This is a genomic window from Olleya aquimaris, from assembly GCF_003259525.1.
GTDB lineage: Bacteria > Bacteroidota > Bacteroidia > Flavobacteriales > Flavobacteriaceae > Olleya > Olleya aquimaris.
In genome coordinates this window covers 1-57,671 of sequence record NZ_QLLO01000006.1, presented here as the reverse complement: position 1 = coordinate 57,671, position 57,671 = coordinate 1, and the positions used below count along the sequence as shown (strand labels likewise).

Sequence of the window (57,671 nt, the reverse complement as noted above, 5' to 3'; positions counted from 1 at the left end):
AGAAGTACATGAAAAAGTATTTGACCTAATGTTTGAATTAGGAGCAGAAGAGTGGCAGTTAGACTTCCCAACAGTTTACGGTTCTGCAAAAAATAATTGGATGAGCGACGATTGGCAAAAGCCAACCGAAAATATCGAACCACTATTAGATATGGTTATCGAGCATATTCCTGCACCAAAAATTCCAGAAGGAAACACACAAATGTTAATTACATCTTTAGACTTTTCGTCTTTTACAGGTCGTATTGCAATTGGACGTTTAACTCGTGGCGAATTAAAAGTAGGACAACAAATCTCTTTAGTAAAAAGAGATGGTAAAATTGTTAAAAACAGAATTAAAGAATTACATATTTTTGAAGGTCTTGGTCGTATTAAAGTAGACGAAGTACAGACTGGAGATATTTGTGCTATAGTAGGTCTAGAAGGATTTGATATTGGAGATACTGTTGCCGATTTTGAAAACCCAGAAGGTTTAAAAACTATCGCAATTGACGAGCCAACAATGAGTATGTTATTTACCATTAACGATTCACCGTTTTTTGGTAAAGACGGTAAGTTTGTAACGTCAAGACATATTAAAGAAAGACTGAATAAAGAGCTAGAAAAAAACTTAGCACTTCGTGTTGAAGAAACAGATAGCGCAGATAAATTTATGGTTTTTGGACGTGGTGTATTACACTTATCGGTGTTAATAGAAACTATGCGTCGTGAAGGTTACGAGTTACAAATTGGGCAACCTCAAGTTATCATAAAAGAAATTGATGGTGTTAAATGCGAACCAGTAGAAGAAATGACTATAGATTTACCAGAGCACGTATCAGGTAAAGCTGTAGAAATGGTTACTATGCGTAAAGGAGAAATGTTAAGTATGGAAGCAAAAGGCGAGCGTATGGTATGCGAGTTTTTAATTCCGTCTAGAGGTATAATTGGATTACGTAATCAATTACTAACTGCAACAGCTGGTGAAGCTATTATGGCTCACCGTTTTAAAGAGTATCAACCATTAAAAGGTGGTATTCCAGAACGTCAAAACGGATCGTTAGTGTCTATGGAAAAAGGTCAAGCCATTCCTTATTCTATCGATAAATTACAAGATAGAGGTAAGTTTTTTGTTGATCCAGGAGAAGATATTTACGAAGGTCAAGTGATTGGAGAAAATTCTCGTGGTGACGATATGGTAGTTAACGTAACTAAAACTAAAAAGTTAAGTAACGTACGTAGTAGTGGAGCAGATGATAAAGCTAAAATTGTACCTGCAATTAAGTTTTCGTTAGAAGAGGCTTTAGAATATATTCAAAAAGATGAATATGTAGAGGTAACACCAAACCACTTACGTTTACGTAAAATATACTTAACAGAAGTAGAGCGTAAAAGAAATAAGATTATCTAATAATCTTAAATTACAAATATTATTAAAAAGAGAAATGCCTAACAGTGTTTCTCTTTTTTGTGATATAAAATTAATAATAATTAAAACTTTTACCGCTTTTGCGGAAACTATATGGAGTTATTTGGGATTACACTTACAGAATACATTGGGTATTTAGCATCGTTATTTGTTTTATTATCTTTTACCATGAAAGACATTAAAAAACTTAGAGTGGTCAACATGATAGGTTGCTTGCTGTTTGTAGCTTATGGATTTTTAATGCCAAGTTTAAGAGTTGGATTTCCTATAATTTTAACTAATGTTGCCATTTGTTGTGTTAACTTTTATTACTTGTTTTTAAAGAAAAATTAGTACTTTCAAGGCTTGTAACCAACAATCTCTAATATTTTTTTAATAACAACATATACAGATCAACATAAGTCGCTTTGGAATGACTTTATAGTCAAAGCCAAAAATGCGACTTTTTTGTTTAATCGAGACTTTATGGAATACCATAAAGACCGATTTACAGACCATTCGTTGTTAATTTTTAAAGAAAAAAAACTAGTTGCAGCTCTACCTGCTAATATTACAGATGGTGCTTTACACTCGCATCAAGGATTAACATATGGTGGTTTAGTATTTACTGAAAAACTTAAGTTTAATGCTGTGGTAGAACTGTTTAAAGCAGTTTTAAAACATCTAGACAACGATAAGGTAGCAACACTAAACATTAAGTTATTACCAGCAATTTACAGCAGTATGCCAAATGAAGAATTGGATTATTTAATGTTTTTGGTTGATGCTAAATTAACAAGAAGAGATGCATTGGCAGTTATAGATAATAGTAAGAAAATCAATTTTTCTAAAGATAGAAAAGAAGGCTATAAAAGAGGTGTTAAACATAATTTAATAGTTAAAGAAGAAGATAGTTTTGATGTGTTTTGGAACACTATTTTGGTTCCTAATTTAAAAGCTAAGCACCATGCAAATCCTGTACATAGTTTAGACGAAATAACAGCTTTAAAGCAAAGTTTTCCTAAACACATTAGACAATTTAATGTGTATAAAGATAATGTGGTTGTTGCTGGAACAACAATTTTTGAAACTAAACATGTCGCACATTCCCAATACATATCGGGAAATATTAACAAAAATGAACTTGGAAGTTTAGACTTTTTACATCATTATTTAATAACAAAGGTGTTTAAAGATAAGCGCTATTTTGATTTTGGTATTTCAAACGAAAACAAAGGTAGGCAAGTCAATCAAGGATTACAATACTGGAAAGAAGGTTTTGGAGCCAGAACAATCGTTCAAGATTTTTATTCAGTTGAAACTAAAAATTATGATAAGTTAAATCAGGTTTTTATATGATTAAATTTTTAGACCTTCCACAGATTAATGCTCGTCATGAAGCAGAATTTAAAGCAGCACTTACTTCTTTTTTAAATAAAGGACACTATATCTTAGGTGAAGGTGTAAATACTTTTGAAACTAATTTTGCAGCTTATTGTGGGACTAAATATTGTATTGGAGTAAGCAACGGTTTTGATGCTTTAGTATTAATTTTAAAAGGGTATATAGAACTAGAAAGATTAGCTAAAGGAGATGAGGTTGTTGTGCCTGCAAACACTTATATAGCTACTATTTTAGCAATTATTGAAGCAGGATTAACACCAGTTTTAGTAGAGCCAAATCCTGAAACATTTAATATTGAAGCTTCAGAAATTGAAACTAATATTACTAATAAAACTAAAGCTATTTTAGTGGTGCATTTGTATGGGCAACTAACAATTATGGAACCCATTTTAGCTTTAGCAAAAAAACATAGTTTATTGGTTTTTGAGGATGCAGCTCAAGCACATGGTGCAAAAAATACTAGCACTCAATTAAAAGCAGGAAACTTAAGTGATGCAGCAGGTTTTAGTTTTTATCCAAGTAAAAATTTGGGAGCTTTAGGAGATGCAGGAGCAGTAACTACTAACGATGTGGCATTAGCAAATGTAATTACCAAACTACGTAATTATGGTACATCTAGTAAAAATGTTAACGATTTAGCAGGAGTAAATACTAGGTTAGATGAGTTACAAGCATTGTTTTTAAATATAAAACTAAAGTCTTTAGATCAAGATAATGCAGCTAGACAAACCATTGCAAAACGGTATCTTTCAGAGATAAAAAACCAAAAAATAAAGCTTCCTTATTATGATGGGTCACAAAATCATGTGTTTCATTTATTTATCATTTTGGTTGAGGACAGAAAAGATTTTATTCAATATTTAAAAGAAAATAACATTGAAACTGCCATACATTACCCAACACCACCACATAAACAGCAAGCGCTTCATCGATTTAACCACTTAAAATTTCCAATAACAGAAAAAATTCACGAAACTTGTGTGAGTTTACCAATTAGTCCGATAATGACTAATTTAGAGGTAGATACAGTAATTGAAACACTGAATAATTACTAATTGAAAAGAGTTCTAGATTACATAAACAACAATGTTTTAATTAAGGTTGCGTCACTTAATTCTGTGTCGGTAGTCATTAAGATCATTGCTGGTTTTTTAACTTCAAAATTTATTGCACTTTTTGTTGGGTCAGAGGGAATGGCGCTTGTTGGTAACCTCAGAAATTTTGTTGGGTCAGTACAATCTATTTCAATTCTTGGATTGTATAAAGGTGTTGTTAGATACATCGCACAATTTAAAAATGACACGCTTCAATTAAGTAAAACATTGTCAACAGTATTTTACTTAGGTTTTACTGCTACGATGCTAATGAGTTTTTTAGTATACTTTAATGCAGATTATATCAACGATTTAATTTTTAAAGAATACAATAACTATGCATATGTCATTAAGATTTTTGCTATAGCACTACCGTTTTATGCTTTAAATATGTTTTCATTCTCTATCATGAATGGATTTGCAAAGTATAAATACCTTATTATTTTTAACATATTTGGTCAAATTTTAGGTGCTGTTATTACCATTTTATTAATTTGGTTAGAACAGATAGATGGTGCTTTAATAGCTGTTGTTATTGCAGAGTCTTTAATATTTTTAATCACTTTGGTTGGTATTATAAATCGTAAAAACTTTATTCCTTTAATTAAAGCTAGTAACTTTAGTTTTGGTTTTGTAAAAAAGCTGAGTTCTTATTCTGGGATGGCATTGTTTTCTGCAATTATTTTACCTTTAATTGCCATTTTAATTAGAAGCTATATTATTGATAATGTAGGATTAAAAGAAGCGGGTTTTTGGGAGGCTATGAATAGAGTGTCTAAATACTATTTGCTGTTTGTTAGTACATTATTAACCATGTATATTTTACCTAGATTCTCTGAAATTGATAATATAAAAGAATTTAGAAAAGAAGTTTTTAGCTTCTACAAAACCATTATTCCAATATTTGCTTTAGGCTTAATTGCTATTTATTTTTTAAGACATTTAATTATTCAAATGGTTTTTACAGACGAGTTTAAACCTGTAGAAGAATTATTTATATGGCAATTAATGGGTGATTTTATAAAAGTATTGTCTATTGTTATTGCCTATCAATTTTTAGCAAAACGTATGTTTTGGCATTACATAATTACAGAAGCCTTCTCTGTAGTAACCTTATACTATACTAGTAAATATTTAATTGACGAGTTTGGAGTAGTAGGTGCAAATATGGCACATTTTGTAACTTACATTATGTATTATGCTATTATATTACTTATATTTTATTCGTCATTATTTGGTGTAATACCAGACAAAATTGAAGACCAATAATCACGCTTTATTCCAAGTGTCTACATATTTTTTAGCAATATCTATATAATGATGCTGTGCTTTAATAAATGCAATTGCATTGTTAGAAATAACTTCAATTTGCTTTGGGTTATTAATTAACCATTCTAACTTTTTGACAAGATAATCTACATCTGGAAGTGCATTAATTGCAACGGTATCTTCTTCAAGATTATAATACTCTAACCATTCTTTTTCTGCGCCTGTAAACACAACCTTTCCTTTGCACATCGCCTCTAATGCATTATAACCTTGATCAAAAGCATAAATTTGATCTAATACTATATGTGCGCTGTTATAACTTTTAATGTAGGTGTTGTAAGGTAGGTTTTCGGTAGTTTTTATAATTACTTTATCTCCATATTTGCTGTTTATTATTTCTAAAGCTTTTTCAAAGTAACTATTTCCTTTTTTAATTTTTGATAGTTTGTTTACTCCATGAAAGATGATAATTTTATCATTAAATTTTAATGGAATAGGAGATATACTGTCAATGTTTATAGGATTTGGAATGAGGCCTAAATAACGCGACTCATTTTGCATTGGGATATGATAATCTAAATCTGTAGCAATAACACCTTTGATAGTGCTAAATATGTAGTAGTGTAATGTTTTGTATGGCTTTGTAATGTATTTTAATGAGTAGTTAAATTTGTTTTTAAGTGACTGGTCTTTTAAAAAGGGTGTTAATATAGAATATCTAGGATTTTGTTCTAAAAAATATTTAGTGGTCAAATAGTCATCACCACAACACAATAAAAACAAGCTTTTGTTTTGAGATTTAAGTTGCTTTAAAAGCTTAATTTGATGTTTTGGATAAATGTTTAGGCTGTCTTCGTTTATAAGTTGTACAACATCAAATTGATGTAATTTAGGAAGTACTTTTTTAAACCGATAAGCATTTTCAATTTTTATAAAATCTATATTAAAAACTCTAATAAAAACCTTATTTATAAAATTTAAAAACAAGCTATTTTTTATTATTGAAACTAGTTTGATATCTGCAGAAAAGTTTTTAAAGCCATCTCCAGAAGCCACAAGAGTGACCTGGTGACCCAATGCTTCTAACCCTTCTTTTAACGAATTGTGAAGCCGACTATACTCTCCAACCAGTAATATCTTCATTTATATTTTATACATTTGTTTTCAAATATAATTATTAATGAGGAATGCCAGTAACAATGGTTTAAAATTAGAGATTCTATTGTCTACAATGAATAGAACATCCCTAGATTTTTTAACTCATTTATTCCCTGAACATAATTATTTAGACTTTAATATTTTAATCATCAATCAAACCGAAGAACACAATCTACTACGTTCTAACTATGAAAATATTAGAGTTATCAATGCTTTTGAAAAAGGTTTAGCTAAAAGTAGAAACCTTGCCATAAAAAATGCAACAGGTGATATTTGTTTATTAGCAGATGACGATGTAAAGTATAAAAAACAGTTTTCTGATTGTATCATTAAATCCTTTACTACCTATCCCGAAGCAGATATTATTACCTTTAAAATGCAGGATTTTGATGGTAACGACTTCAAAATATATTCCGATAAAAAACAACATGATTTAGAGACTATAAAAAATGTGAACTCTGTGGTTATTGGGTTTAATAGAAAACAAATTATAAATAGTAATTTGTATTTTGATGAAGCTTTTGGGCTTGGTAGTGATTTTCAAACTGCAGACGAGTATATATTTTTAAGAGAGGCTTTACAGAAAAACCTAACCCTTATATTTGAACCACAACCAATTTTATCGCACCCAAAATTTAGTTCAGGACAAGATAATGGTAATGATAAGCTGATTTTTGCAAGAGCAGCTTTATATTATAAGTATTCTGGTATCTTAGGTTACTTAAAACTTATAAAACACTTATATTTATTAAATAAACAGGGTTATATTAAAAGTAGTCAATTGTTAAGCAAATTTAAAATTGGACTAAAAGGTATTAGCCATTATAAAAGGCTAAATAAACAAAATACACATGACTAAAATTGAAGATGTAAAGCTTATAGAAATCCCGAAAGTAAAAGACAGTAGAGGTAATCTAGCTATTATTGAAAAAGATAGTTTACCTTATCCTATAAAGCGTGTTTATTATTTGTATGATGTGCCTAGTGATGCCTTTAGAGGTGGTCATTCGCATATCGCACAACACGAGTTTTTAATTCCGTTAAGTGGTAGTTTTGATGTTATTATAGATGATGCAACCAATAAAAAAACAGTTACCTTAAATAAACCTGATAAAGGTTTACATATTGTACCAGGAATTTGGAGAGAATTAGAAAATTTTTCTTCAGGATCTGTGTGCTTAGTCTTAGCGTCAGACGTATTTTTAGAAAGCGATTATATAAGAGATTACCAAGATTTTAAATTATCTAAAAGCCGATAAATAGATATTGTTCTTTAATAAGAATTGCTGAAGCTTTTTCATTGTAATAAGAATAAACCTTGGGCATTTTAAAAGTAATCGTTGTTTTTTATTTAAATGATTTGGATTAATGTCTTTTATCAACTCATTAGCTTTGTCTTCTTCATTTAAAAATCTGTATCTTATAGCTAAAGCATAACGTTTAATGTCTAAATAGCGTTTTAAAGAAGGGTGATTTGTTTCTGCTTTTTTAAAGCTAGTTATCAATAATTTTCGATCTGTATTTAAATTGCTATTAGAAAGACTATCTTCATCATAAAAGTTATAAAGCATAGTAATTTTTGGATTAAAAGCAATATTACCATACAGAGCAAATTTTATCCAAAGGTCAATGTCTTGACCAGTCCTATATTTAGGATTATAGCCTCCAATACTTAAAAAATCTTCCTTTTTAAAAGCAACAGAGGAGGAATGAGGAATGTAGTTTATAATATTTGCTTCAAAAAAATCTTCTACCAGTTGACAGGTATTGCCATATTCAAAATTAAATTTGGCATTTGTAATAAAACCATTAGTTCTTTTTATTCTATAATTAGTACAATACAACACTGCGTTGTCAATACTTTCAATACACTCTTTAAGAGCTTGTAAATGGTTGCTTTCCCATAAATCATCAGCATCAAGTGTGGCTATGTATTTACCTTTAGCTGCCATAATTGCATTGTTTCTGGCAACAGAAGCACCTTGGTTTTTTTGCTTAATAAGGGTTATTCTTTGGTCTTCTAAAGACTCAATAATTTTTAAACTGTCATCTGTAGAGCCATCATCAACTAAAATAATTTCAAAATCTTGAAACGACTGATTTAAAACAGAGGTTAAGGTGTTTAAAATATATTTTTCCTTGTTATAAACTGGTATAGCTACAGAGAAGAAACAGCTCATGTTTTTAGATTGATATGACAAAAGTAGCTAATTCTAAACAAATCAAATAAAAACAAAGAAGGACGATTTGAAGTTAAATTTAATTGAATTAATGGACTTAGTATGTAATAGCTGGCTGCTAAAACATAATTAAGTTTCCATTGTTTCAGTTTTGTAAAGTATCCTAAAAAGGGAATAAATTGATAATCAATCAACTTAGATTTATAGATGTAATTTAAATTTTGTAATCCTTTTTTAGTTTTTTTAATAAACACATCGCTATAATCTACATCACCATGTAAAATAGGGTTATCTATATGCAGTACAGAAGCTTTTAATAGACTAGCTTTATAAGCAAATAATGTGTCTTCATGCCCATATTGGGTTAGAGTTTTTTCAAACCCTATGGTGTTAAAAATAGTTTTGGTCATTAACGTATTGTTGCAAAACATACGCTTGTAAGGGTTTTTTTCTCTTTGTTTGGCAGTTAAATCTTCGCGTTGTGTTCCATATTTCCAACGTAATTTTCTTTGCTTTAACACTTCTTTTGGATGTACGCGTCCACCATAAATAATAGCAGTGTCTGTAGTTATTGCTTGCAGGTAATTGCTAATATAAGTTTGATTAATGACTAAGGAGTCACCATCTATAAAAAGTATATATTCGTAAGAGGAGGCTTTAGCTAAAAGATTTCTGTTATTACTTAAGCCAACGTTTTTAGGATTAACCTTATAGGTAACATCATTTAGGGTGTTTAATATTTGGTTCTCTTCAATAATTTTAGATGTAGAACCATCATCAAAAACGATAATTTCAAAAGCAATTTTTGAAGCCATCAATTGCTCATGTAAAGCATATACCAACTTGGTAACATTATAATTATAAGTTGGTATTAAAACAGATAGCATAGTTTAGTTGGCTTTACGTTGTACAACCTCAAAAACCTTATTGTCATCACATTTTAATGTTTTACTTGGGTACTTTAAAAGTAAAGCATAATCGTGTGTAGCCATTAAAATGGTATTGCCATTTTTGTTAATATCTTGTAACACTTCCATAACTTCAATACTAGTTTGAGGATCTAGGTTTCCTGTAGGCTCATCTGCTAATATTAATTCTGGGTCATTTAATAAAGCACGTGCTATGGCAACACGTTGTTGTTCTCCACCAGATAATTCATGCGGAAATTTAAACCCCTTAGTTTCCATATCTACTTTTTTCAATACAGAAGCTACACGGTCTTTCATTTTTGCTTTGTCTTTCCAACCTGTTGCTTTTAAAACAAATAATAAATTGTCATTTATGGTTCTATCGGTAAGTAATTTAAAGTCTTGAAATACAATGCCAAGTTTTCTGCGTAAAAATGGGATATCTTTTTCTTTTAAAGTTGGTAAATCAAAATCTACTATATGCCCTTCGCCCTTTGTAAGCTTTAAATCGCCATAAAGGGTTTTCATAAAACTACTTTTTCCAGAACCTGTTTTACCTATTAAATACACAAAATCACCTTTGTTTACTTCAAGATTAACTTCAGATAACACTAAGCTATTACCTTGAAAAATAGAAGCGTCTTTTAATTTTAAAACAGTTTTAGACATATATGGTTTTTAATTTTTAGATGAAATAACGTGTTTGTATTTAACAATATTATATATGACAAAGTAAACAATTAATGCGAAAAAAGGAAAGCAAAATCTGCTATTTGAACCAAATGCAACCAAAGCTTGTGCTAACGACCCGGAAAGCACAATACAGACTATAAATAAGTTGGTGTCAAAATGTTGTTTTGGCGCTTTAAAAAAACGAAATATCTTAATTGCAGAAAACACTAAAAACAACACATTTATAATAACTAATAAGTATTGCTGAAAGTATAGCCAAAAGCTAGTGGCTAAATATTTAAAATAGTTATTAGAAATTTTATTGTATTCCCATTTTAGGCTGTCTTGGTTGCCCCAAAATAGTAACCAGGAGGTTGCAACTTGTTTTGCATACAAATCAGGATGTGCTTTAAACAAATCTTTAGAAATTTGTCCAAGGGTGTTGGATAGTTCTACTTCATTTAATCCAGTTTTTTCAAGTAATTCTTTATGAGCTAGCCAAACACTCATTGGTAATAACCTTGGGTTTTTTTGTAAAACAGAGTCACGATGTTTAACCACTATATCTCTAATTAGTGCATGGTCATTGGGTGCTTTATCAAAAAACGGAGTTGCGGTTTGTGCTAGATTGATGCCAAAATATTGCGTATTTGTAAAGTGTCCAATGGTAAGCTGGTTGTGAGAATTCCAAATAAAATAACTTAAAAGTGGTATGCATAAAACAATAACACTTCTTCTGAAGGCATCAATAATATTAGTGTTAAACGACTTTATTATATCAAAAACAGCAAAGCCAATAGGAATGTAAATAAATATAGGTCTAGTTAAGTACAACCAAGCTGAAATAACAGAAAGTAAAAAGTAAGGTATTGGATTTTTTTTGACCTCAAATAGCTGGTATTTTGTTATCAACCAGATGCTCAGTAAAAGTAAAAAGTTGGTGAATGCTTCTGTTAAAATCGCAAAATCATAAAACAAAACATGTAAAAATGAAGTGTAAAATATTGCAGTCCAAAAACCAATAATTTTATTATTATTAAGTCGTTTTGAAATATCATAAACTAAAAATGTCGATATAATTCCTAGTATTATTTGAAAAAAAACTAAGGCAACTTTACTGTTTTGTAGTAATGCTAATAGTATTGGATAGCCTGGTGTGCGTTTTCCAGAATAATTAGTTAAATCTAATTCAGATATTTTTTGTGCTAAAAAAATATAGTCTTCAGAATCTGGAAAAATAGTAATTGCATAATACCCAAAAAACACCAAAACTCTTATTATTATAGCATAAGTAATAAGTGCAGAAATAGTGCCTCTGTTTACAATAGTATTTATTTTGTTTAAGACACTCATTTATATTGCCAATAGATTTTAAGTAAATCAAAAGGTGTTTTTAAAAACTCAAAAAAAGTAATTCGGGTGTCACCATCGTCATGCCATTTTTGCAAAGGGATTTCTTTAACTTGTGTTTTACAATACGTTAAACCTTTTTCTTTTTTTAACCTTGCTAGCAACTCGACATCAAATAGCCATTTTGTTTTAAAAGGTTGCTTAAACAATTGTTGAGCTAAATCATTTTTAATGATTTTTGCACCACATTGTGTGTCATAAATGTCAAGTTTTAAGATTCCAGAATCTATAAATGTGGCAACAACACGACCAAAAAAATGACGATAGGCCTTTCGTTGTATAGAACTACCAATAATTTTTATTCTAGAGCCTAAAACAAATTCTATTTGTTCTGTTTTAGCTATGGTTAACAGTCTTGAAATTTCTGCTAATGGTGTCGATAAATCCGCATCTAAATACCCAATGTAATCATATTCAGAAAGCTTTAAAACAGCATGTCTTATAGCTTCGGCTTTACCTTTGTTAAGCTTAAAATTAATAATTTTTATACCAGAATCTAAATTTTTTAATTCATTTAAAATAGACATCGTGTCGTCTGTACTACCATCATTAACAAAACACATATCAAAATTAGAGTTGTTTTTTTGAAAGGCTTTAAAAGCATCAACATTAAGCCTTTTGGCTTCGTTGTAACAAGGGATTATAATACAGCTAGATGGCATTTAAAAAAAAGTAAGAATTTTTGATGTGTTTGTAAATGTATTGTTTAAATAGCAATACTCAAAATGGGTTGCTATTTTTCATTTTTAATAACTCCGTTTATAATTATTAGTTAATTCTAACGTTAGACCTATAGATTAATTTATCTTTGATTTAGAATTAAAAAACAATGTCAATGTTAGTAAAAAAGCAACTTACATTTTTAATATCCTTAGCGTTTTGTTTTCAGATACTTGCACAAGAATCTGCTGTGTACACTAGTAGTTTGGGAGATTATCAAAAAGCATTACAGCTATATAATAGCCAGCAGTATTTAGCCTCTCAAAATTTATTTACTCAGATAAAAAAGGCGTCTAATGACAAAAACATTCAGAGTAATTGTGCCTTTTATATTGCCAATGCAGCTATTAGATTAAATCAGCAAAATGCGGATGTGCTAATGGAGCGTTTTGTAGAAGAGTATCCAACAAGTACCAAACGTAATACGGCTTTTCTAGACGTTGCTGACTACTATTTTACCAATGGTAAATATGCTTACGCTCAAAAATGGTACGCTAAAGTAGAGGACAATGCTTTATCAAAAGCAGATAAAGAATCTTATAATTTTAATTATGGATATGCATCGTTTATTACAAAAAATTATAAAGACGCTAAAAAATATTTAACACGTGTAGAAACCTCTCAAAAATATGGGTCTCAAGCCAAATATTATTTAGGTTTTATGTCTTATGAAGGGGATGATTATGATGGCGCAAATAAGTACTTTGAGCAAGTTAGTAATGAAGAAAAGTATAAAGAAAAACTAAGTTACTATCAAGCCGATTTAAATTTCAAATTAGGGAAATTTGAAAAAGCTATCGAGCTAGCCAAAGAAAAACTGCCTACTAGCGATAGAGACGAAGTGTCTGAATTAAATAAGATTATAGGTGAAAGCTATTTCAACCTAGAACAATATAGCGAAGCTATTCCGTATCTAACAGAATATAAAGGCAGAAAAGGTAAATGGAGCAATACCGATTACTACCAACTTGGATATGCCTATTACAAGCAAAAAGATTATGACAAAGCCATATCAGAGTTTAATAAAATTGTAAGTGCAGATAATAGTGTGGCACAAAATGCGTACTACCATTTAGGAGAAAGCTATGTTAATGTTGGCAAAAAACAAGAAGCTTTAAACGCCTTTAGAAACGCCTCACAGATGGATTACGATTTAAAAATCCAAGAAGATGCGTGGTTAAATTATGCCAAAATTAGTTATGAGATTGGTAATGCTTACCAATCGGTACCACAAGTGTTAACCGGTTATTTAGAGAAGTATCCAAACACACAATACAAAGAAGAGGTAGAAACATTGTTAATAGATTCGTACATCACCTCAAAAAACTATAAAGAAGCTTTAGAGTTATTAAAAAATAAAAACAGTTTTGAAAGCAAAGTCGCTTATCAAAAAGTTGCGTTTTATAGAGGTTTAGAGTTATTTAACGACAGCAAATATCAAGAAGCAGAAAGCCTTTTTGATAAATCTTTAAAAGAGCAACAAGACCAAAAATTTACAGCTAGAGCTACCTTTTGGAAAGCCGAAACCGATTATAATTTAACTAACTATGATGATGCGTTAATAGGCTTTAAGCAGTTTGCACAACAAAGTGTAGCTTCAACTACATCAGAGTTTAAAAATTTAGATTATAATATTGCTTATACCTATTTCAAACAAAAAAATTATGACCAAGCAACAACGTATTTTAATCAGTACATTCAAAAAAATCAATCGGACAAGGTTAGATTAAACGATGCGTATTTACGTCTTGCAGATGGTTATTTTGTGTCTAGTCGTTACAGTGAAGCTATTTCGGCTTACGACAACGCAATGCAAGTAGGAACTATGGAAAACGATTATGCGTTTTTCCAGAAAGCGATGAGTCATGGATTTATTGGAAACGAAAGTAGTAAAACCATTCAGTTAGAACAATTCATATCTAAATATCCAACATCAAAATTACGTGACGATGCGATGTATGCTTTGGGTAATAGTTATGTTAAGGCTGGTCAAGATGCTAAAGCAATTGCTATTTACAACCAACTTAAAAAAGAGTATAGTAACAGTCCATTTGCCAGCAAAGGACAATTACGTCAAGGATTAGTGTATTACAATGCTAGTCAAAACCAACAAGCGCTAAACACGTTTAAATCGGTTGCAAAAGACTATCCAGGAACTCCAGAAGCTAATCAAGCAGTAGCTACAGCAAGATTGATTTATATTGATTTAGGTAAGGTAAACGAGTATGCTGCTTGGGTAAGAACGTTAGATTTTGTAGAGGTTACAGATGCCGATTTAGACAACGCAACCTATGAAGCTGCAGAAAAACAGTATTTAGATGAAAATGTCAATGAAGCCATCAAACAATTTAATGGTTACTTAAACCAGTTTCCAAAAGGCTTACACGCTACACAAGCCCATTTTTATTTAGCGCAACTATACTTTAAAAAAGATTTAAAGTCTAATGCAGAACCACATTATGCTTATGTTGTTAATCAATCACAAAGCGAATTTTCTGAAGAAGCTTTGTTGCGTTTGGCGCAAATTCAATTAGATAAAAAAGATTGGAATGCAGCTATCCCAACCTTACAACGTTTAGAAGCAGAAGCTAACTTTCCACAAAATAGTTTATTTGCTCAGTCTAATTTAATGCAAGCTAATTACCAATTAAACAAGTATAATCAAGCAGTCGCTTACGCGGAAAAAGTGCTGGGTAATGTTAATTTGGACAATAAAATTAGAAGTGATGCCTACGTCATTATTGCACGTTCTGCAATTAAAACTAACAATGAAGCTAAAGCTAGAACAGCTTACGCACAAGTTGAAACCTTTGCAACTGGTGAGACTGCTGCAGAAGCCTTGTACTACAATGCGTACTTTAAAAATAAAGACGGTTTGTATAACGAGTCTAACAAGATCACTCAGCGATTAGCTAAAGATTATTCTGGTTACAAATACTATGGTGCAAAAGGCTTAGTCGTTATGGCTAAGAATTTTTACGCTCTAGGCGATGCGTTTCAAGCTACTTATATCTTAGAAAGTGTTATAAAAAACTTTTCAAATTTTGAGGATGTAAAAGCAGAAGCACAAACCGAATTGAATAAAATTAAAGCTGAAGAAGCTAAAACAAATTCGTCAGTAATCACTGAAGACTAAAATCATCAATCGACAATTGTCATTCATAAATATCAATTATGTTTAATAAAAAAAAGCAAATCATTTTATTAATTGTTTCGTTGTTAATTACTGTCTTAGCATTTGCCCAAGACAGAGAAAACGATACCATACAAACAGGAGTTATAGATGTTGTAAAACCTTATACGCCAACTATATCTGATGCGTTTAAAGTAAAGGAAACCCCAACTTTAGATGATACCGAGACCACTACAAAAAAAGAGGTAAAATATAATATTTTTTCATTTCCAGTAGCATCAACATTTACACCTGCAAAGGGTAAAGCTGCAGTAGTTGATAAAGCAAAAAAAGTAAAACTTTTTGATAACTATGCGACATTAGGTGTAGGAACATATACAACTATTTTGGGTGAGGTGTATTTAAACCATGCAATTGGTAGAGATGAGATTTTTAGTGCTTATGTTGGTCATCATTCCTCACAAGGAGATATAGAAAATGTAATGACAGATAATGGGTTTTCAGACTCAAAACTAAACTTAACCTACAGTAAAAATAATCGTGATTACAGTTGGTCTGTTTTAGGTGGTTTTCAATATCAAACTTATAATTGGTATGGATTACAACAACCTTTATTTAATCAGACAACAGCAGATGGTTTAGATGTAGGTCACAATTTTACCAATGGATATGTTGGAGGTGATATTACTTTTGAAGATGCCATTATAACCTCTGGTAGTGTGTTTTTTAGACGATTTGGAGATAATTATGGTTCTGGAGAAAATAGGTTTAAAGCTAACGGAACAGGAACCATAAATATTCAAGATAACGATGTAGACATTGAAGTATTTACAGATTATTTAAGCGGAAATTTTGATAAAGCTTATGATGCTGACACAGAAATAAACTATGGTAATTTCCAAGTTGGTGTTGCACCAACGTTTCAGTTAAAACAAGACGACCTAACTGTGGATTTAGGGGTGAAGGCAGTTTACTTAAATGATACTGAAGCTAGTAAAAATAAGTTCTTTATTTACCCAAACATTTCTGCAAGTTATAGATTAGTAGATGAGGTATTAATTGCATTTGGAACTATTAAGGGTGGGTTGATCCAAAATTCGTATTACGATTTTGCTCAACAAAACCCGTTTGTGTCACCAAATTTATTTGTGGCTCCAACAGATCAACAATACAATACCTCTATTGGATTAAAAGGGAAGTTGTCTAATACCATGAGTTATTCGGTTAGTGGACATTATATAGCAGAAAAAAACAAGGCTTTATTTGTTAACAATGACGTGACGCAAACCTCAGAGCCTTATACTTACGGAAACTCTTTTGGAGTAACTTATGACGACGTCACAACCTTTAGTATTGCTGGAGAATTAAATGTAGATGTGAACAGAAATTTTACTTTGGGTATTAAAGGAGAATATTTTGCTTACGATGTTAAAAACGAAGAAGAAGCTTGGAATCTTCCAGATATTAAAGCCTCATTATTTTTAGATTACCAAATAACCCAACATTGGTTTGCAGGAGCAAATCTATACTACATAGGAGAACGTAAAGATCAGTTTAACGTACCAAGTTTAATCACTCCAACTTTTGGAGAGGTTACTTTAGATAGTTATTTTGATGCTAATGCACACGTTGGTTACAATATTAACGACCGTTTTTCGGTATTTGCAAAAGCTAATAATATTGTAGGCGAAGAATATACTAAATGGCAAAACACACCAGTACAAGGCATTCAGTTTTTAGCAGGTGCAACTTATAAGTTTGATTTTTAAAATATTCTCGATCATATTAAAAAAGTGAAGACTATTACAATTTAAAAAAGCCTCAATTTGAGGCTTTTTTTATTCTTATATTTACGCAAAATTTTAATTTTATGAAAATCAACCAATTCCTCATTTTATTTTTAATTCTTAGCGCTTGTACTTCTAATAAAACAGAAGTCGATACCATTGTAACTAATGCAACGATTTATACTGTAAATTCTCAGTTTGAAACAGTTGAAGCTTTCGCAATAAAAGACGGAAAGTTTGTTGAGGTTGGTACAACTTCTTATATTCAAAAAAAATATCAAGCAGCCAATACTATAGATGCTAAAGGACAGACTATTTTACCTGGTTTTATAGATGCGCATTGTCATTTTTATGGCTTAGGATTAAACCAATTGCGTGTTAATTTAGTTGGAACCACTAGTTTTGATGAGGTTATGAAATCTGTAATCGATTTTCAAAATGAAAAGCCCACAAATTTTATAATTGGTAGAGGGTGGGATCAAAACGATTGGGAAGACAAAACCTATCCCAATAAAGCATTGTTAGATAAGTTGTATCCAGATACACCTGTAGCATTAACCAGAATAGATGGTCACGCTATGTTATGCAACCAAGCAGCTTTAGATCTAGCTAAGATTGATAAAAACACAGTTGTAGAAGGTGGCGAAATCCTTAAAGAAAATGGTGAGCTTACAGGAATATTAATTGATAATCCTATGGAGTTGGTCGAAGCTGTTTTTCCAGAGCCAACCAAACAACAACAGATTGATGCCTTGTTAGAAGCACATACTATTTGTACAGATTTAGGCTTGACAACGGTGTCTGATGCTGGATTGGACAGACAAGTGATTCAGTTAATTGACAGCTTGCAACAAGCTGGTAAATTAGATATGCGTGTGTATGCTATGATTAGCAATAGAACAGAAAACCTAGACTACTATTTATCAAAAGGAAAAATAAAAACAGACAGACTAAATGTGCAATCTGTAAAAGTATATGCAGATGGAGCTTTAGGCTCAAGAGGTGCAGCCTTAAAACAAGAGTATTCAGACCAGCATAATCATTTTGGTGCATTGGTAATTGGTACTAAAGAATATATAGATTTAGCAGAACGAATATCACAAGCAGGTTACCAAATGAATACGCATGCAATTGGTGATTCTGCAAACAGATTTGTGCTTCAAACGTACGAGAAAACCTTAAAAGGTAAATCTAACAGCAGATGGAGAGTAGAACACGCACAAGTTATTACAGATAATGATTTCGATTATTTTAAAAATGAAAACATTATCCCTTCCATCCAACCTACACACGCAACTAGCGACATGTATTGGGCAGAAGACCGTTTAGGAAAAGACAGAATAAAAGGGGCTTATGCCTATAAAACTTTATTAGAAAAAAGCGGAAAAGTAGCGTTAGGGACAGATTTTCCGGTAGAGCATGTTAGTCCGTTTTTAACCTTTTACGCAGCAGTGTCTAGACAAGATACCAAGCAATATCCAGAGGGTGGATTTAATAAAGAAGAAGGGTTAACAAGAGAAGAAACCCTTAAAGGAATGACCATTTGGGCTGCTTATGCTAATTTTGAAGAACAAGAAAAAGGAAGTATTGAAGTGGGTAAGTTTGCCGATTTTATTATCTTAGATAAAGATATTATGACGGTTGACCTTAAAGAGATTCCAAATATAAAAGTAAACCAAACGTTTATTAATGGTGTGGCACAATAGTTGTACTTTTTTAAACGAATTAAACTGACTAAAATGAAAAAAATATTCACATTAATATGCTTTTTAGCAATCGGAACATTAAGCTTTGCACAAGTCGATGCGTATAGCGAAGATGTAAAAAAGTGTATTAAAAGTAACGGGACATTAGCCTATTACGAAGATGTAATTGACCAAATGTTTAGCATGTTAGAACAGCAATTTGCTTCTCAAGAAGTTCCTGCAGACGTCTGGACAGAACTTAAAAAAGTTAAACCAGAATCTATGGATGAGCTAGCACAAATGATAGTAAGTGCTTACAGAGCGCATTTTACCCATCAAGATGTAAAAAATATGAACGCCTTATATGCTACTAAAGCAGGTCAAAATATGTTTAAACCCGAAGCTTTATCTGAAGGTGATAAGATTATTTTAAAAGAATTTTACCAAAGCGAAACAGGACAAAAAATTGTTAGCTCACAAGATTCTATGAATGCTTCAATGAGTGATATTTCTATCATGTGGAGTGGCGATTTATATAAAAGTATGATAGCTAAATTATCAGAAAAAGGATATACTATCTAAACATAAAGTTTAGCTAAATAGTCATAATGCTCGCCTTCCGCGAGCATTTCGCATTTTAACCCAACAGCAGAACAAGCAGTTAGTAAGGTGTTAAAATCAAGATAAAGCCATGTGATAGGTTCTTCCTCTTCACCTTTATAGCTTAAAAAGTAATCTAATTCGCCATAATAATTAGCATTCATGTCTTGCCAAAATCCACCATCTTCATCAACATACATATATTGTATGTCACTAGAATCTATAAGGATTTGCCCACCTTCATTTAGTAAAGATTTTAAATGCTTTAAATAGGTAGTTACACGATGTAGTTTCTGAAAAATTCCAGTACCATTCATCAACAGTAAAATGGTATCAAAAGTTTCGGATTCATTTAGTACATCTTTTTTTTCAGCATGTTTTACACCTCTTAATTGGCACACTTCAATTGCACCTTTAGAGATGTCAATAGCTTTAACTGTTAATCCTTTGTCTTGTAAATACAAGCTATGGTTGCCTGCTCCACAACCAACATCTAATACCTTTCCTTTGGATAATTGCAGTGCTTTTTGCTCTAATTTAGGCATGTTTTTAAAACTTCTAAATAGATAGGGAAGTGGTAAAACATCATCTTCAGAAATATTGGTTGAGGTTGTTAAATCTTCTGTATAATTACCGTTTTGATAATCTAATAAAGCGGTTCCAAAAAGGTCTTTCATATTAATATAATTGTCAATCTAAGCGGAGTCAAAGTGTCTTAAAAATAGTACTTTTGCTCTATGGAAGCATTTTTAAATAATCTCCCAAAGCTTGCCAAAGATAAGCATAAGGACAATAAAACCTTTTTTACTAAGCTAAAAAAGAAGCCACCAAAACAATTGGATTATATCATGCAAGAATTGCATGAAGAGGAGTTTAAAAAAACCGACTGTTTAACCTGTGCTAATTGTTGTAAAACTACTGGTCCTTTGTTTACAGATAAAGATATACAACGCATTGCAAAACATTTTAAACAAAAGCCACAGCAATTTATTGACAGTTACTTGCGTTTGGACGAAGACAATGATTACGTCTTACAATCTGTACCATGTACCTTTTTAGGTGCGGATAATTACTGTTCTATATATGATGTGCGTCCAAAAGCGTGTGCCGAATTCCCGCATACTAACAGAAAAAAGTTTCAGCAAATTTCTAATCTAACGTTAAAAAATGTAGCCATATGTCCTGCAGCTTTTAATATTGTGGAGAAGATGAAAGCGTTAATAAAATAAAATGTATTTGAATTAAAAATTTATCTTTTTATCTTAACCGTATGAAAAAAATAGTGCTAGTATTTCTCTTAATTGTTGTCACAATTAATGCCTCAATTTCTCAAGAATGGTTAACCTCTTTTGAATTGGCTAAACGATTAGCTTTATCTAAAAATAAAATGATTTTAGCGGTTTGGGAAGATGCTGCATACTATTCTTATCCTGTGGCTATAAAAGATAGTAATGGAAAGTTTAAGGTAGTAGAACTATTTACAAATGATAGTATTAAAGAATTAGTTTGGGATTATTTTGTGCCAGTTATTATCCCAGAGTCTAGTTATGATAAACTGGCTAAAGAGGTTGTTGGAAAGCGAAGTTTAAATTATGAAGAACGATTTAATGACGATAACCTAAAAGTTATGGATCCTAATGGCTTTATTTTAAATGCCTCACCTCAGGATTATTTTATGGATCAAAATTTATCCTTTATCATTAAAAACTATGCGTTAAATACCTCTACTTTAAATCCAGAGTTGGGTATATATTTTGAAGATAAAAATTTCTCTACTGCATTTAGATTAGGTGTTAAATATCAAGAAGCAGCTATATATGCCAAACAAAATATTAAAAAAGATATTATTAATTTGTCAGACATATATTTAGAGGAAGCTAGAGTATTTCTAGCCAATACAGACTTAGATAATAAAAACGCTTTAGTGCAAAAATTGGATTTGTTAGTTATCAAAAAAGAGCTGCTACTAGGAAAACCTAAAAAAGCTAGAAGACTTCTTAAAAAATACAAAGACCAAAAAATACATGATATAAACGCTTCTCTATTTGCTTTCTTAAACTATACAACATTTACGTATTTAAAAAAGATTGATGAAGCTTTATTATGGAGAGATCAAGTACAGCAAATAGACCTTAAAAAAGTAAAGTTTATTGTCAATTAACTTATAAAAATTATAAATGGAAACCCTAATAAATTATTTTGAAACCATTCCATCACCACACAGAGCAATCATACTTATAGGTGGTATTACCTTATTCTGGTTGCTAGAAGGTATTTTGCCTCTAGTAAATTTTAAATACAAAAAATGGACCCATGCTTGGCCTAACTTGTTTTTTACAGCAACAACAGTTATAATAAATTTTGCTTTAGCAGGTTTGTTATTATTTACTTCAGATTGGGTTGAAGCTAATAATTTTGGAATTATCAACTGGCTTCCAGACATGTCCTTATGGCTTAAAGTAATTTTAGGCGTGTTATTGTTAGACTTTTTTGGAGCCTATTTAGCACATTATGTAGAGCATAAAGTAAAACCGCTTTGGATGATACATTTAGTGCATCACAGTGATCATAAAGTAGATACAACCACTGCAAATAGACATCATCCTTTAGAGAGTATGATTCGGTTTGCGTTTACGTTATTAGGAGTATTTATAGTCGGGACTCCAATTGCAATCGTATTTTTATACCAATCGTTATCCTTAGTAGCTACACAGTTTTCTCATGCTAATATCAGGTTGCCTAAAGCGATAGATAAAGCATTAAGTTATGTTATTGTATCGCCAGATATGCACAAAGTTCACCACCATTACCAACTCCCTTTTACAGATAGTAATTACGGAAATATTTTCTCTATTTGGGACCGACTATTTGGAACGTTTATGACCTTAGACCGAGAAAAAATTATTTACGGTGTAGATACCTTTCCTAATGAAACCGAAAACAGTAGCCTAGAGCACCTCTTAAAGCAACCGTTTCATAAATACCGAAAACCTACAACTGAGTAGTAATTGCTAAGTTTTCAATATTTTTTGAAAAAAAACAAGAATATAATATAGCATTGGTATGTTTTTTGAATATCTATTACATGAATCAAAGATTATGCTTTAATTCATTGATAATCAGATAAATTAACTATTCGTCGACTTTTTTGTGTCGTTTGACTAATATTAGTTATTTTAAGTAATGATTAATATGGAATCTCACCATTTCATTTTAATTTTGGTTTCCCCTTGAACTGATTTTTAGCGTAATGATATAATTTATAATTATGACTAGGCAAAAAATAACATACCTACTTTTCTTAACGCTCTTGTTAAGTACACTTTCTTTTTCTCAAAACAGAAGCAGAACGACTATAGTAGAAAATGTTAATGCTACTAAAGCTGGTCTTGTTCATGTGTTAAATAGAACAGGAGATACCATAATCCTAAAAAGTAGTAAAGAAATTTTTAGATTTAGTTTTTTATACCACACTCAAAAAGAGTCGGTTTTAATGGATTTAGGTAGTAAAGAGGCTAAAATACCATTACACCACTTTGAGGTTGGTCGTTATACCGTTGTGGCTTACAGAGAAGATGCTGTATATCCAATTTCTATGGACAGAATAGAAGTTATTTCTAAACCACAAAACGCCATTGTAGATCTAGAGGAAGATATTTTAAGATCTAGTCTACCTGAAGAAGAGCAACGTAAAAGAAATATCAAACCTAGAGAAAAAAATCAAAGAGATACACGTTTAGCTAACGTTAATTCTAGACCTGATCGTTCTAAAATTGAAGCAGAAGAACGCGAAAAAAGAGAACGAATTAGAAGACAAGCTGAAGAAACAGCCAAAAAAGAACAAGCCTTAGCGGAAGCAAATAGAGAAAAACTAGAGCAAGAAAAAGCAGAAAGAGAGCGTGCACAAATTGAAGCTAATAGAAAAGCAATTAAAGAACGTGCATTAGCAGAAGCTAAACAAAAAGAAGAAAAAGCAAGAGCACTTGCAGAAGCCGAACGTAAAAGAGCAAAAGCAGAGGCGATTGCAGAAAATCAAAGAAAAAAAGAACAAGTAGAGCTTGATAAAAAAGTAGTAAAATATAATATTACAGATGTAGACAATGGAGCTCTAGAAAAGCAATCCAGAGAAGAATACAGAAAAGAAAACTTAAGACCTAACGGTAAAAAGTACGACGAAGCTCTTGAAGAAGAGAGAAAAAATAGACAATAATTTAATACAATAAATACGGTTGTCTTTTAACCATAAAATTAGTTAAGCCACTTGTCCAAGTGGCTTTTATTTTGTCTGCACTCCAACCTGCTTCAATCTGTTCTTGTAGTTTTTTTGTTCCTGCTAATTTTGTAAAAAAGCCATTATTTAAGAAAAAATCTGCCTTATTTTCAGTCGTGTTATAAGCATTCAATAGGTAACTTAAATCCAGGGTTTTTAAAGGCGAAACGTCGCTTAAATTATACCCATTGCAAATTTTATTTTCATGCTTAGGAAATTTGGCACCTTCATTAGGTTGTGGTGTAAATGCAAAATCGGTTTTTGGTAAATAAGGCGATCCATATACCTGAAATTGCAAGTCTGTACCACGTCCAACACTAATAGTTGTTCCTTCAAAAAAACATAAACTTGGGTACAGATTTATGGATTGTGCATTGGGTAAGTTTGGAGACGGTTTAATGGGTAAATCATACCTCATATTACGGTTGTAGTTTTTAATTGTAATAACCGTTAAGTTACATTGCACCTTATTTTTTAACCAATTCTCGCCATTTATCATTTGTGCGTATTCACCAATAGTTAGTCCGTGTACTACAGGTATTGGATGCATCCCAACAAAACTAGAATGTTCTGGTTCTAGTATTGGACCATCCACATAATGTCCATTAGGGTTTGGTCTATCCAGTACAATTAGCGTTTTATTTTGTTCAGCACAAGCTTCCATAACATAGTGTAAAGAAGAGATATACGTATAAAAACGTGCGCCAACATCTTGGATGTCAAAAATTACAACATCAACATCTTTAAGCTGATCTGCAGTAGGCTTTTTATTGTTTCCGTATAAAGAAATAATGGGTATTCCTGTTTTAACATCAAGACCATCTTTAACTATTTCGCCTGCATCTGCAGTCCCTCTAAACCCATGCTCTGGAGCAAAAACGGTTTTAACATCAACTTCTAAAGACACTAACGAATCTACTATGTGAGTAAAACTTTTGCCTTTTGCCTCTTTACTTTTTTCTAAGAAGATAACACTCGTTTGGTTAGCCACAATCCCAACACGTTTCCCTTTCAATAAAGGTAAATAGGCTTCCGTTTGGTTAGCACCAACAACAATAGGGTCAAGCTTATTATTAATACTGTCTTGCTTAGTTTGTATCAGTAACTCGCTTGAATCACTGATATTATTTTTCGTTTTAGAAGCACAAGAAATTAATACCAAAACAAATAATAAAACTGTATTTTTGAAAACATTAAATCTCATAGTCTAAATTGAATTTCGAGTTTTTTATAGCTAAACGCATAATTGACAGTAAAGCGTATAAAAGTAGCATATCGGCACCAATAATAAAAATTGGTATCGTAGCAATTGCATTAGGTATAATTGTAATGATGATTGCTATTGCAACCGGAATTGGCTTGCAGCAAAAAATTAGAGAAAAAGTAATTGCATTTAATGGTCACACCATTATCCAAAATTACGACAATAACAACTCGCAAGAAAGTGTTAGACCTATATCTACAGATCAAAGTTTTTACCCAGAGTTTACAAGCGTTCCAGAAGTCACACACATACAAGGGACTGCAACTAAATCCGGAATTATAAGACTTGAAAACGACTTTGAATACGTGGTGGTAAAAGGTGTTGGAGCAGACTACGACTGGCAATATTTTAATAATTTTCTAGTCGAAGGACGATTGCCAGACTACACACAAAAACTAAATCAAGACGTTTTACTCTCACAATATTTAGCCAACAGATTACAGCTTAAGCTTAACGATAGAATCAATACCTATTTTTTAAGAGAAGACACCACTAAGCCACCAAGAGTTGTTACATTTAATATCGTTGGTATTTACGACTCAGGTTTGCAGGAGTTTGACCAACTATACGTTATTGGAGATATAAAACACATCAAACGTTTAAATAATTGGGAGGATAATCAAGTAGGACGATTCGAGGTGTTTATAGACAATTATAACAATCTAGAAACCATAGGAAAAGCCATATATCAAGAAGTACCCTCTAACCTAAATGCCAAAACAGTAGATAAAGAATACCCATTTATTTTCGAGTGGATTAAAATATTTGATAATAACATTTACGCCATTATTGGGATTATGATTCTGGTAGCAGGCATTAATATGATTACCGCATTATTGGTACTCATTTTAGAGCGTACCCAAATGATAGGTATTTTAAAAGCATTAGGAAGCGCCAATTTAAGTATCCGAAAAATATTTTTGTACAACGCAGCCTATTTAATTTTAAAAGGACTATTCTGGGGAAACCTCATAGGTATCAGTATCCTATTACTCCAAAAATACTTCGGATTAATCCCATTAGATCCAAAAACGTATCACGTGTCTGCAGTACCAGTGTATATTAATATAGGGTACATTATCGCACTTAATATTGGCACATTTATTTTATGCCTACTCATGCTATTAGTACCATCGTACATCATTTCAAAAATATCACCAATCAAAGCTATAAGATTTGATTAATTTTTTTTGGGCGTTACCCATAAAGGGTCAGGCTTTCAAGGCTCGCTCTCTGCGAGGAGCTCAAACAAACCTTTCAATCCTTAACGCAGCCTCATCAAACCATTAAAAAGTAAAACAAACCTCAAAATTTTCTTCCCACTTGAAATTCCGACATAGTTGGAAAACGTCAAAAATCAGAAATAATGAAAGAAGCAAAGAAACTGCAAATCGCAGCTTTAGACATGTAATCCCGAAAGCGAATGCTACTTTCAACAAAATAAAACAACTTTTAATTTTCAACCTTTAACTTTTAACTTATTTTTGCAAAAGCAAAAATTATTATGAAATACGCAAACAACATATTAGAAACTATCGGTAACACACCCTTAGTAAAACTAAACAAATTAACCGTAGAATTACCCTGTCTAGTTCTTTCAAAATACGAAACCTTTAACCCAGGAAACTCGGTAAAAGACCGTATGGCTTTACAAATGATAGAAGATGCAGAAGCAGATGGACGTTTAAAGCCAGGAGGAACCATTATAGAAGGGACGTCGGGTAACACCGGAATGGGATTAGCATTAGCAGCCATAATAAAAGGCTACAAATGTATTTTTGTAATGGCAGACAAACAGAGTAAAGAAAAAGTCGATATCCTTAAAGCAGTAGGAGCAGAAGTAGTGGTTTGCCCAACAGCTGTAGAACCTGACGATCCAAGATCGTACTACTCGGTGTCTAAACGTTTAAGTACAGAAATCCCAAACAGTTGGTACGTAAACCAATATGACAACCCAAGTAATACCAAAGCACATTACCAAAGTACAGGACCAGAAATCTGGGAACAAACAGAGGGTAAAGTTACTCACTTTGTAGTAGGTGTAGGTACAGGAGGAACCATTTCTGGAGTAGGGAAATATTTAAAAGAGCAAAACCCTAACATTAAAGTTTGGGGAGTAGATACTTACGGAAGTGTCTTTAAAAAATACCACGAAACAGGCATTTTTGACGAAAACGAAATCTACCCTTACGTTACCGAAGGGATTGGCGAAGACATCCTACCAAAAAACGTAGATTTTAGTATAATAGATGGTTTTACTAAAGTAACCGATAAAGACGCTTGTGTGTACACACAACGGTTGTCTAAAGAAGAAGGTATGTTTTTAGGTAATAGTGCAGGAGCAGCCATAAAAGGTGTGTTACAACTTAAAGAACACTTTACAAAAGACGATGTAGTTGTAGTATTATTCCATGACCATGGAAGCAGATACGTTGGTAAAATGTTTAATGACGACTGGATGCGCGAAAAAGGATACATTGATTAATTCCTGCGTAGCCAGGAATCTCTAAATTGCAAAAAACTAAAGTAGTCTTTTAGAATAAACATATCTAAAAAGTCACCAACCAGTCATTGCGAGGCACGAAGCAATCTCTTTAAGCTTTATTAAAATTTAAGTAACATAAAACTAAAAACTCACCATGGAAATGGTGAGTTTTTTTGTGGGTATTGTCTTCTGGGTAATGTGAACTCATAAATTTTCAAATTTATAAGAGTAAATATTAAGTAAAATAAGTTTTTAATACTTTAAAGTATGGTGTGTACTTGTTGAATATATATTACATTCTGTTATTCATTATTGTGTAAAATTATTTAATTTTTTTATCAACTACAATCAACATTAGACCTTCCAATGTGTAACGTCTATAAAATTTCATATAAGCCATAAATGATATAAATGACATCAACATAATTAGTATATTCCAAACAATCATTTTCCAATTGATACTCATATTAAAATCAATAGTTTTAAGGCTTAGTATAAAGTAAAACCAAAACGCAAAAATAAATGTAAGTACTAGGTTTCTTAAAAAGCCATATAGTGCAACATAATTTACCATTCGGAATTGGTGTTCTTTACTGTTTTCAAAAGCATAGTGATGAACAATTCTATTAAAATCAATAGTTTTCAATTTTGACTCTGATATAGAGATATTTGGATCGTTTTTAATCGTTTTAAGTAGAAAGATTGTTTTTTCCTTAATACTTTCCATTAGGTAAGGGTCAAGTCCCTTAGAATAGAAATTTTTAAAATTTAGCTTTATACCAACAAAATATTCCATAATAAAAAGAGGTAAAATAAATAAAGTTAAAATGAATCTTCCAAAATTTTTATTTTGCCTAGTATTTTTATTTGAGTCAATCTCATAAAGATAGTTGTCAGTTTCACTAGTAGATGGTTCTTCTTTCATAACCCAATAGGATTTTTTCACATAACCTATTACTGTTTTGGAGGGATAGCCATATCTCCAATTTCCATATTTTTCTATTGTAATTGATGAAACAAAACTGATTAGATGACCTAAAGAATAAGCTGCAATTATAAAAACAAAGATATCTTGAAAGTCGGATTGTGAGAGTGAATTTAATACTTTTTCTGAGTTAAAATCACTTTTATTATTACTCCATATTTCTATAATTAAATATGCATATATGAAAGTAGAACCAGGAATTAAATATCCCAAAAAGTCATAAAGAGAAAATGGATTTTGTTTCATACTATGAATTTTACTTAATTAAATCTAAGATATAGAACCTAAAAATGTGTAGTTACATCACATACAAATGTTCAACAAATCTAAGCCTAATCTGTCAGAAAATCAATACGTAGAACTACGTATATTTATACAACAAAAAACTCACCAATGTGGTGAGTTCTTTTAATTTAAAAAACGCTATTAATCAACTATTCTGCAGCTTCATCTTCTGTAGAAGTATCCAATTCTAAAGCTTTTGCTTTTTTAGCTTTATTTTGGCAACGGTCGCAAATGTCTGTAATGTTTTTTAGCTCTCTGGCGTTGGCTACGGTTCCTTCAAAAATCTCGTTGGTACGTTTAGAGTTAATATAACCACAGTCGCTATACAAATGGTAGCTTTTACCAGACTTAGTCCAATACACATTGTTTCCGCCTGTTAAATCTTGCACTTGTTGGGTTTGCTCTGCATATTGCTCTTGCGAGACTGGATTAAATTCGGTACCAGTAAATCCAGCAATTAACAAGGCAGCTCCTGCAATAGCACCAAGGATTCCTTTTTGTTTTTTGTCTAAATCTTTATTGGTTAAAATTAAGACCACTAACGGTAAAAACGCAATAACACTAATAATTAGTCCTAATTGATTTTGTATAAAAAATTTGGTTTTGTTTTTCTCGGACGCTGGATCTAGTCTATTGGCTTTTTTCCATAGGATGTTAGCAACTACCACCAGAATTAACATAGCCACTATAAACACAATCATCCATGTCATGTTAATAGGTGGTTTGCGTAATAATAGTATTGCGTAAATTTCAATACCAATTGCAATTGCCCACAATATAATGGATATTACACGAAACATTTTTGCTTTAGAAGCACTCTCTGGATTTGGTGTAAAAGTCGGCTGGTCGTTAGAAGGTGTTGTGGTACCATCATCGTTTATTTTTGTAATTTTTGCCATTTGTTTTGATAATTAGTTAGTTATAGTGGCTAAATGTAGTAATTAGCACAATTAGTCAGGAATGGCTTACAAATAGTTGTTAACGTTTTTTTTAACATTTCATGTGTTTAATAGACTATAGTTTGTGTTCAATTTAAATCAAAAGTGTATTTTTAATGCATGCAAGAAGATTTTCTACACTACCTCTGGAAACTTAAAAAATTGGACAGCACTAACCTCCAAACCACAACAGGAGAGTTAGTCACTATTAACCACGTTGGGACACACAACCAACATGCTGGTCCAGATTTTTTTAATGCACAACTTACTATTGACAATCAATTATGGGCAGGAAATGTAGAAATCCACATTAAATCCAGCGACTGGTTTGTGCATAATCATGAGGTAGATGCTAATTATGATAATGTAATTTTGCATGTGGTTTGGGAACACGATACCAATATCTTTAGAAAAGACAATACCCAAATCCCAACTTTAGAGCTTAAACCGTATGTGTCTGCTACAGCTTTAAATAACTACCACAAACTATTTAATAACAAACAATCGTGGATAAATTGCGAAAACACGATTGCAGAGGTTAGTCCATTCGTCATAAATAACTGGTTAGAACGTCTCTATTTTGAGCGACTAGAGCGTAAAGCAAAAGATATTGAAGCTATTTTACAACAGTCCAATAACAATTGGGAAGCAGTATTATTTAAGCTACTTGCTAAAAACTTTGGTTTAAAAGTCAATAGTGAGGCATTTTTAAGTTTAGCCAATAGTTTCGATTTTTCTATTGTTAGAAAGCAACAATCCAACTTGCAGAGTTTAGAAGCTCTATTTTTTGGTCAAGCCAATTTGTTAGTAGCAGAGGTGCAAGACGCTTACTACATAGCGCTACAAAAAGAGTATTTGTTTTTAAAGCAGAAGTTTGGATTAGAGGATACTGGTGTGCTTCCGTTTCAGTTTTTTAGATTACGTCCACCTAATTTCCCGACCATTAGACTATCGCAATTAGCTAATTTGTATCATGTGTATCACAACTTGTTTTCAAAAGTGATAGCGCTAGAACATATAGAGGATCTGTACAAGTTGTTTTCTATTTCTACGTCTTCCTTCTGGGATTCGCATTACACCTTTGATAAAGCATCAAAAACCAGTAAAAAGACCATAACTAAAGCCTTTATAGATTTGTTGTTAATTAATACTATTATTCCGCTAAAATTCTGTTATGCAAAGAAACAAGGAAAATCTATAGACGAAGAAATTATTGGTCTAATGGAGCAATTAAAACCTGAAAAAAACAGCATAGTTGATAAGTTTAAAACCTTAAAAGTGGATGCAAAGTCAGCATTACAAAGTCAGGCAATTATTCAGCTTAAAAACAACTATTGTGATAACAATCAGTGTTTAAAGTGTGCAGTAGGTAACACCATATTAACTACCAATTAAAAAATGTCAATGCATTATCCAGAATTTAATGTTATGGCTAACGTCAGTTCGATTGATTTTTAGGGACTAAAAATTGTATCGAGAACATTATAAAGTTAAACCTTAATTATCTAATTAAAATCTAAGCTTCTTTCTTTTTAAACAAAAGAGTTATATTTAAAAGTAAATAGAATATTAGTTTTAAGTGTTTTAAAGTCAAAATCCTTTTATTACCTTGCAGTATGCAATTTTTATACAAACCATTACACTATTTTCAAAAACGAGGCTACCACGTGTGTCAGCGTATTGCAGATCGTATGGGTATTAGGGCTAAAGTGGTACGTACCAGTTTTATGTACCTAACTTTTGCAACCCTTGGATTTGGATTTGCACTCTATTTATTTTTAGCATTTTGGATAAGAATTAAAGATATAGTATACACTAAACGATCGTCTGTATTTGACTTGTAAATTTATGACCAACCCTTTAATAACCGTTTACAGATCTAAAATTTATACCGCAATAACACTGCTAGTAGTTGTTTTAATTATTGGTGTGTTAGGCTTTAGATTTATGTCTAATTATACGTGGGTGGATGCGTTTTATATGACAGTAATAACCATTACTACGGTTGGTTTTGGAGAAGTACAACCTTTAGATGATGCGTCTAAAATCTTCACCATATTTTTAATTTTAACTAGTGTTATTATTGTAGGTTATGCGTTAGCGATTATAACCGAATTTATTTTGAGTAAAAGTAATTTTGAAGATTTAAAACAAAAGAAAATGCAGAAAAAAATTGATGGAATGACTAATCATATTATTATTTGTGGTTACGGTCGAAACGGAAAACAAGCTGCTACTAAGCTGTCAGCTCACAAACAACCTTTTGTTATTATAGAAAAAAATAAGGCTATTATCGAAAAGTTTCAAGATGAAGACACGCCTTTTGTACATGGTAATGCTAATGAAGATGACACCTTATTACAAGCTGGAATAGATCGTGCTAGTACCTTAATATCTGCATTACCTAATGATGCCGATAATTTATTTGTGGTCTTGTCTGCAAGACAAATGAAAAGCGATTTAAGAATTATAAGTCGTGCCTCTCAAGAAACATCTTATGAAAAATTAAAACTGGCAGGAGCAAACAATGTCATATTGCCAGACCGTATTGGAGGAGACCATATGGCCTCTTTAGTGGTTGTTCCAGATTTAATCGAGTTTATAGATAATTTAGCTATAGTTGGTGTTAATAATATTAATATTGAAGAAGTCCAAGTAGAAAAATTATACGACCCAAGTACCTCTGTAAAAACCATAAGAGACTTAGATTTACGTAACAAAACAGGTTGTAACGTTATTGGTTTTAAAACCAGAGATGGCGAGTATGTGGTTAATCCAGAAGCCGAACTAAAATTAGTACCAAACTCTAAAGTTATAGTCCTTGGTAGACCAGAACAAATTAAAAAATTAAACACAGTGTTTAGTATCGACTAACACAAAGGTGTAATTAGCATTTAACAGCTTTTCTTTTAAAAATTCAGCATTTTTTTGCATCTTGCTATCCTAACTAAATATTTAACTAACAAATAACTTAATTATGAAGAAATATCTTCTTTCAATTTTAACATTAATATTACCATTATTGACTTTTGCACAAGATAGTACTGCAGATAGTATTGACGCTGTATTTAAAAAGTATACAGGCTGGTTTGTCGAGGGTATATTTTCTGAAATACCATTTACTGATACTATAAAAATTCCTTGGGTATTATTAGTTTTAATTGGAGGTGCTTTATTTTTTACAATCTATTTTAAGTTTATCAATTTTACTGGATTTAGAACTGCAATTAAAGTTGTTCAAGGTAAATATGAAGATATCGAAAAGCATGGCGTTGATACTTTGTATGGAGATCAAACACCAGGTGGAAATATTTTTGAAACTATTAAAGATGAAGGTGCAGATGGAGAAGTATCACACTTTCAAGCCTTAACAGCTGCACTATCTGCAACGGTTGGATTAGGAAACATTGCAGGAGTTGCTGTAGCACTTTCAATAGGTGGTCCAGGAGCAACGTTTTGGATGATTATTGCAGGTCTTTTAGGGATGGCATCTAAATTTGCAGAATGTACCTTGGGTGTAAAATACAGAGATGTAGGAGAAGATGGAACCGTTTATGGTGGTCCAATGTATTACTTAACTAAAGGACTAAAAGAAAAAGGAGTAGGTGGTATTGGAAAAATCTTAGCAGTTCTTTTTGCAATATTTGTAGTTGGAGGATCTTTTGGTGGAGGAAACATGTTTCAGGCTAACCAAGCTGCAGCTCAATTCACAAAATTATTTGATTTAACAGGAGATAATGCAGGAATGTATTTTGGTATTGTTATGGCAGTTTTAGTAGCTGTAGTAATTATTGGTGGTATAAAACGTATTGCTTCTGTAACAGAAAAAGTAGTGCCATTTATGGCAGGAATTTATGTACTTGCAGCATTAATAATATTATTCGCAAACTTTACTTTAATAGACGATGCTTTTGCTGCTATTTTTAATGGTGCATTTACACCTTTAGCAGGTTTAGGAGGAGTTATTGGAGTTATGATCCAAGGGGTGCGTCGTGGTGCTTTTTCTAACGAAGCAGGTGTAGGATCTGCTGCTATTGCACACTCTGCAGTACGTACTAAATATCCAGCAAGTGAAGGTATTGTTGCTTTATTAGAACCATTTGTAGATACTGTAGTTATTTGTACTATGACCGCTTTAGTTATAGTTATTACTAATTTTGATGGTGGTTTTATGGAGTACGGAGTAGAAATTAAAGAAGGTGTAGAAATTACTGCAACAGCATTTGATACGGTAATCCCTCACTTTTCTATTGTACTAACTATTGCTGTAATTTTATTTGCATTTAGTACTATGATTTCTTGGTCGTATTATGGGATGCAAGGATGGGTGTTTTTATTCGGTAAGGGTAAAGTCACAGATTTAGTATATAAAGTATTGTTTTTATTTTTTGTAGTCGTTGGAGCATCTATTAGTTTAGGAGCTGTAATAGACTTCTCTGATGCTATGATTTTTGCAATGGTTGTACCAAACATTATTGGTGTAGTTATGCTATCTCCAGTGATTAAAAAAGAACTAATTAAATACATGAATGCGATTAATAAAAAAGAAGACGCTATAGAAGATGGCGCTACAGATTTAGTAGACAAAATGTAACAGAATCTTTTTTATTAAAATGAAAAATTTCAAATCCCACTTCACGTTTTCTAAACAACAACGAAGTGGGATTTTTTTATTACTATTAATCATACTTTTAGCGCAAGGTTTTTATCATTTGGTATTACCAAAATTGATGCAAACCAATCAAAATTTTTCTTCAAATAGTCATGAGGTTTCAGCGTTTATCAATCAAATAGATTCGCTTAAAGCAATAGAGATTGAAAACCGAAAACCAAAAATTTATCCTTTTAACCCAAACTTTATCACAGACTATAAAGGCTACACCTTGGGCATGTCAAATGAAGAAATTGACAGATTATTAAACTTCAGAAAACAAGATCAATGGATTAACTCGGTTAATCAGTTTCAGCAAGTCACTAAAGTTTCAGATTCGCTTTTAGCAAAACTGTCGCCTTATTTTAAGTTTCCAGATTGGGTAACTAACCCAAAACCCAAACAACAAATTTTTAATAAGTCCTTTTCAAATACACCAAAAACCGAAGCGCAAAAACTGGATTTAAATTCAGCTACAGCTACACAACTGCAAAAAGTATATGGTATAGGACCAACATATGCAGAACGTATTGTTAAATACAGACATAAAATTAATGGCTTTCATAGTTTTATAGAATTGCAAGAAGTGTATGGTTTAACTCCAGAAGTTATTCAAAATATAAAAGATAATTTTAGTATTAAAACGCCGAGAAGTATTACTAAAATTCCACTAAATTCTGCTACAAAAGAGCAATTGGTAACCGTCAAATTTATAGACTACGAGGTGGCTCATAATATTATTGAAGCTAGAACACTTCGCGATGGGTTTAAATCTTTAGACGAATTAACAAAAGTTAAAGATTTTCCTGTAAAAAAATTAGAGATAATTAAGTTATCTTTACAACTCGATTAAAATCATCAAAAAACATAGTTATGGAAAGTATGTACTTCAAAGAAGAGCATCAATTATTTAGAGAAAGTTTACGCGATTTTTTACAAAAAGAAGTTGTTCCTCACATTGAAAAATGGGAAAAAACAGGGACTATAGAGCGTTTTATTTGGAAGAAGTTTGGAGATATGGGCTTTTTTGGAATCAACTATCCAGAACAATATGGCGGATTAAACCTTGACCTATTCTACATGGTCATTTTATTAGAAGAATTACAGCGTATCAATTCAGGTGGTTTTGCAGCAGCTATGTGGGCTCATGCTTATTTAGCTATGACACATTTAAACGCTGAAGGTAGTGAGGCTATAAAAGAAAAATATCTTACAGCTAGTATAGCTGGAGATATGATAGGCTGCTTGTGTATTACAGAACCATTTGGTGGTAGTGATGTAGCAGGTATGCGTACCACTGCAGTTAAAAAAGGAGATAATTATGTAATAAATGGATCTAAAACATTTATTACAAATGGCGTGTATAGTGACTACTTAGTGGTAGCAGCAAAGACAAAACCAGAACTTGGAAATAAAGGAATAAGTATCTTTTTAATAGATAGAGATACTCCAGGAGTTTCTGCAACTAAATTAGATAAATTAGGTTGGAGAGCATCAGATACTGGTGAGATTGCTTTTGATAATGTAACCATTCCAGCTTCCAATTTAATGGGAGAAGAAAATAAAGGGTTTGGCTACATCATGCAACACTTTGCATCAGAACGATTAATTATGGGTGTCAATGCTCATGCTAGAGCACAATTTGCTTTAGAATATACACTAGACTATATGTCGCAGCGTACAGCATTTGGAAAAACCATAGACCGTTTTCAAGCGTTAAGACATAAAATAGCAGACCATTATGCAGATATGGAAATTTGTAAATCCTTTAATTATGCAATTACTTACAGATTAGATAAAGGAGAGTATGTAGTAAAAGAAGCAACCATGTCTAAATTAAAATCTACAAAAATGGCAGATGAGGTAATTTACGATTGCCTACAGTTTTTAGGAGGTTATGGTTACATGGAAGAATATCCATTGGCACGACTATTGCGAGATAGTAGACTAGGACCAATAGGTGGTGGTACCTCTGAAATACTCAGAGAAATAATAGCTAAAATGGTTATTGATGGTAAAGATTACAAACCAGCTACCAAGTAAAATTTTAATTAAATGAAATTCACCCAAATCAAACAATTTGCAATAGCCTTTTTTTTGCTAATTGCAACATCTACACTTGCGCAAACCGAACTTAAAAATAAGGTAGCCGATTTTATGACAATGCTACCTATTGAAAATGCTAGTGTATATATTCAAAATACAACCATAGGTACCATAACAAATGCTGATGGTAAGTTCGTGTTGTTAGTGCCACAAGAATATGTTAAGGATACCATTGTCATTTCTTCTATAGGTTATAAAAGTTATAAAACTACTATCGATCAATTTGATAATCAGTTTGATATTCTTTTAGAAGAAGATGTAGCAGCTTTAGATGAAGTTTTAATTGTTGCAGAAAACAGGCCAACAACAGGTAATGATATTGTGTTACGTGCATTAGAAAAACTACAAAATAATCTTCCAGAACAACCTTACCTGCAAAAAGGATTTTTAAGACATAAAGAGCGTAACAAAAAACAATTTAAATGGTTAATAGAAAGTGCTATTACCTTGTATGACGATTCAAGCTATGTAACTGGCGGAAAGGATAATATGAGAATTAACGTCGATCAGGTTAGAAAAAGTTACGACTTACGTGATGTGGATAGCCTATTTTCATATTCTACTTACTTAAAATATAATGCTAACGTAGACCTAAAACCTAAAAACTTAAAAAGAGATACTATTAAAAAGTCCTCTTTGGTTAAAGCTATAAAGTGGAATGACACTCGTGTTAATGGATTAGAAAACTTATTTAAAGGAAAGCTTAATTTAGTAAGAAACTCAAAAAGTCCAAAAGCATTATTTGGTGACAATGTGTTAAAAACACATCAATTTAAATTAGACACTATTCTAGTTGATAACGAAAGAAAAATCTACAAAATAAAAATCAATAAAAGCGAAGATTTTGTGGGTCTAAATACAGAAGGCATATATAATGAAGGATATATTGCAGATGGATGGATCTATATCTATTGGGACAATTTTGCAATTAAAAAGATAGAATACCAACTAAAAGCAGGATCTAATGCTCAAAAAAGCAGAAGTAAAACATTGTTTGATACGCAAATAAACCACAAGCTAGTTATCTCTTACATGGAGTATCAAGACAAGATGTATCCAAATTATATTTACTACGAAACTCCCAAATTAGTAAACGTAGGATACAAACCTAAAGGAAAAATAGATAAAGAAGAAGAAGCGCTTTTTAATAAAGAAGAACGCTACTATTACACAGTTCAAGAAATATTATTTACAGAAATCATTCAGGATGAAGAAATTGTTGCTCAATCCTTAGAACAAGATTGGGATGCAGATATTTTTTCAAAAAAACCTTATGATAAAGAGTTTTGGGAAAACTACAACACACTTTTAGAAAGTGAAGAAGACGAAAAACTAATTAAAGACTTAACTAAGCGTTCGACTCTATTCAAACAATAAAAATTTATTTTTTTTAATTGTTCAATTTAAATTACTTTTTATATTTGCACCTCAAAATTTTAAAAGAGAGGAGGTTAAGACACTATGTTAATAATTCCATTAAAGGACGGAGAAAATATAGAAAGAGCGTTAAAACGTTACAAACGCAAGTTTGATAAAACTGGAACACGTAAAGCATTACATGGTCGTAAACAATTTACAAAACCCTCTGTAGAGAAAAGAGCTAAGATTCAAAAAGCTCAGTATGTGCAACACTTAAAAGATCAAGAAGCAATCTAATTGTAGATTCTATACATTTAAAATCCCACTAGTTTTAGTGGGATTTTTGTTTTACTACTAATCCATTTCAAAATAGTATATTTATACATAACTTATTAGAAACAAAAATTCATGCTGCTTAAAGCTTTTTTAGATTATTTGCTACTCGAAAAAAAATATTCAGAGCTAACAGTAAACGCCTATAAAAAAGATATTCAATCGTTTCTAGATTTTCTAAATGAAGAAAACCAACATAATACTATAAATGAAGTCAACTATCCGCAAATTAGAACTTGGATAGTCAGTTTGGTAGAAAAAAAAATAACAAATAGAAGTATAAACAGAAAGATATCTGCTTTAAATAGTTTTTTCAAATTTTTATTGAAAATTGAAGAAATAAAAACCAATCCTCTTGTCAAACACAAAGCGCTTAAAACAAGTAAAAAAGTACAAATTCCATTTTCAGAACAAGAAGTTGCTAACGTACTAGATCAAATAAATCATAATCAATCTTTTGAAGGCTTAAGAAATAAACTAATCATAGAGCTATTTTATTCTACAGGAATAAGACGTATAGAACTTATAAACATCAAATTAAAAGATGTCGATTTAGAAAATAAAACAATTAAAATCTTAGGTAAAAGAAATAAAGAACGTGTCATTCCTTTGTTAAAATTAGTGACAGAAAGTATTACTAGTTATTTAATTCAAAGAAATCAATTAGAAAACATTTCAGATAAAGAGTATTTGTTTCTAACCAAAAAAGGCGTTAAAATTTATGAAACTCTTGTGTACAGAATAATAAATGATTATTTTAGTATAGCTTCCAGTAAGGTAAAAAAAAGCCCACATATACTAAGGCATTCTTTTGCAACACACCTCTTAAATCAAGGTGCCGAGCTAAATGCTGTTAAAGAATTATTAGGGCATTCAAGTTTAGCAGCTACTCAAGTTTATACACATAATAGTATAGCAGAGTTAAAAAAAGTATATGCTAAAGCACATCCAAGGAACAAAAAATAAATGTTTAACCACAAAAATCTAAAGTATGAAGGTAAACACCCAAGCAGTTAATTTTAACGCAGATCCAAAACTATTAGACTTCATTCAAAAAAGAATGAATAAATTAGAATTGTTTTATGATAAAGTAATACAATCTGAAGTCTATTTAAAAGTTGAAAAAAGAAGTGATAAACTAAATAAAATATTTGAAGCCAAGCTAAATGTTCCAGGTGATAGTTTAATTGTAAAAAAACATTGTAAGTCTTTTGAAGAGGGAGTTGATGTAGCTGTAGCGTCTCTAGAAAGGCAATTAAAAAAGCGAAAACAAAAATTAAGAGAAAAATTTTAAAATATTTTGAAAAAATGTTTTGAATAAATAAATAAATATTTACATTTGCAGTCCGTTAGAAATAGCGGGCTTTTTTTATAACTAAAAATTGCAGTAAAAAGCCGATGTAGCTCAGCTGGCTAGAGCAGCTGATTTGTAATCAGCAGGTCGTGGGTTCGAGTCCCTCCATCGGCTCTTAAATAAGGAAAAATTGATTTATTTTAATTTGACTTTATAAGTTCTTTATTAGAGTGAAAAGTTTAAAATTGGGGAGATACTCAAGCGGCCAACGAGGGCAGACTGTAAATCTGCTGACTACGTCTTCGCAGGTTCGAATCCTGCTCTCCCCACTTTTTTTTAAAAGATATTTTAAACATTAAAGGATTTTAAATAATTGCGAGAGTAGCTCAGTTGGTAGAGCGTCAGCCTTCCAAGCTGAATGTCGCCGGTTCGAACCCGGTCTCTCGCTCTAATTATTTAAGCCGGTGTAGCTCAGGGGTAGAGCGTTTCCTTGGTAAGGAAGAGGTCACGGGTTCAAATCCCGTCATTGGCTCTTTTTAAAGATAAATTTTGAATACACTAATATTATTATATAACTAAGATTAAATTATTAAAACATGGCAAAGGCAACTTTCGATCGTTCAAAACCACACTTAAATATAGGTACAATTGGACACGTAGATCACGGTAAAACAACTTTAACTGCTGCTATTACTAAAGTATTAGCTGATGCAGGTTTATCAGAAGCAAGAGATTTCGATACTATCGATAACGCTCCTGAAGAAAAAGAAAGAGGTATTACTATTAATACTTCACACGTAGAATATCAAACAGCTAACCGTCACTATGCACACGTAGATTGTCCAGGTCACGCCGATTACGTAAAAAACATGGTAACTGGTGCTGCTCAAATGGATGGTGCTATTTTAGTGGTAGCTGCAACAGATGGTCCAATGCCACAAACTCGTGAGCATATCTTATTAGGGCGTCAGGTTGGTATCCCAAGAATAGTAGTATTCTTAAATAAAGTGGATATGGTTGATGATGAAGAGTTATTAGAGTTAGTAGATATGGAGGTTAGAGAATTATTATCGTTCTATGAGTACGATGGTGATAACGGACCTGTTGTTTCTGGATCTGCTTTAGGTGCCTTAAATGGTGAGCAAAAGTGGGTTGATACTGTAATGGAATTAATGGAAGCAGTTGATAACTGGATTGAAGAGCCTGTTCGTGATATGGATAAGCCTTTCTTAATGCCAATTGAAGATGTATTCTCAATTACAGGTCGTGGAACTGTTGCAACTGGTCGTATTGAAACTGGTGTAGCTAACACAGGAGACCCTGTTGAAATTATCGGTATGGGTGCTGAGAAATTAACTTCTACTATTACAGGAATTGAAATGTTCCGTCAAATATTAGATAGAGGTGAAGCTGGTGATAACGCTGGTATCTTATTAAGAGGTATTGAGAAATCTCAAATCTCTAGAGGTATGGTAATTACTAAGCCAGGATCTGTAACACCACACGCTAAATTTAAAGCTGAGGTTTATATTCTTAAAAAAGAAGAAGGTGGACGTCACACTCCATTCCATAATAACTACCGTCCACAGTTCTACGTACGTACAACTGACGTAACAGGAAACATTGCGCTTCCTTCTGGAGTAGAGATGGTAATGCCTGGTGATAACTTAACTATTACTGTTGAGTTAATCCAACCAATTGCAATGAATGTTGGACTACGTTTCGCGATTCGTGAAGGTGGTAGAACAGTTGGGGCTGGTCAGGTAACTGAGATTTTAGACTAAATTATAGTTTAATAAATATAGAATTAAGGTGCTTCGTTTTTCGAAGCGCCTTGATTTATATTTACGGGTTTAGCTCAGTTGGTAGAGCACTGGTCTCCAAAACCAGGTGTCGGGAGTTCGAGTCTCTCAACCCGTGCAATGTTTAACAAGTGTTTATCTCTTGTTAGTAAATAATAAGTTGTCCGCTCATTGTGAAGACATTAAATAAAATAATATGGCTGGAATAGTAAACTATATAAAAGAATCATTTGGTGAGTTAAAAAATAATGTAACTTGGACTCCTTGGTCTGAAGCGCAAAGTTTAACTATCCTTGTGGCTGTTTTTTCAATTATTTTTTCTTTAGCTATTTGGGGAATTGATACCGTTTTTAGTAAGGTAATTAGTTTATACTTTAATCTTATAGGATAAAACATTATGGCTGAAGTAGGAGAAAAAAAATGGTATGTAGTTAGAGCGGTAAGTGGTCAAGAAAATAAAATTAAGACCTATATCGAAAATGAAATAGCTAGACTGGGTCTACAAGATTATGTAGAGCAAGTTTTAGTGCCTACAGAAAAAGTAGTTCAGATAAGAAACGGTAAAAAAGTAAACAAAGAAAAAGTTTACTTCAGCGGTTATATTATGATAAAGGCAAATTTAACCGGAGAAATCCCTCATATTATCAAATCAATTACTAATGTAATCGGTTTTTTAGGAGCAACAAAAGGAGGAGATCCTTTACCATTAAGACAATCTGAAGTTAATAGAATGCTTGGTAAAGTAGATGAGTTATCAGTAGATGCAGATGTTAATGTTGCAATTCCGTTTACAAAGGGAGAAACTGTTAAAGTGATTGATGGTCCGTTTAATGGATTTGATGGTACTATTGAAAATATCAATGAAGAAAAACGTAAGCTTGAAGTAATGGTTAAAATTTTTGGAAGAAAAACACCATTAGAATTAAGTTATATGCAAGTAGAAAAAATTTAATAATTGTTACACTAGAGATAAGTGTTCCTTTAGGCTTCCACTTAATAAGAACACAAAACTAAATTATTCAAAATGGCAAAAGAATTAGGAAAAGTAGTTAAACTACAAGTAAGGGGAGGTGCAGCGAATCCGTCGCCACCGGTTGGACCCGCTTTAGGTGCTGCTGGAGTAAACATCATGGAGTTCTGTAAGCAATTTAATGCTAGAACCCAAGATAAAGCTGGTAAAGTATTACCAGTTGTGATATCTGTTTACAAAGACAAATCATTTGACTTTGTAATTAAGACACCACCTGCAGCGGTTCAATTATTAGAAGCGGCCAAAGTAAAAAAGGGTTCAGGTGAACCACACGTGAAAAAAGTAGCAAAAGTTTCTTGGGATCAAATCAAAACTATTGCAGAAGATAAAATGGTAGATTTAAATGCATTTACATTAGACTCTGCAATGAAAATGATTGCTGGTACTGCAAGATCTATGGGTATAACTGTTAAAGGTGGAGACGCACCAAATTAACCTAAAAAGATTTTAAAATGGCAAGATTAACAAGAAAACAAAAAGAAGCTGTAGCTAAAATAGAAAAGGATAAAGTATATTCTTTAAAAGAAGCTTCAGAATTAGTAAAAGAAATTACTAATACCAAATTTGACGCATCTGTGGATTTAGCAATTCGTTTAGGGGTTGACCCAAGAAAAGCTAATCAAATGGTAAGAGGTGTAGTATCTCTTCCTCACGGAACTGGTAAAGACACTAAAGTTTTAGCTTTAGTAACTCCAGATAAAGAAGCAGAAGCTAAAGAAGCTGGTGCAGATTACGTTGGATTAGACGAATACCTTGATAAAATCAAGAGTGGTTGGACTGATGTAGATGTAATTATCACTATGCCTAGTGTTATGGGTAAATTAGGTCCTTTAGGACGTGTATTAGGTCCTCGTGGTTTAATGCCTAACCCTAAAACAGGAACGGTAACTATGGATGTAGCAAAAGCTGTAACAGAAGTAAAAGCTGGTAAAATCGACTTTAAAGTTGATAAAACAGGTATAGTACATGCATCTATAGGTAAAGCATCTTTCAGTGCTGATAAAATTGAAGGTAATGCAAACGAATTATTAACAACTATAATGAAACTTAAACCAACTGCATCAAAAGGAGTTTATGTAAAGAGCATTTATATGTCAAGTACAATGAGTCCTAGTATTGCTGTAGATACTAAAATAGGTTAAGTAGTTAAACACTTTATATTATTATGACAAGAGAAGAAAAATCACAAGTAATTAAAGACTTAACTGCACAATTAGCTGATAATTCAAATATCTACATCGCAGATATTTCTGGTTTAAATGCAGGTGCTACTTCAGATTTACGTCGTGCTTGTTTTAAAGCTGATGTGAAATTAGCAGTAGTTAAAAATACATTACTTGAAAAAGCAATGGAAGCTTCAGAAAGAGACTTTGGAGCATTACCATCAACACTTAAAGGAAATACATCTGTGATGTATTCTGAAACTGGAAACGCTCCAGCTAAAGTAATTAAAGCTTTTAGAAAAAAATCAGAAAAGCCTCTTTTAAAAGGTGCTTTTATTGAAGAAGCTATTTACTTAGGAGACGATCAGTTAGATATGTTAGTAGACATCAAGTCTAGAGAAGAGTTAATTGGAGAAATCGTTGGATTATTACAATCTCCAGCTAAAAACGTTGTTTCAGCTCTTAAATCTAGTGGTGGAAAACTTTCAGGTATCTTAAAAACATTATCTCAAAAAGAGGGATAATTTAAAAAGTACGCACTTTTACAATTATATATTAAATTAAAAAATTATTAAAACGATAGAAAAATGGCAGATTTAAAAGATTTCGCAGAACAATTAGTTAACCTTACGGTAAAAGAAGTAAACGAGTTAGCTACTATTTTAAAAGATGAGTATGGTATCGAGCCTGCTGCTGCTGCTGTAGCAGTTGCTGCTGGAGGTGCTGCTGCTGGTGGTGACGCTGCAGAAGCTCAAACTGAATTTGATGTAATTTTAAAATCAGCAGGTAGCGCTAAGTTAGCTGTTGTAAAATTAGTTAAAGAATTAACTGGTTTAGGATTAAAAGAAGCTAAAGGTTTAGTTGATGATGCACCAAGTGCAATCAAAGAAGGAGTTTCTAAAGACGAAGCTGAAGGCTTAAAAACTTCATTAGAAGAAGCTGGAGCAGAGGTTGAGCTTAAGTAAGCTTACTCAATAATTTTTACAAAGGTTTAGGTCTGAAGCAAGCGCTTTTCGACCTAAACCATTTGTCGTATATAGTCATTAGCTATATACAATCACATTTTTTTTAATCAAAATTTCGTCCATTGATGTTAGTAACACAAGCTGAAAGATTAAATTTCTCGTCTATTATTAATAGAACAGAATACCCAGATTTCATGGATATTCAGATTAAATCCTTCCAGGATTTTTTCCAGTTAGAAACAAAATCTGAAGAAAGAGGTGATGAAGGTTTATACAATACCTTCATGGAAAACTTTCCAATTACAGACACACGTAATCAATTCGTATTAGAATTTTTAGATTACTTTATTGATCCACCAAGATATACCATAGAAGAGTGTATTGAAAGAGGACTAACCTATAGCGTTCCGCTAAAAGCAAGGTTAAAGTTATATTGTACAGACCCTGAACATGAGGATTTCGAGACCATTGTCCAAGATGTGTACTTAGGAACTATACCTTACATGACACCTTCTGGTACGTTTTGTATCAATGGTGCAGAACGTGTAGTAGTCTCTCAATTACATAGATCTCCAGGTGTATTTTTTGGTCAATCATTCCATGCAAATGGAACCAAATTATATTCAGCTAGAGTTATTCCTTTTAAAGGATCATGGATAGAATTCGCTACAGATATTAACCAAGTGATGTATGCATACATCGATAGAAAGAAAAAGTTACCTGTAACTACTCTTTTTAGAGCTATTGGATTTGAGCGAGATAAAGATATTTTAGAGATTTTTGACTTAGCTGAAGAAGTTAAAGTGTCAAAATCTGGACTTAAAAAAGTAATCGGTCGTAAACTTGCTGCTCGTGTATTAAATACTTGGCATGAAGATTTCGTAGATGAGGATACTGGAGAAGTAGTATCTATAGAGCGTAACGAAATTGTATTAGACCGTGATACAGAATTAGATAAAGATAATATAGAAGAAATCCTTGAAATTGACGTGAAGACTATTCTTTTACACAAAGAAAGTGCACAACAAGGAGATTATGCTATTATACATAATACGCTTCAAAAAGATCCTACAAACTCAGAAAAAGAAGCAGTAGAACATATTTACCGTCAATTACGTAATGCTGAACCGCCAGATGAGGAAACAGCACGTGGTATAATTGACAAATTATTCTTTAGTGACCAACGTTACTCTCTTGGTGAAGTAGGTCGTTACAGAATGAATAAAAAATTAGGATTAGATATTGGTATGGATAAGCAAGTGCTTACCAAAGAAGATATCATTACCATAATTAAATATTTAATTGAGTTAATTAACTCTAAAGCAGAGATTGATGATATTGACCACTTATCTAACCGTCGTGTTCGTACAGTAGGTGAGCAGTTATCTTCTCAATTTGGTGTTGGTTTAGCCCGTATGGCTCGTACTATTCGTGAGCGTATGAACGTTCGTGATAACGAAGTGTTTACACCAATTGATTTAATTAATGCGAAGACCTTATCGTCTGTTATTAATTCGTTTTTTGGTACAAACCAGTTATCTCAATTTATGGATCAAACCAATCCATTAGCAGAGATTACTCACAAACGTCGTTTATCTGCATTAGGACCTGGAGGTTTATCTAGAGAAAGAGCAGGTTTCGAGGTTCGTGATGTTCACTATACACACTACGGAAGACTGTGTCCAATTGAAACACCTGAAGGACCAAACATTGGATTAATTTCTTCATTATCAGTTTACGCTAAGGTAAATTCAATGGGATTCATTGAAACGCCTTATAGAAAAGTAGAAAAAGGTGTTGTAGATATTAAAGGAGAGCCAATTTATTTAAGTGCTGAAGAAGAAGAAGATAAATTAATTGCGCAAGCAACTGTAGAAGTTGATGATAAAGGAAAAATTTTACACGACAAGGTAATTGCTCGTATGGAAGGTGATTTCCCTGTAATGGACCCTAAAGAGATTCATTATACAGATGTAGCACCAAACCAAATTTCATCGATTTCAGCATCTTTAATTCCATTCTTAGAGCATGATGATGCCAACCGTGCATTGATGGGATCAAACATGATGCGTCAAGCGGTACCATTATTACGTCCTCAAGCTCCTATTGTTGGAACTGGATTAGAGCGTCAAGTAGCTTCAGATTCTCGTGTATTAATTAATGCAGAAGGAGATGGAGTAGTACAATATGTTGATGCAAATGAGATTGTAATTAAATACGAACGTACAGAAGATGAAGCTAAAGTTAGTTTTGATAGTGATGTTAAGACCTATCCTTTAGTGAAGTTTAGAAAAACAAACCAAGGAACTTCTATCAACTTAAAACCTATTGTTAAAAAAGGAGATAAAGTAGTTAAAGGTCAAGTTTTATCAGAAGGTTATGCAACCCAAAAAGGAGAGCTAGCTTTAGGTAGAAACATGAAAGTTGCCTTTATGCCTTGGAAGGGTTATAACTTTGAGGATGCAATTGTGATTTCTGAAAAAGTTGTACGTGAAGACATATTTACTTCTATTCATATAGATGAGTACTCTTTAGATGTAAGAGATACTAAATTAGGAAACGAAGAATTGACTAACGATATTCCAAATGTTTCTGAAGAGGCAACAAAAGACCTTGATGAAAATGGAATGATTCGAATTGGTGCAGAAGTTAAACCTGGTGATATATTAATTGGTAAGATTACACCTAAAGGAGAATCTGATCCAACACCAGAAGAAAAACTTTTACGTGCTATCTTCGGAGATAAAGCTGGTGATGTTAAAGATGCATCATTAAAAGCGTCTCCTTCTTTACATGGAGTTGTAATTAACAAAAAATTATTCTCTAGAGCTGTAAAAGATAAACGTAAAAGAGCACAAGATAAAGAGGATATAGCTAAATTAGAAAATCTATATTACACTAAGTTTGACGAATTACAAGCTGTATTAGTTGAAAAGCTTTTTGCTATAGTTAACGGAAAAACATCACAAGGTATTTATAATGATTTAGGTGAAGAAGTATTACCAAAAGGTAAAAAATTCACTTTAAAAATGTTAAATGCAGTTGATGATTATACGCACTTAACAGGAGGTACTTGGACTACGGATGAGCATACTAATAAATTAGTTGCAGATTTAATTCATAATTATAAGATTAAGGAAAACGACTTACAAGGATCTTTAAGACGTGAGAAGTTTACAATATCTGTAGGAGATGAATTACCTGCAGGAATCATCAAATTAGCTAAAGTATACATTGCTAAAAAACGTAAGTTAAAAGTAGGTGATAAGATGGCAGGACGACATGGTAACAAAGGTATTGTTGCACGTATTGTTCGTCAAGAAGATATGCCTTTCTTAGAAGATGGAACTCCGGTTGATATTGTATTAAACCCATTAGGTGTACCATCTCGTATGAACATTGGACAGATTTACGAAACTGTTTTAGGATGGGCTGGACAAGATTTAGGTCGCACATTTGCTACTCCAATCTTTGATGGTGCTACCATAGATCAGATTAATGAATTAACTGATGAAGCTGGAATACCAAGATATGGTCATACGTATCTATATGATGGTGGAACTGGAGATAGATTTGATCAACCTGCAACCGTTGGAGTTATCTACATGCTTAAATTAGGGCATATGGTAGATGATAAGATGCACGCACGTTCTATTGGACCATACTCATTAATTACACAACAACCTTTAGGTGGTAAAGCACAATTTGGAGGTCAGCGTTTTGGTGAGATGGAAGTTTGGGCACTTGAGGCTTATGGAGCGTCAAGTACTTTAAGAGAAATCTTAACTGTAAAATCTGATGACGTAGTAGGTAGAGCTAAAACTTACGAAGCAATCGTTAAGGGAGAGCCAATGCCAGAACCAGGATTACCAGAATCGTTCAACGTACTTATGCACGAATTGAAAGGATTAGGATTAGACATTAGATTAGAAGAATAATTTTAAGTGAGTCAAGCAGTTTTAAATTATATTAAAACTGCTTTACAAACTGAACACTATAAGAATTATGGCAAAAAAACAAGATAAGAATACAGTACAGAGATTTAATAAAATCTCTATTGGGTTAGCATCACCAGAGTCTATTTTAGCAGAGTCTAGAGGTGAAGTGTTAAAGCCAGAAACTATCAATTATCGTACACATAAACCAGAACGTGATGGTTTATTCTGTGAGCGTATTTTTGGTCCTGTAAAGGACTATGAGTGTGCTTGTGGTAAATATAAGCGTATTCGATACAAAGGTATCGTTTGTGACCGTTGTGGAGTAGAAGTAACAGAAAAGAAAGTACGTCGTGACAGAGTTGGACACATTAATTTAGTTGTACCTGTAGCACATATTTGGTACTTCCGTTCGTTACCAAACAAAATAGGATATTTATTAGGATTACCATCTAAAAAATTAGATATGATTATTTACTACGAACGTTACGTAGTAATTCAACCAGGTAATGCTAAAAATGAAGAAGGAGAACCATTACAAAAAATGGACTTTTTAACTGAGGAAGAGTATTTAAATATATTAGAAACACTTCCACAGGATAATCAATATTTAGAAGATTCTGATCCAAATAAGTTTATCGCTAAAATGGGAGCAGAATGTCTTATAGATCTATTGTCAAGAATAGACTTAGATGCTTTATCATACGAATTACGTCATAAAGCTAATACTGAAACGTCTAAACAACGTAAAACAGAAGCTTTAAAACGTCTACAAGTTGTTGAAGCATTACGTGAGTCTAATCAAAATAGAGAAAATCGTCCAGAATGGATGATTATGAAGGTAGTGCCAATTATTCCACCAGAATTAAGACCATTAGTGCCTTTAGATGGTGGACGTTTTGCAACTTCAGATTTAAATGATTTATACCGTCGTGTAATTATCCGTAACAACCGTTTAAAGCGATTAGTGGAGATAAAAGCACCAGAGGTTATTTTACGTAATGAAAAACGTATGTTACAAGAATCTGTGGATTCATTATTTGATAATACACGTAAATCATCTGCTGTAAAAACAGACTCTAACAGACCATTAAAATCATTATCAGACTCATTAAAAGGTAAGCAAGGACGTTTCCGTCAAAACTTACTTGGTAAGCGTGTTGACTATTCTGCACGTTCTGTAATTGTTGTAGGACCAGAATTGAAGTTGTTTGAGTGTGGTTTACCAAAAAATATGGCTGCAGAACTTTATAAGCCTTTTGTAATTAGAAAATTAATTGAAAGAGGTATTGTAAAAACAGTTAAGTCTGCTAAGAAAATTATAGATAAAAGAGAACCAGTAGTTTGGGATATTTTAGAAAATGTTTTAAAAGGACATCCAGTACTTTTAAATCGTGCTCCTACATTACACAGACTTGGTATACAAGCCTTCCAACCTAAATTAATTGAAGGTAAAGCAATCCAGTTACACCCATTAGTGTGTACTGCATTTAATGCCGATTTTGATGGTGACCAGATGGCGGTTCACTTACCTTTAGGACCAGAAGCAATATTAGAAGCTCAGCTTTTAATGTTAGCCTCTCATAATATATTAAATCCAGCAAACGGATCTCCAGTAACAGTACCTTCTCAGGATATGGTACTTGGTCTATATTATATGACTAAGCACAGATTATCTACAAATGAGGTGCCTGTAAAAGGTGAAGGTTTAACTTTCTATTCTGCAGAAGAAGTAACTATTGCTTACAACGAAAAGAAAGTAGAATTAAACGCAGGAATTAAAGTTAGAACAATGGACTTTAATGAGGCTGGAGAATTAGTACCACAGATTATTGAAACAACAGTAGGACGTGTACTATTTAACGAAAAAGTTCCGGCTGCAGCAGGTTATATCAACCAAGTATTAACTAAAAAATCTTTAAGAGATATTATTGGTAATATTCTTAAAGTAACTAGTGTACCAGAAACTGCTGCTTTCTTAGATGAAATAAAAACTTTAGGATATAATTTCGCATTTAGAGGAGGGTTATCATTTAGTTTAGGAGATATTATTATTCCACCAGAAAAGCAATCCATGATTGATGCAGCAAATGCTAAGGTTGATGGTATTACTGGTAACTATAACATGGGACTTATTACTAATAACGAACGTTATAACCAAGTTATTGATATTTGGACATCTACCAATGCAGAATTGACAGAATTGTCAATGAAGCGTATTAGAGAAGACCAACAAGGATTCAACTCGGTATATATGATGCTTGATTCTGGAGCTCGTGGATCTAAAGAACAGATTCGTCAGTTAACAGGTATGCGTGGATTAATGGCAAAGCCTAAAAAATCTAATGCAGGTGGTGGAGAGATTATTGAAAACCCAATTCTTTCTAACTTTAAAGAAGGACTTTCAATTTTAGAATACTTTATCTCTACTCACGGTGCACGTAAAGGACTTGCCGATACAGCACTTAAAACTGCAGATGCTGGATACTTAACACGTCGTTTAGTAGATGTGTCTCAAGATGTTATTGTAAACAGTGAAGATTGTGGTACTTTAAGAGGTGTAGAAGTTACAGCACTTAAAAAGAATGATGAAGTTGTTGAAGATTTAGCAGAAAGAATTGTTGGTAGAGTTTCATTAAATGATGTCTACAATCCATTAACAGAAGAAGTTTTAGTAGAAGCTGGGCAATTAATTAATGAAGAAGTTGCTGCAAGAATTCAAAATTCACCAGTAGAAGCTGTAGAAGTACGTTCGCCATTATCATGTGAAGCTAAAAAAGGTATTTGTGCACAATGTTACGGACGTAACTTAGCCACTAATAAAATGGTACAACGTGGTGAAGCAGTTGGTGTAGTAGCAGCGCAATCTATTGGAGAGCCTGGTACACAGTTAACACTTCGTACATTCCACGTAGGAGGTATTGCAGGTAACATTTCTGAAGAAAATAAATTAGCTGTTAAATTTGATGGGATTGCCGAAATTGAAGACTTAAAAACTGTAAAAGGTACTGATAACGATGGTAAAACAGTAGATGTTGTGATTTCTCGTACATCAGAACTTAAATTAGTAGATAAGAAAACAGGCATCACTTTAAGTACAAATAACATTCCTTATGGTTCTCATATTTTTGTTAAAAATGGAGACGAATTAAAAGCAGGAGATGTAGTTTGTTCTTGGGATCCATATAACGGTGTAATTATTTCAGAATTTGCTGGAAAAGTAAGATATGAAAATATTGAACAAGGTGTTACTTATCAAGTAGAGATTGATGAGCAAACAGGTTTCCAAGAAAAAGTAATTTCTGAATCAAGAAACAAAAAATTAATACCAACACTTATTGTTGAAGATGCTAAAGGAGAAGCAATTCGTTCTTACAACTTACCAGTAGGTGCACACATCATGATTGACGACGGAGAGAAAATTAAGGTTGGAAAAATCTTAGTTAAGATTCCTCGTAAATCTGCAAAAGCAGGTGATATTACAGGAGGTTTACCACGTGTAACAGAGCTTTTTGAAGCGCGTAACCCTTCTAACCCAGCAGTTGTTAGTGCAATTGATGGTGTGGTGTCATTTGGTAAAATTAAAAGAGGTAATCGTGAGATTATTGTAGAATCTAAATTAGGTGAAGTTAAAAAGTATTTAGTAAAGTTATCTAACCAGATTTTGGTACAAGAAAATGACTTTATTAAAGCTGGTATGCCTTTATCTGATGGATCAGTAACTCCAAACGATATCTTAAATATTAAAGGACCATCTGCAGTACAGCAATATTTAGTAAACGAAGTACAAGAAGTATATCGTTTACAGGGTGTGAAAATTAATGATAAGCACTTTGAGGTTGTTGTAAGACAAATGATGCGTAAGGTAAGAATTATTGATTCTGGAGATACAATCTTCTTAGAAGATCAATTGGTTCATAAATCTGATTTTATTGAAGAAAATGATGAAATTTTCGGAATGAAAGTAGTTGAAGATGCTGGAGATTCTACTAACTTAAAAGAGGGACAGATTATTTCTGCTTTCCAATTAAGAGATGAAAATTCAATCTTACGTCGTGAAGATAAAAAACTTGTAGTAGCAAGAGACGCGCAGCCAGCAACAGCAACGCCAATCTTACAAGGTATTACAAGAGCTTCTTTACAAACTAAATCGTTTATATCTGCAGCGTCTTTCCAAGAAACTACAAAGGTATTAAACGAAGCAGCAGTAGCTGGTAAAGTAGATACATTAGAAGGTCTTAAAGAAAATGTTATAGTAGGACACCGTATTCCAGCAGGAACAGGAATGCGTGCTTACGAAAGCATCATAGTAGGATCTAAAGAAGAGTTTGATCAAATGATGAAAGCTAAACAAGAAGTAAATTATAACTAATTGTATAGTCAATATCATACATTAAATTCTTATTAAATAATTTAAAGAATCCTGCGTTTATGCAGGATTCTTTGTTTAAAACAAATTAAACATGGCAGATAATAAAGATAATAAACCAAAACAAGGACAAATAAATATTGAATTAGACGAAAAAGTTGCTGAAGGAACCTATTCTAATTTAGCAATAATCAATCATTCTGTTTCAGAGTTTGTAGTAGATTTTGTTAGTATAATGCCTGGTACACCAAAAAGTAAAGTTAAGTCTAGAATTATTTTGACGCCTCAACATGCAAAACGATTGTTAAAAGCTTTAGGCGAAAATGTAAAACGATTTGAAAAAGCCCATGGTGAAATCAAAGATTATGAGCAACCTCCAATTCCTTTGAATTTTGGACCTACAGGTCAAGCCTAATTATTTAAAAACAATATAAAATTTATTATTTAGTAGGTGCTCAAAATATTTTTTTTGAACAGCCTCCAATTCCTTTGAATTTTGGACCAACAGGTCAAGCCAAATTACTTAAAAACAATATAAAATTTATTATTTAGTAGGTGCTCAAAATATTTTTTGAGCAAGATCCTATTTTCTTAAATTTTAGTCCAAAGTTTAGAGTTAAAAAAATGCCTTTTTACAAATTTGTAAAAAGGCATTTTTTGTAAACAGATAAGTTATAATCAAAAGTTATAACACATTTATATGTTTATAATTAAAATTTATGTAATAGTAAATTTCAACTTTGTTTAATGGTTAAAAAACGAATTATAATTTATAAGCAATATGTTTCTTCGTGTTAAAACATAAAACACTCTTAAATCGCTTTAAAATAAGTTTTGGTTTAATCAAACTCAGAAACGTAGTGAAATTTAATACTTGGGTATTTTTGTTCTGTCATTTGTAAAGAAAAAGCAGAATCGGCTAAAAATACTAATTGCCCTCTTTTGTCTTTTGCTAAAAAGCGTTGTTTTACTCTTAAAAATTCTTTGAACTCCTCATTTTTTTTATCTTCAGGATCAACCCAACATGCTTTGTATACATTTAAATTTTCATAAGTACATTTTGCACCATATTCATGCTCTAATCTATACTGTATAACTTCATATTGTAGTGCACCAACTGTACCAATAACCTTTCTTCCATTTAATTCTAAAGTAAATAATTGGGCTACTCCCTCATCCATTAGTTGATCAATACCTTTAAATAATTGTTTAGATTTTAATGGATCTGCATTATTAATATATCTAAAATGCTCAGGAGAAAAACTTGGGATACCTTTATAGTTAAGTACTTCTCCCTCTGTTAGTGTATCACCAATTTTAAAAGTTCCAGTATCTTGTAAACCAACAATATCACCAGGATAAGAAACATCTACAATTTCTTTTTTTTCAGCAAAAAAAGCATTTGGACTTGAAAATTTCACTTTTTTATTATGTCTAACATGTAAATAGGGTGTGTTACGTTTAAACTGACCAGAAACAATTTTAACAAAAGCTAATCTGTTTCTATGGTTAGGATCCATATTTGCATGAATTTTAAATACAAAACCAGAAAAGTTATCTTCATCTGGTTTTACCAAACGTTCTTCACTTTGTTTAGCTCTGGGTTTAGGAGCTATTTCTACAAAACAATCTAATAATTCTCTAACACCAAAACTATTTAAAGCAGAACCAAAAAATACAGGTTGTAATTCACCTTTCAAATAATCTTCATGATTAAAACTTGGATAAATACCATCAACTAATTCTAACTCTTCACGAAGAGTTTCTGCAGCATTATCACCAACTAACTTATTTAATTCATCCGAATTTAAATCGTTAATTTCAATAGTTTCCTCAATGTTTTTTCTGCTATCACCACTAAATAAATTAATGTTTTTCTCCCAAATATTATATATTCCTTTAAAATCATAACCCATACCAATTGGGAAACTTAAAGGGGTAACTGTTAATTTAAGTTTCTGTTCTATTTCATCTAATAATTCAAATGCATCTTTACCTTCTCTGTCCATTTTATTTATAAACACAATCATAGGTATATTACGCATACGACAGACTTCTACTAATTTTTCTGTTTGTTCCTCTACACCTTTTGCAACATCTATTACAACAATAACACTATCTACAGCAGTTAAAGTTCTAAAAGTGTCTTCTGCAAAATCCTTGTGTCCTGGTGTGTCTAAAATATTTATTTTAATACCATTATACTCAAAAGCTAATACAGAGGTAGCAACAGAAATACCACGTTGACGCTCAATCTCCATAAAGTCACTTGTAGCCCCTTTTTTTATTTTATTACTTTTTACAGCACCTGCTTCAGTAATGGCACCACCAAATAATAATAATTTTTCTGTTAGTGTCGTTTTACCAGCATCTGGGTGTGAAATAATCCCAAACGTTCTTCTTCTTTTTATTTCTTCTAAAAAATTCATTTTAACAATTTGTGCAAATATAAACTTATGGGTACTAATCTTTAAATAAAACCAACTGTAATTTAAAATCGTAAGTAATTCTAATTCAAAGTATTTAATTTTTTTTAACGAATTTTCTTTCAAATAGTTGGTTAATTGCAGATAATCGAATATATTCGTATTTAAACTAATTTATATATTAAGATTTGAATGATTTAATATTAAATTATGTTAATTAAAGAAATTAATATTCAACGTTTAAATTGGTATTTCAACGAAAAATTTATCATTTTAATGTTGAGCTTTATCAAACATCAAAAGTATATTTAAATTCGTGTTGTGGTTTAAACCACAAGAAACTATTATATTTACTAAAAAAATTGATTATAAAATAATTTTACCTATAAATAATATGAAAATCTCTACTCGATTCTCGAATTCATTAAATTTTTTATTTAAAGTATTTTTCCTTTTATTTTTAACAACTTTTGTTTCTAATTCAGCTACAGCTCAAGAAACTCTAGATTTTAGAAATCCTACAATTGTAAATGGAGGAACTAATTTAGCGGTTGGAACTCAATATAGATTCCAAAATGTAACTACTACAGGAGGAGGTATTAATGTAGATGCACTAGTAACTATTACTGCTTCCCAAGCAGCATCTTTAACTCAATTTGATGATTTAGCCGATCATTTAGGTAATGGTCTGTCAAGTTTTGATCCTATAGTTCAAATTGATGGGGCAACTATAGTAAATGGGTCCTCAGATGGTGGATATGTAGAGTTTTTATTTGAATTTGTTCTAAATTCTGACAACACTCAACCAATCATTATAGAATTGGACGCATATTCAATGGATGTTGATGGTAACAATGGAGATATGAGAGAGTATGTTATCATAAGTGACTTTGGTGGATATACAATTAACAATCCATCTCAATTAAATTACATACCATCTGGTAGATTTGAATCTTCAACAGACTTAGTGAATCCGGGTATCAATGCAAATTCTGAATTTCTCGCTAAAACTGAATATTCTGCTGTATCTACATTTAGATACAGAGCGGGTGTTCTAAGAGATTTAGGAATAGCAACAACGCCAAGACAATTTGCACTTGCGTTTGAACCTATTTCATTTACAAACCCAAATTCAGTATTAATAATTGAAGCTAGTAATGATTCAGGTTCAGTTGTAGAAGGGGTTGGAGGTGTTGCTATTTCAAATGTATTATCAAATGATAGCTTAGGAGGAAACACGCCAACTACCACTGATGTAACTATTTCTCAAATTAGTACTAATAATGCAGGTGTTACTCTAAATACTTCAACCGGTGAAGTAAATGTTACTCCAGGAACACCCTCGGGTTCATATGTTATTGAATATCAAATATGTGAAACAGCTAGTCCTAGTAATTGTTCTACCGCATTTGCAAATGTAACTGTATTACCTGACAATGATGGTGATGGAATTGATGATGATACAGATTTAGATGATGATAATGACGGTATTTTAGATACAAATGAAGGATTATGTACTCCTGCTCAATCAGGAGTTTGGTCTATTTCAGGGACTACAGCTTCTTATGATTTTGGTAATGGTGTAATTGCCCAGGTTTCAACAACTAATGCTGCTGGTTTTACTTCAGGTAATTTTAACAATCAAAGCTTTTGGTCGGAAAATTTAGCTAATGATTCTTCGTTACAAAACTCATATACTTGGGGAAGTACACTAACAGTTAATTTTGAAGATTCCTTAGGTAATCCTGTTGCTGTTACAAACCCAATAGTTCATTTAGATAGATTAGGTGGTACTGACGGTGCCACAACTCAAAATGGAGCAATTGTAACTTTACAAGGAGGATTAACATGGACAGAAGTGTCAACAACTAGCACTGATGATTTTTATGTTACAGGAAATACAGCTTCAGATAGTGGTATTAATACTTCAGCAAATCCAGGTCATACTTCAGAAAGTACCCAGCAAGATGCAGATGGTACAGCTGCAGGTTCTCTTCAAATTAATGGAGAAATTTCCACTTTTACAGTCGAATTTGTTCAAGGAGGTTTATTTGGTACAGGTGGAGACGGTATTGAATTAATTTTGTCTTCATGTGAAAGTTTAGATTCAGATAATGATAATATTCCTGATTATTTAGATACAGATTCAGATAATGATGGCTGTTTTGATGCTCTAGAGGGTGATGCTGGAATTACAATATCACAAGTTGATGGATCTACTGGCCAGATAACCGGTGGAGTAGATGCTAATGGTGTACCTAATTTGGTTAGTGGTGGACAAGCTGATGTTAGCTCAACTGATAATACTACAATTGGTTCAGAATGTCAAATCGATGCAGTGGATGATGATTTTAGTTCAAGTCCAATCAATGGATTTGCTGGAGGCTCAACCGCAACCGTATTAGGTAATGATACTTTAAACGGAGTAGCAGTTGTACCAGCAGATATTACTTTAACACCAGGAACAGCGCCAAGTCCTGCATCCGGAAGCATTACGATGAATGCAGATGGAACGATCACGGTAGCAGCAGGAACCACAGCAGGAACATACACTTATGATTATACTATTTGTGAGAATTTAAATCCAACCAATTGTGATACCGC

General features: G+C 32.2%; 49 protein-coding genes and 5 tRNA genes (1 of these 54 running past the window's edge). 43 read left to right on the top strand and 11 right to left on the bottom strand.

The genetic code is table 11. The features are described from left to right. The 5 genes from typA to LY08_RS09525 all read left to right on the top strand — a co-directional run. A protein-coding gene (gene typA, locus LY08_RS09545) for a translational GTPase TypA (protein WP_111660224.1) crosses the window boundary here: on the top strand, nucleotides 1-1,390 show its 3' portion. The gene continues 410 nt to the left of window position 1, outside the view; 1,390 of the gene's 1,800 nt are visible here — the last part of the coding sequence; the start codon falls outside the window, past its left edge; it ends in the stop codon at nucleotides 1,388-1,390. A gap of 111 nt (nucleotides 1,391-1,501) precedes the next feature. Continuing rightward, the gene (locus tag LY08_RS09540) at nucleotides 1,502-1,741 is read left to right on the top strand and encodes a uroporphyrinogen decarboxylase (protein WP_111660223.1); all 240 of its coding nucleotides are present in this window, start codon (nucleotides 1,502-1,504) and stop codon (nucleotides 1,739-1,741) included. A gap of 132 nt (nucleotides 1,742-1,873) precedes the next feature. Continuing rightward, nucleotides 1,874-2,746 (top strand): GNAT family N-acetyltransferase, encoded by an 873-nt coding sequence (locus LY08_RS09535; protein WP_245907576.1) that lies wholly within the window; start codon nucleotides 1,874-1,876, stop codon nucleotides 2,744-2,746. Next, a complete protein-coding gene (locus tag LY08_RS09530) occupies nucleotides 2,743-3,846 on the top strand; it encodes a DegT/DnrJ/EryC1/StrS family aminotransferase (RefSeq protein ID WP_111660221.1) in 1,104 nt (367 codons plus the stop codon). The genes LY08_RS09535 and LY08_RS09530 overlap by 4 nt, the downstream gene beginning before the upstream one ends. Then, nucleotides 3,847-5,154 (top strand): O-antigen translocase, encoded by a 1,308-nt coding sequence (locus LY08_RS09525; RefSeq protein WP_111660220.1) that lies wholly within the window; start codon nucleotides 3,847-3,849, stop codon nucleotides 5,152-5,154. On the opposite strand, the gene LY08_RS09520 is transcribed toward LY08_RS09525, so the two are convergent. After that, entirely contained in the window at nucleotides 5,155-6,297 is a 1,143-nt protein-coding gene (locus LY08_RS09520; RefSeq protein ID WP_111660219.1) for a glycosyltransferase family protein, read from the bottom strand. 88 nt (nucleotides 6,298-6,385) lie between these two features. Here LY08_RS09520 and LY08_RS09515 point away from each other — a divergent pair, with 88 nt between their 5' ends. Further along, complete coding sequence (locus LY08_RS09515; protein WP_158526732.1) at nucleotides 6,386-7,171, top strand: glycosyltransferase family A protein; 786 nt, start codon at nucleotides 6,386-6,388, stop codon at nucleotides 7,169-7,171. Next, nucleotides 7,164-7,571 carry a sugar 3,4-ketoisomerase gene (locus tag LY08_RS09510; protein WP_111660217.1) on the top strand — a complete coding sequence of 136 codons (408 nt, stop codon included), beginning with the start codon at nucleotides 7,164-7,166 and terminating at the stop codon, nucleotides 7,569-7,571. The genes LY08_RS09515 and LY08_RS09510 overlap by 8 nt, the downstream gene beginning before the upstream one ends. Here LY08_RS09510 and LY08_RS09505 read toward each other — a convergent pair. The 5 genes from LY08_RS09505 to LY08_RS09485 are packed head-to-tail and all read right to left on the bottom strand — an operon-like array spanning nucleotide 7,554 to nucleotide 12,144. After that, nucleotides 7,554-8,492 carry a glycosyltransferase family 2 protein gene (locus tag LY08_RS09505; RefSeq protein WP_111660216.1) on the bottom strand — a complete coding sequence of 313 codons (939 nt, stop codon included), beginning with the start codon at nucleotides 8,490-8,492 and terminating at the stop codon, nucleotides 7,554-7,556. The two genes, LY08_RS09510 and LY08_RS09505, sit on opposite strands and share 18 nt — an antisense overlap. Next, nucleotides 8,489-9,379 carry a glycosyltransferase family 2 protein gene (locus LY08_RS09500; RefSeq protein WP_111660215.1) on the bottom strand — a complete coding sequence of 297 codons (891 nt, stop codon included), beginning with the start codon at nucleotides 9,377-9,379 and terminating at the stop codon, nucleotides 8,489-8,491. The genes LY08_RS09505 and LY08_RS09500 overlap by 4 nt, the downstream gene beginning before the upstream one ends. A gap of 3 nt (nucleotides 9,380-9,382) precedes the next feature. Then, entirely contained in the window at nucleotides 9,383-10,069 is a 687-nt protein-coding gene (locus LY08_RS09495) for a cell division ATP-binding protein FtsE (RefSeq protein WP_111660214.1), read from the bottom strand. Between the two features lie 9 nt (nucleotides 10,070-10,078). After that, nucleotides 10,079-11,425 carry a glycosyltransferase family protein gene (locus LY08_RS09490; protein WP_111660213.1) on the bottom strand — a complete coding sequence of 449 codons (1,347 nt, stop codon included), beginning with the start codon at nucleotides 11,423-11,425 and terminating at the stop codon, nucleotides 10,079-10,081. After that, entirely contained in the window at nucleotides 11,422-12,144 is a 723-nt protein-coding gene (locus LY08_RS09485) for a glycosyltransferase (protein ID WP_111660212.1), read from the bottom strand. The genes LY08_RS09490 and LY08_RS09485 overlap by 4 nt, the downstream gene beginning before the upstream one ends. 173 nt (nucleotides 12,145-12,317) lie before the next feature. Here LY08_RS09485 and LY08_RS09480 point away from each other — a divergent pair, with 173 nt between their 5' ends. From LY08_RS09480 to LY08_RS09465, 4 genes are all read left to right on the top strand, one after another. Next, nucleotides 12,318-15,338 (top strand): tetratricopeptide repeat protein, encoded by a 3,021-nt coding sequence (locus tag LY08_RS09480; RefSeq protein WP_111660211.1) that lies wholly within the window; start codon nucleotides 12,318-12,320, stop codon nucleotides 15,336-15,338. A 38-nt stretch (nucleotides 15,339-15,376) separates the two neighbouring features. Beyond that, nucleotides 15,377-17,104, top strand: a complete 1,728-nt coding sequence (locus tag LY08_RS09475) for a porin family protein (RefSeq protein ID WP_111660210.1) — start codon at nucleotides 15,377-15,379, stop codon at nucleotides 17,102-17,104. 101 nt (nucleotides 17,105-17,205) lie between these two features. Next, a complete protein-coding gene (locus LY08_RS09470; protein WP_111660209.1) occupies nucleotides 17,206-18,828 on the top strand; it encodes an amidohydrolase in 1,623 nt (540 codons plus the stop codon). Nucleotides 18,829-18,861: 33 nt separating this feature from the next. Then, on the top strand, nucleotides 18,862-19,389 hold the full coding sequence (locus tag LY08_RS09465) for a DUF2059 domain-containing protein (RefSeq protein ID WP_111660208.1): 528 nt from the start codon (nucleotides 18,862-18,864) through the stop codon (nucleotides 19,387-19,389). Here the strand turns inward: LY08_RS09465 and LY08_RS09460 are convergent. Next, complete coding sequence (locus tag LY08_RS09460; RefSeq protein WP_111660207.1) at nucleotides 19,386-20,084, bottom strand: class I SAM-dependent methyltransferase; 699 nt, start codon at nucleotides 20,082-20,084, stop codon at nucleotides 19,386-19,388. The genes LY08_RS09465 and LY08_RS09460 overlap by 4 nt on opposite strands. 60 nt (nucleotides 20,085-20,144) lie before the next feature. On the opposite strand from LY08_RS09460, the gene LY08_RS09455 reads away from it, so the two are divergent. The 4 genes from LY08_RS09455 (at nucleotide 20,145) to LY08_RS09440 (ending at nucleotide 23,617) form a co-directional block, all read left to right on the top strand. Continuing rightward, nucleotides 20,145-20,636 (top strand): YkgJ family cysteine cluster protein, encoded by a 492-nt coding sequence (locus LY08_RS09455; RefSeq protein WP_111660206.1) that lies wholly within the window; start codon nucleotides 20,145-20,147, stop codon nucleotides 20,634-20,636. Between the two features lie 41 nt (nucleotides 20,637-20,677). Further along, nucleotides 20,678-21,568 (top strand): hypothetical protein, encoded by an 891-nt coding sequence (locus LY08_RS09450; RefSeq protein ID WP_111660205.1) that lies wholly within the window; start codon nucleotides 20,678-20,680, stop codon nucleotides 21,566-21,568. A gap of 16 nt (nucleotides 21,569-21,584) precedes the next feature. After that, complete coding sequence (locus LY08_RS09445) at nucleotides 21,585-22,412, top strand: sterol desaturase family protein (protein WP_111660204.1); 828 nt, start codon at nucleotides 21,585-21,587, stop codon at nucleotides 22,410-22,412. A gap of 263 nt (nucleotides 22,413-22,675) precedes the next feature. Further along, nucleotides 22,676-23,617 carry a hypothetical protein gene (locus LY08_RS09440; RefSeq protein WP_146603210.1) on the top strand — a complete coding sequence of 314 codons (942 nt, stop codon included), beginning with the start codon at nucleotides 22,676-22,678 and terminating at the stop codon, nucleotides 23,615-23,617. A 1-nt stretch (nucleotide 23,618) separates the two neighbouring features. On the opposite strand, the gene LY08_RS09435 is transcribed toward LY08_RS09440, so the two are convergent. Then, nucleotides 23,619-24,881, bottom strand: a complete 1,263-nt coding sequence (locus tag LY08_RS09435; protein WP_111660202.1) for an exo-beta-N-acetylmuramidase NamZ family protein — start codon at nucleotides 24,879-24,881, stop codon at nucleotides 23,619-23,621. Nucleotides 24,882-24,889: 8 nt separating this feature from the next. Between LY08_RS09435 and LY08_RS09430 the strand changes: the two genes are divergently transcribed. Continuing rightward, nucleotides 24,890-26,125, top strand: a complete 1,236-nt coding sequence (locus tag LY08_RS09430; RefSeq protein ID WP_111660201.1) for an ABC transporter permease — start codon at nucleotides 24,890-24,892, stop codon at nucleotides 26,123-26,125. A gap of 320 nt (nucleotides 26,126-26,445) precedes the next feature. Beyond that, nucleotides 26,446-27,426 (top strand): PLP-dependent cysteine synthase family protein, encoded by a 981-nt coding sequence (locus LY08_RS09425; RefSeq protein WP_111660200.1) that lies wholly within the window; start codon nucleotides 26,446-26,448, stop codon nucleotides 27,424-27,426. A gap of 322 nt (nucleotides 27,427-27,748) precedes the next feature. Here the strand turns inward: LY08_RS09425 and LY08_RS09420 are convergent, their stop codons facing one another. Both LY08_RS09420 and LY08_RS09415 read right to left on the bottom strand, forming a co-directional pair. Then, complete coding sequence (locus LY08_RS09420) at nucleotides 27,749-28,657, bottom strand: hypothetical protein (RefSeq protein ID WP_111660199.1); 909 nt, start codon at nucleotides 28,655-28,657, stop codon at nucleotides 27,749-27,751. Between the two features lie 188 nt (nucleotides 28,658-28,845). Further along, entirely contained in the window at nucleotides 28,846-29,595 is a 750-nt protein-coding gene (locus tag LY08_RS09415) for a hypothetical protein (protein WP_111660198.1), read from the bottom strand. Between the two features lie 159 nt (nucleotides 29,596-29,754). On the opposite strand from LY08_RS09415, the gene LY08_RS09410 reads away from it, so the two are divergent. From LY08_RS09410 to LY08_RS09290, 25 genes are all read left to right on the top strand, one after another. Further along, entirely contained in the window at nucleotides 29,755-31,029 is a 1,275-nt protein-coding gene (locus LY08_RS09410; protein WP_111660197.1) for a DUF2851 family protein, read from the top strand. 221 nt (nucleotides 31,030-31,250) lie between these two features. Continuing rightward, nucleotides 31,251-31,478 carry a PspC domain-containing protein gene (locus tag LY08_RS09405; RefSeq protein WP_111660196.1) on the top strand — a complete coding sequence of 76 codons (228 nt, stop codon included), beginning with the start codon at nucleotides 31,251-31,253 and terminating at the stop codon, nucleotides 31,476-31,478. A gap of 4 nt (nucleotides 31,479-31,482) precedes the next feature. Continuing rightward, nucleotides 31,483-32,508 (top strand): potassium channel family protein, encoded by a 1,026-nt coding sequence (locus tag LY08_RS09400; RefSeq protein ID WP_111660195.1) that lies wholly within the window; start codon nucleotides 31,483-31,485, stop codon nucleotides 32,506-32,508. Between the two features lie 103 nt (nucleotides 32,509-32,611). Then, nucleotides 32,612-34,228, top strand: a complete 1,617-nt coding sequence (locus LY08_RS09395; protein ID WP_111660194.1) for an alanine/glycine:cation symporter family protein — start codon at nucleotides 32,612-32,614, stop codon at nucleotides 34,226-34,228. A 19-nt stretch (nucleotides 34,229-34,247) separates the two neighbouring features. Further along, nucleotides 34,248-35,138, top strand: a complete 891-nt coding sequence (locus LY08_RS09390; protein ID WP_111660193.1) for a ComEA family DNA-binding protein — start codon at nucleotides 34,248-34,250, stop codon at nucleotides 35,136-35,138. A gap of 20 nt (nucleotides 35,139-35,158) precedes the next feature. Further along, nucleotides 35,159-36,328 (top strand): acyl-CoA dehydrogenase family protein, encoded by a 1,170-nt coding sequence (locus tag LY08_RS09385; RefSeq protein WP_111660192.1) that lies wholly within the window; start codon nucleotides 35,159-35,161, stop codon nucleotides 36,326-36,328. A 12-nt stretch (nucleotides 36,329-36,340) separates the two neighbouring features. Next, nucleotides 36,341-37,768, top strand: a complete 1,428-nt coding sequence (locus tag LY08_RS09380; protein WP_111660191.1) for a carboxypeptidase-like regulatory domain-containing protein — start codon at nucleotides 36,341-36,343, stop codon at nucleotides 37,766-37,768. 84 nt (nucleotides 37,769-37,852) lie between these two features. Beyond that, a complete protein-coding gene (rpsU, locus tag LY08_RS09375) occupies nucleotides 37,853-38,047 on the top strand; it encodes a 30S ribosomal protein S21 (protein ID WP_111660190.1) in 195 nt (64 codons plus the stop codon). A 111-nt stretch (nucleotides 38,048-38,158) separates the two neighbouring features. After that, nucleotides 38,159-39,049: a tyrosine-type recombinase/integrase gene (locus LY08_RS09370; protein ID WP_111660189.1), complete on the top strand. Its 891-nt coding sequence runs from the start codon at nucleotides 38,159-38,161 to the stop codon at nucleotides 39,047-39,049. Between the two features lie 25 nt (nucleotides 39,050-39,074). Continuing rightward, the gene (hpf, locus tag LY08_RS09365) at nucleotides 39,075-39,377 is read left to right on the top strand and encodes a ribosome hibernation-promoting factor, HPF/YfiA family (protein WP_111660188.1); all 303 of its coding nucleotides are present in this window, start codon (nucleotides 39,075-39,077) and stop codon (nucleotides 39,375-39,377) included. A 100-nt stretch (nucleotides 39,378-39,477) separates the two neighbouring features. Then, a tRNA-Thr gene (locus tag LY08_RS09360) sits at nucleotides 39,478-39,551 on the top strand. 73 nt (nucleotides 39,552-39,624) lie between these two features. After that, nucleotides 39,625-39,706: transfer RNA gene (locus LY08_RS09355), tRNA-Tyr, on the top strand. 46 nt (nucleotides 39,707-39,752) lie between these two features. Beyond that, nucleotides 39,753-39,825, top strand: a tRNA-Gly gene (locus LY08_RS09350). Nucleotides 39,826-39,837: 12 nt separating this feature from the next. Then, nucleotides 39,838-39,909, top strand: a tRNA-Thr gene (locus LY08_RS09345). Nucleotides 39,910-39,973: 64 nt separating this feature from the next. Next, nucleotides 39,974-41,161 carry an elongation factor Tu gene (gene tuf / locus LY08_RS09340; RefSeq protein ID WP_111660187.1) on the top strand — a complete coding sequence of 396 codons (1,188 nt, stop codon included), beginning with the start codon at nucleotides 39,974-39,976 and terminating at the stop codon, nucleotides 41,159-41,161. A 63-nt stretch (nucleotides 41,162-41,224) separates the two neighbouring features. Beyond that, nucleotides 41,225-41,297 (top strand) — tRNA-Trp (locus tag LY08_RS09335). Between the two features lie 78 nt (nucleotides 41,298-41,375). Beyond that, nucleotides 41,376-41,570 (top strand): preprotein translocase subunit SecE, encoded by a 195-nt coding sequence (gene secE / locus LY08_RS09330; protein ID WP_028283620.1) that lies wholly within the window; start codon nucleotides 41,376-41,378, stop codon nucleotides 41,568-41,570. 6 nt (nucleotides 41,571-41,576) lie between these two features. Beyond that, nucleotides 41,577-42,131 carry a transcription termination/antitermination protein NusG gene (gene nusG, locus LY08_RS09325; RefSeq protein WP_111660186.1) on the top strand — a complete coding sequence of 185 codons (555 nt, stop codon included), beginning with the start codon at nucleotides 41,577-41,579 and terminating at the stop codon, nucleotides 42,129-42,131. A gap of 72 nt (nucleotides 42,132-42,203) precedes the next feature. Continuing rightward, nucleotides 42,204-42,644, top strand: coding sequence for a 50S ribosomal protein L11 (gene rplK, locus LY08_RS09320; protein ID WP_028283618.1), 441 nt, complete (start codon nucleotides 42,204-42,206; stop codon nucleotides 42,642-42,644). A 17-nt stretch (nucleotides 42,645-42,661) separates the two neighbouring features. Further along, nucleotides 42,662-43,351 (top strand): 50S ribosomal protein L1, encoded by a 690-nt coding sequence (rplA, locus tag LY08_RS09315; RefSeq protein WP_111660185.1) that lies wholly within the window; start codon nucleotides 42,662-42,664, stop codon nucleotides 43,349-43,351. 23 nt (nucleotides 43,352-43,374) lie between these two features. Beyond that, a complete protein-coding gene (gene rplJ, locus LY08_RS09310) occupies nucleotides 43,375-43,896 on the top strand; it encodes a 50S ribosomal protein L10 (protein WP_111660184.1) in 522 nt (173 codons plus the stop codon). 63 nt (nucleotides 43,897-43,959) lie between these two features. Next, complete coding sequence (gene rplL / locus LY08_RS09305; protein WP_111660183.1) at nucleotides 43,960-44,337, top strand: 50S ribosomal protein L7/L12; 378 nt, start codon at nucleotides 43,960-43,962, stop codon at nucleotides 44,335-44,337. 125 nt (nucleotides 44,338-44,462) lie between these two features. Then, entirely contained in the window at nucleotides 44,463-48,275 is a 3,813-nt protein-coding gene (rpoB, locus tag LY08_RS09300) for a DNA-directed RNA polymerase subunit beta (protein WP_111660182.1), read from the top strand. 67 nt (nucleotides 48,276-48,342) lie between these two features. Beyond that, the gene (gene rpoC / locus LY08_RS09295) at nucleotides 48,343-52,644 is read left to right on the top strand and encodes a DNA-directed RNA polymerase subunit beta' (RefSeq protein ID WP_111660181.1); all 4,302 of its coding nucleotides are present in this window, start codon (nucleotides 48,343-48,345) and stop codon (nucleotides 52,642-52,644) included. Between the two features lie 91 nt (nucleotides 52,645-52,735). Further along, the gene (locus LY08_RS09290; protein ID WP_111660180.1) at nucleotides 52,736-53,056 is read left to right on the top strand and encodes a DUF3467 domain-containing protein; all 321 of its coding nucleotides are present in this window, start codon (nucleotides 52,736-52,738) and stop codon (nucleotides 53,054-53,056) included. Nucleotides 53,057-53,480: 424 nt separating this feature from the next. On the opposite strand, the gene LY08_RS09285 is transcribed toward LY08_RS09290, so the two are convergent. Next, nucleotides 53,481-55,070, bottom strand: coding sequence for a peptide chain release factor 3 (locus tag LY08_RS09285; protein WP_111660333.1), 1,590 nt, complete (start codon nucleotides 55,068-55,070; stop codon nucleotides 53,481-53,483). Between the two features lie 391 nt (nucleotides 55,071-55,461). Between LY08_RS09285 and LY08_RS09280 the strand changes: the two genes are divergently transcribed. Next, on the top strand, nucleotides 55,462-57,671 hold a 2,210-nt coding region (locus LY08_RS09280; protein WP_146603209.1), incomplete at its 3' end, for a hypothetical protein.

Bases quoted from the DNA above. Each gene is read 5' to 3' on its own strand.
- LY08_RS09540 (WP_111660223.1), top strand. From the start codon at position 1,502: ATGGAGTTATTTGGGATTACACTTACAGAATACATTGGGTATTTAGCA.
- LY08_RS09535 (WP_245907576.1), top strand. From the start codon at position 1,874: ATGGAATACCATAAAGACCGATTTACAGACCATTCGTTGTTAATTTTT.
- LY08_RS09530 (WP_111660221.1), top strand. From the start codon at position 2,743: ATGATTAAATTTTTAGACCTTCCACAGATTAATGCTCGTCATGAAGCA.
- LY08_RS09520 (WP_111660219.1), bottom strand. From the start codon at position 6,297: ATGAAGATATTACTGGTTGGAGAGTATAGTCGGCTTCACAATTCGTTA.
- LY08_RS09515 (WP_158526732.1), top strand. From the start codon at position 6,386: ATGAATAGAACATCCCTAGATTTTTTAACTCATTTATTCCCTGAACAT.
- LY08_RS09510 (WP_111660217.1), top strand. From the start codon at position 7,164: ATGACTAAAATTGAAGATGTAAAGCTTATAGAAATCCCGAAAGTAAAA.
- LY08_RS09505 (WP_111660216.1), bottom strand. From the start codon at position 8,492: ATGAGCTGTTTCTTCTCTGTAGCTATACCAGTTTATAACAAGGAAAAA.
- LY08_RS09500 (WP_111660215.1), bottom strand. From the start codon at position 9,379: ATGCTATCTGTTTTAATACCAACTTATAATTATAATGTTACCAAGTTG.
- LY08_RS09495 (WP_111660214.1), bottom strand. From the start codon at position 10,069: ATGTCTAAAACTGTTTTAAAATTAAAAGACGCTTCTATTTTTCAAGGT.
- LY08_RS09490 (WP_111660213.1), bottom strand. From the start codon at position 11,425: ATGAGTGTCTTAAACAAAATAAATACTATTGTAAACAGAGGCACTATT.
- LY08_RS09485 (WP_111660212.1), bottom strand. From the start codon at position 12,144: ATGCCATCTAGCTGTATTATAATCCCTTGTTACAACGAAGCCAAAAGG.
- LY08_RS09480 (WP_111660211.1), top strand. From the start codon at position 12,318: ATGTTAGTAAAAAAGCAACTTACATTTTTAATATCCTTAGCGTTTTGT.
- LY08_RS09475 (WP_111660210.1), top strand. From the start codon at position 15,377: ATGTTTAATAAAAAAAAGCAAATCATTTTATTAATTGTTTCGTTGTTA.
- LY08_RS09470 (WP_111660209.1), top strand. From the start codon at position 17,206: ATGAAAATCAACCAATTCCTCATTTTATTTTTAATTCTTAGCGCTTGT.
- LY08_RS09465 (WP_111660208.1), top strand. From the start codon at position 18,862: ATGAAAAAAATATTCACATTAATATGCTTTTTAGCAATCGGAACATTA.
- LY08_RS09460 (WP_111660207.1), bottom strand. From the start codon at position 20,084: ATGAAAGACCTTTTTGGAACCGCTTTATTAGATTATCAAAACGGTAAT.
- LY08_RS09455 (WP_111660206.1), top strand. From the start codon at position 20,145: ATGGAAGCATTTTTAAATAATCTCCCAAAGCTTGCCAAAGATAAGCAT.
- LY08_RS09450 (WP_111660205.1), top strand. From the start codon at position 20,678: ATGAAAAAAATAGTGCTAGTATTTCTCTTAATTGTTGTCACAATTAAT.
- LY08_RS09445 (WP_111660204.1), top strand. From the start codon at position 21,585: ATGGAAACCCTAATAAATTATTTTGAAACCATTCCATCACCACACAGA.
- LY08_RS09440 (WP_146603210.1), top strand. From the start codon at position 22,676: ATGACTAGGCAAAAAATAACATACCTACTTTTCTTAACGCTCTTGTTA.
- LY08_RS09435 (WP_111660202.1), bottom strand. From the start codon at position 24,881: ATGAGATTTAATGTTTTCAAAAATACAGTTTTATTATTTGTTTTGGTA.
- LY08_RS09425 (WP_111660200.1), top strand. From the start codon at position 26,446: ATGAAATACGCAAACAACATATTAGAAACTATCGGTAACACACCCTTA.
- LY08_RS09420 (WP_111660199.1), bottom strand. From the start codon at position 28,657: ATGAAACAAAATCCATTTTCTCTTTATGACTTTTTGGGATATTTAATT.
- LY08_RS09415 (WP_111660198.1), bottom strand. From the start codon at position 29,595: ATGGCAAAAATTACAAAAATAAACGATGATGGTACCACAACACCTTCT.
- LY08_RS09410 (WP_111660197.1), top strand. From the start codon at position 29,755: ATGCAAGAAGATTTTCTACACTACCTCTGGAAACTTAAAAAATTGGAC.
- LY08_RS09405 (WP_111660196.1), top strand. From the start codon at position 31,251: ATGCAATTTTTATACAAACCATTACACTATTTTCAAAAACGAGGCTAC.
- LY08_RS09400 (WP_111660195.1), top strand. From the start codon at position 31,483: ATGACCAACCCTTTAATAACCGTTTACAGATCTAAAATTTATACCGCA.
- LY08_RS09395 (WP_111660194.1), top strand. From the start codon at position 32,612: ATGAAGAAATATCTTCTTTCAATTTTAACATTAATATTACCATTATTG.
- LY08_RS09390 (WP_111660193.1), top strand. From the start codon at position 34,248: ATGAAAAATTTCAAATCCCACTTCACGTTTTCTAAACAACAACGAAGT.
- LY08_RS09385 (WP_111660192.1), top strand. From the start codon at position 35,159: ATGGAAAGTATGTACTTCAAAGAAGAGCATCAATTATTTAGAGAAAGT.
- LY08_RS09380 (WP_111660191.1), top strand. From the start codon at position 36,341: ATGAAATTCACCCAAATCAAACAATTTGCAATAGCCTTTTTTTTGCTA.
- rpsU (WP_111660190.1), top strand. From the start codon at position 37,853: ATGTTAATAATTCCATTAAAGGACGGAGAAAATATAGAAAGAGCGTTA.
- LY08_RS09370 (WP_111660189.1), top strand. From the start codon at position 38,159: ATGCTGCTTAAAGCTTTTTTAGATTATTTGCTACTCGAAAAAAAATAT.
- hpf (WP_111660188.1), top strand. From the start codon at position 39,075: ATGAAGGTAAACACCCAAGCAGTTAATTTTAACGCAGATCCAAAACTA.
- tuf (WP_111660187.1), top strand. From the start codon at position 39,974: ATGGCAAAGGCAACTTTCGATCGTTCAAAACCACACTTAAATATAGGT.
- secE (WP_028283620.1), top strand. From the start codon at position 41,376: ATGGCTGGAATAGTAAACTATATAAAAGAATCATTTGGTGAGTTAAAA.
- nusG (WP_111660186.1), top strand. From the start codon at position 41,577: ATGGCTGAAGTAGGAGAAAAAAAATGGTATGTAGTTAGAGCGGTAAGT.
- rplK (WP_028283618.1), top strand. From the start codon at position 42,204: ATGGCAAAAGAATTAGGAAAAGTAGTTAAACTACAAGTAAGGGGAGGT.
- rplA (WP_111660185.1), top strand. From the start codon at position 42,662: ATGGCAAGATTAACAAGAAAACAAAAAGAAGCTGTAGCTAAAATAGAA.
- rplJ (WP_111660184.1), top strand. From the start codon at position 43,375: ATGACAAGAGAAGAAAAATCACAAGTAATTAAAGACTTAACTGCACAA.
- rplL (WP_111660183.1), top strand. From the start codon at position 43,960: ATGGCAGATTTAAAAGATTTCGCAGAACAATTAGTTAACCTTACGGTA.
- rpoB (WP_111660182.1), top strand. From the start codon at position 44,463: ATGTTAGTAACACAAGCTGAAAGATTAAATTTCTCGTCTATTATTAAT.
- rpoC (WP_111660181.1), top strand. From the start codon at position 48,343: ATGGCAAAAAAACAAGATAAGAATACAGTACAGAGATTTAATAAAATC.
- LY08_RS09290 (WP_111660180.1), top strand. From the start codon at position 52,736: ATGGCAGATAATAAAGATAATAAACCAAAACAAGGACAAATAAATATT.
- LY08_RS09285 (WP_111660333.1), bottom strand. From the start codon at position 55,070: ATGAATTTTTTAGAAGAAATAAAAAGAAGAAGAACGTTTGGGATTATT.